This is a genomic window from Methylobacterium aerolatum (assembly GCF_022179085.1).
GTDB lineage: Bacteria > Pseudomonadota > Alphaproteobacteria > Rhizobiales > Beijerinckiaceae > Methylobacterium > Methylobacterium aerolatum.
Genome location: NZ_BPQE01000002.1, coordinates 1 through 56,089, shown reverse-complemented (window position 1 = coordinate 56,089; position 56,089 = coordinate 1). Strand labels below are relative to the sequence as shown.

Here is a 56,089-nt window from a genome sequence, read left to right as displayed (position 1 = left end):
GGCGCTGGCCCAGCCGATCTTCCAGCACGCCAAGCGCTGAGACGGCCCGCACCTCCGAAACGGCGAAGGGCCACCCCCTTTCGAGGATGGCCCTTCCATTGCCGGTCCGACGCGTCCGGCGGAACTGTCCCGTGTTTCGGGTCTCTAGCGCGCCTTAGAGCGACACGCTGGAGGCGAAGGTCCAGGTCCGGGAAGCCGAGACGGTCGGCTGATGACAATGAGACACTGGATCACCTCCTTTCGTTAGTTGCGGGTGAGAAGAAGGTAGGCGGCTGCGGCCGGCTTGTGAAGGGTGCAGGGCTGCGTCGCTTCGCCCATCGCCGCCACGCGCCGGCGGCCATGCCCGCAGATGGCTTTGTCGCCAGGCGCCGCCGAGGGTAAGACGGCGGGCGAACCCCGATCCCTCCACCGCGATCCCGCCCGTGAACGTTCAGGCCCCCCCGCCGCGCGCCGATGAGGCCGCCCTCGACCCCGAGGCGATGCGCCAGCCCCTGCCGAACGCGTGGTATTGCGTCGGCCGCGCGCGGAGTCTCGATGGCGGCAGGCTCCGGGCGGTCGCCCTCAACGGCGAGCAGATGGTCCTCGGCCGGGGCAAGGACGGGGCATTCTTCGCCCTGCGGGATCGCTGCCCGCACCGGGGCATGGCCCTGTCCAAGGGGCCCTTCGACGGCCACACCCTCATGTGCCCGTTCCACGGCTGGCGGTTCGGCACCGACGGCGGCTGCCGGGACGTGCCGACCCTCTCGGAGCACGATGCGTCCGACTTCTCGCGGATCCGCGTCCAGCCTTTCCCCGTCCGGGAAAGCGCGGGCTTCCTTTGGGTTAACCCCTTCCTCGGCCCGGCCGCCGGAGAGCCGCCGGCCCTGCCGACGCTCGACTTCGCGCCCGCCGGCTCCCTGGTCGTCGAACTGGAGGTCGAGGCGTCCTTCGACCTCACGGTGCTCAGCCTCGTCGATCCCGGCCACGTCGCCTTCGTCCACGATTCGTGGTGGTTCCGCCCCTCGAAGCAGTTGCGGGAGAAGGTGAAGATCTTCGAGCCGGTGACGCACGGTTTTACCATGGCGAGCCACGCCACCACCACGAGCAGCCCGGTGTACCGGCTGCTGGGCGGCGTGCCCGAGGTCGAGATCGAGTTCCGCCTGCCCGGCGTGCGGCTGGAGCGGATCCGTGCGGGCACGAAGACCGTCGCGAACTACACCTTCGCGACACCCCTCGGTCCCAACCGGACGATGCTGACCAACGCGCTCTACTGGAGCATGCCGGCCCTGAACCTCCTGAAGCCGCTGGCCCGGCCGCTGATGCGCCAGTTCCTCGATCAGGACCGGCAGGTCCTGCAGGAGGCACAGAAGGGCCTCGACCGGAAGCCGACCATGGTGCTGCTCGGGCAGGGCGACCTGCCCTCGCAATGGTATTTCCGGCTGAAGCGCGAGGCCCTGGAATCGGCGCTGGCCGGACGTCCGTTCCACCATCCCCTAGAGCGGCGGGAGCTACGCTGGCGGTCGTAAGGGGTCGGACGGAAAGGTCTCGTTAACCTTCGCCTCCCTAGGCTCACGGCCGACCGATCCCGTGAGACTCACCGCTCGATGCCACGCTATTTCATTGATCTCCACGACGGCACGCAGCCCATCAAGGACGAGGTCGGCTTCGACCTGCCGGACCTGCCGGCCGCCCGGGCGAAGGTGGCGCGGATCATGTCGGCCATCGCCCGCGACATGCTGCCGGATGTCGAGCGCCAGGATTACGTGGCCGGCGTGCGCGACGACGGGGGCAACGTCGTCTACCGCGTGCGCCTCTCCCTCGCGACGGAACTGCTCGAAGCGGGGGCCTGAGCCCGCCGCCGACGCGGCCGCCCGGCATGCCCTCCGGCGAGATGTCTCGCTTGACCCCGGCGGCGGGGTCGCCATCTCCCATGTCATGAAACGGCGCAGCCTGCTCACGGTCGCCAGCGCGGCCACGGTGATGACCCTCGGCGGCGTCGGCTATGCCGCGCACCGGCGCAACGCCAACCCCTACTATTCCGGGCCGGCCACCGACCATTTCGACGGTGTGCGGTTCTTCCTGCCCGGCGTCGATACCGATCGGGGCCTGGGCGACGTTCTGAAATGGCAGGCCAAGCGGCGGCGCACGGCCTGGCCCGCGGCCTACCCGAGCCCGTTCCCCGCCGACAGGCCGCCGGAGCGGGTGGCGGGCCTGCGCGTCGTGCTGATCGGCCATGCGAGCTATCTTGTGCAGGTCGCCGGGCGCAACATCCTGATCGACCCGGTCTTCGCCAAGCGGGCGAGCCCCGTGCGGTTCGCCGGGCCCAAGCGCGTCAACCCGCCCGGCATCGCCTTCGGGGACCTGCCGCCGATCGATGCGGTGCTGATCACCCACAACCACTACGACCATCTCGACGGGCCGAACCTCGCGCGGTTGTGGCAGGCACACCAGCCCCTCGTGATCGCGCCGCTCGGCAACGACACGATCCTGCGGAACTACGACGGCACGATGCATGTCGAGACCCGCGACTGGGGCGGGTCGGTCGATCTCGGCGACGGGCTGTCCGTCCACCTCACCCCCGCCAACCACTGGTCCGCCCGCGGCGTGAACGACCGGCGGATGGCCCTGTGGTGCGCCTTCGCGATCCTGTCGCCCCAGGGCTTCCACTACCACGTCGGCGATACGGGGCTCGGCGACGGGGCGATCTTCCGCGAGGTCCGCGGGCGCTTCGGGGCGCCCCGCCTCGCGACCCTGCCGATCGGCGCCTACGAGCCGCGCTGGTTCATGCGGCCGCAGCACGTCGATCCCGTCGAGGCGGTGGAGATCGCGCGGATCCTGGAGGCGCACCAAGCGCTCGGCCACCATTGGGGCACGTTCCAGCTCACCGACGAAGGCGTCGAGCGTCCCGCCGAGGATCTCGCCGCCGCGCTCTCCGCCGTCGGGATGGCGCAGGAGCGCTTCGTGGCATTGCGGCCGGGGCAGGTCTGGGAGGGCTGACCCTCGTCCGTGCGCGCGCGGCGAAGCCGGTGAGGGATGCGCCGGGGGCGACGACGTTTCCCCTCCGGCACGTCACGACGCCCGCACCGACGGGGCGCGCCGAGCCCTAGGCACGAAGTATGCAAGATACCGGAGGCAGCCCTTGCGTGCATTCCGGGAGTCCCGATGACTGTGATCGTGCCGACGCGTCGTTCCCTCATGGCAGGTGGGGCGGCGCTCGCGTCCCTCGGCACCCTCGGCCGGGCCCAGGCGGCCGAACCCCGGTCCCTGACCTACGGCATCTCGATGACCGACCTGCCGCTCACCACCGGCCAGCCGGACCGGGGCGCGGGCGGCTACCAGTTCACCGGCCTCACCCTCTACGATCCCCTCGTCGCCTGGGACCTCGCCGTCGCCGACCGCCCGGGCAGGATGGTGCCCGGCCTCGCCACCTCCTGGGAGAGCGACCCGGCCGACCGCAAGACCTGGATCTTCCACCTGCGCGAGGGCGTGACCTTCCACGACGGCTCGCCCTTCGATGCCGACGCAGTGATCTGGAACTTCGACAAGGTGCTCAACAAGGAGGCGCCGCATTTCGACCAGCGGCAGGCCGCCCAGGTCCGCCCGCGCCTCCCCGGCGTCGCGACCTACAGGAAGCTCGACGCGAAGACGGTGCAGGTCACGACGAAGTCCGTCGACAGCCTCTTTCCCTACCAGATGCTCTGGTTCCTGATCTCCTCGCCCGCCCAGTACGAGAAGGTCGGCCGGGATTGGGCGAAGTTCGCCTTCGAGCCGTCCGGCACCGGCCCGTTCAAGCTCGCCAAGCTGACGCCCCGGGTGAGCCTGGAACTTGTGCCGAACGCCGGCTACTGGAATCCGAAGCGCATCCCGAAGCTGTCCAAGCTCACGCTGGCCTGCGTCCCCGAGGAACTGGCGCGGGTGAACGCGCTCCTCTCCGGCAACGTGGACCTGATCGAGACGCCGGCGCCCGACGCGGTGCCGCGCCTCAAGGGGGCGGGGATGCGCGTCGTCGGCAACGACACGCCGCATGTCTGGAACTACCACCTCTCCATGGTGGAGGGCTCGCCCTGGCGCGACCTGCGGCTGCGCAAGGCCGCCAACCTCGCCATCGACCGGGAGGGCGTGGTGCAGCTGATGGGCGGCCTCGCCACCCCGGCCGTGGGGCAGGTCCAGCCGTCGAGCCCGTGGTTCGGCAAGCCGGAGTTCGCGATCAAGACCGATGTGGACCAAGCCCGCAAGCTCGTGGAGGCGGCGGGTTACTCGGTGAAGAACCCCCTCAAGACCACGATCCTGATCCCGAGCGGCGGCACCGGCCAGATGCTCTCGCTGCCGATCAACGAATTCGTGCAGCAGAGCTGGGCCGAGGTCGGCATCCAGGCCGAGTTCAAGGTGGTGGAGCTGGAGGTGGCCTACACGGGCTGGCGGCAGGGCGCGGCGGACCCGAGCCAGAAGGGCGTGAGCGCCGGCAACATCGCCTACGTCACCTCCGATCCGTTCTACGCCATCCTGCGCTTCTACGATTCACGGCAGGTGGCTCCCAACGGGGTGAACTGGAGCCATTACCGCAATCCCGAGGTCGATGGCCTCTGCGATCAGGTGAAGGCCAGTCTGGACACCGCCGAACAGGATCGGTTGCTGGCGCGCATCCACGAGATCGTGGTGAACGACGCCGTGCAAGTCTGGGTCGTCCACGACACCAATCCCCACGCTTTATCGAATCGCGTCTCACAGTATGTTCAGGCTCAACACTGGTTCCAGGACCTGACTACGCTGGCTTGAATTGCGGGACAGGCTGGAACAATGCGCACCAATTCGTGTTGCCTCCCGGAACACGAGTTGGAGAACGCTATGAAGACACTGCTCGCCAGTGCCATCGTCGCCGCTTCGCTTGCGAGCGTGGTTCCCGCCGCCGCCCAGTCGATCGAGATCGGTCCCGGCGGGCCGAGCATCGACCTGCGCTCCCGCGCCCAGCGTGAGCGCGACTACCGGCGCGAGGAATACCGCAGGGATCGCGAGGCCGAGGACCGCTACTACCGGCGTCAGCGCTACGACGACGAGCGGCGCGGCGCCTATCGTCGCGGCTACGACTACTGATCCCACCGGATCGTTGAGGGAGGGCCAGCCACCGCTGGCTCTCCTTTCCTGTGCCGCTGTGGAGCATGACCGGATACTTCATTTCGCACTTGCGTCATGGCGTCCCACGGACTACGAGATTGCCACACTCATTTCGGGAGAAAGTGGCAATGACCCTTCGTTCTATCAGCGGCTTCGCGGCAGTGGCCCTCACGATCGTGGGCGTTTCGGCTCCGGCCGCCATGGCGAAGCCGGCCGGCGGCGCGTCGGCGGTGCGGATGATCGACACCGACAACGACGGCACCGTCGACATGAAGGAAGTGCAGGCCGTTGCCTCCGCCACCTTCGACCGCCTCGAGAAGGATGCCGACAGCACCCTCGATGCCAAGGAGCTGAAGGGCCGCCTGAGCAAGTCCGGCGTGAAGTCCGCCGATCCGGACAGCGACGGGACCCTCGACAAGAACGAGTACCTCGCCGCCGTCGCCGAGCGCTTCAAGATGGCCGACCCGGACAACGACGGCACCCTCGACGCCAAGGAGCTGAACTCCAAGGCAGGCAAGGCCCTCGTCGCCCTCATCAAGTAAGCCGCGGGCCGCGAGGCCCCTCCGCTCCCATCGAAGGCCCCTGGCGACACCCTCGCCGGGGGCTTTGTCGTTGGAGGTGACCGTTCGACCGGAGGGGCGTTGAGGGGAATGACCAGCCTCCCCACGCAGAGAGACTCCGCCATGGCGTCCCGCCCCGACGACCCGTTCGACCTCTGCCGATTCGTGGAGGCCCAGGCCGATTCCCTCGCGACGGCGCTGGCCGAATTACGGGCGGGCCGGAAACGCTCCCACTGGATCTGGTACGTCTTCCCCCAGATCGCGGGGCTCGGATCGAGTCCCATGGCGCGACGCTACGCCATCGCCTCCCTCGACGAGGCGCGGGCCTATCTCGCCCATCCCGTGCTCGGGCCGCGCTTGAGGGAGTGTACGCAGGCCGCGTTGGCAGGCGCGACGGGCTCGGCCCACGACCTGTTCGGCAGCCCCGACGACCTGAAGTTCCGCTCGTCGATGACGCTGTTCGCGGCGGCCGCGCCGGGGGATCCGCTGTTCGAACGGGCCCTGGACCGGTTCTACGACGGCGGGCGGGACGAGCGGACCCTCGCGACACTCCGCGCCCCGTCGTAGCGGCGCATCACCGCGCCGTCCCGTCTTCGCGGGCGCCACGGAGCGATCCAGGGACGCGCACCGTCCGGAGGCGTTCCACGGCCCTGGGTTGCTTCGGCCCGCGCTGGCGAAGACGGCATGGGCGACGAATGGCGCGGGTTCTCCCGCTCACCGCCCCCACAAACCCACCCGCTCGGCGCGGGCCTGATCCTCCGCTTCGAGGAGGTCGGCGGGCGCATCCTCCCGGGCGCGGGCGCCGCCCGCCGCCACGATGAGGCCCGCGAGATCGGCGCCGTCGAGGGTGCAGCGGGTGCCGTCCTCCGGCCCCGGCGCGCACACCACCTCCCGGCGGCGCAGATAGGCGGCGAGCTGCCGGGCGAGGTGGCCGCCCTGGCCCTCGACGCCGAGCAGCCGCACCGTGCGACCCCGGATGCCGAGGGTGCCCGTGTCGATCACGGTGGGGACGCCCCGCGTCTCGTCGCTGCCCACGGGCGCGGGCGGCACGGGCGGCGGTGGCACCTCGGCGGCGGGCACGGTCTCGGCCCGCGCGGCGGAGGCGGTGGGCCGGGTGCGGCCCTTGGCGATGAGGGACGAGGCCCTCTGCACGAAGTCGTGGAAGATCCCCGCCGGCATCTCGCCGCCGAACATCCGGTTCATCGGGCTGTCGTCGTCGTTCCCGACCCAGACGCCGACCACGAGATCGGGCGTCATGCCGACGAACCACGCATCGCGGAAATCCTGGCTGGTGCCGGTCTTGCCGCCGACGATCTGGCCCGGCACCCGCGCCGCCCGCCCGGTGCCCGAATCGACCACCGCCTGGAGCGAGTCGAGCATCATCGTGCGCGGCTCCATGGGCAGGTTGGCCGCTCCCTTCGGATCCGCGCGGACGAAGACCGGCTTGGGGTCCGCTCCCCTGATGGCGTTGATGGCGTAGGTCTCCAGCGGCTCCCGGCCGGCCAGCACGGAGCCGAAGGCGCGGGTCATCTCCAGGAGGCTCACCGCGCCGGAGCCGAGGACGAGGCTCGGCACCGCCGGCAGGTCCGATTGGATGCCGAGCCGCCGCGCCGTCTCGATGATGGCCGGGATGCCGACCTCCTGGCCGATCTGCGCCGCCACCGTGTTGATCGAGAGCGCGAAGGCGGTGCGCAGGGTCACCGGCCCCCGGAAGCGCCCATCGTCGTTGTCCGGCGCCCAATCGCCGATCCTCACCGGACGATCGACCATGACGGTCTCGGTCGTCATGCCCTTCTCGTAGGCCGTGAGGTAGGTCAGCATCTTGAACAGCGAGCCGGGCTGGCGCTTGGCCTGCACCGCCCGGTTGAACTGGCTGTCCTCGTAATCCTTGCCCCCGACCATGGCCAGGATCGCCCCCTCCTTCGAGAGCACGATCATCGCCGCCTGCCCGACCTTGCGGCGGGCGCCGTCCTTGTCGAGGCGCCGCGCCACGGCCGCCTCGGCGAGGCTCTGGAGGTCGAGGTTGAGGGTCGAGCGGACCGTGACGTCGCCCTCCGAGCCCGCGAGCCGTTTCAGGTCGGGAGCGATCATGTCGAGGAAGTAGTTCGTGCCCGGCGGCGCCTCGGGTGGGGTCTTCAGGGTCACGCTCTTGCGGCGGGCGGCATCCGCGTCCTTCTGGGTGATGGCGCCGGTCTCGACCATGGCCTGGAGCACCACGTCGGCGCGCTCCTTGGCGCCGCCGAGGTTGTGGGTCGGCGCGAGTTGGGACGGGGCGCGCACGAGGCCCGCCAGCATCGCCGCCTCGGGCAGGGTCAGGGCCTTGGCGGGTTTGCCGAAATAGCGCCGGGCGGCGGCATCCGCCCCGTAGGCGCCGGCGCCGAAATAGGCCGCGTCGAGGTAGCCGAGCAGGATCTCGTCCTTGCTCATCGTGGCCTCGGCCCGGAGGGCGAGGAGCGCCTCCTGGGTCTTGCGCCAGAGGGTCTTCTCCTGGCTCAGGGTGACGAGCCGGACGTATTGCTGCGTGATGGTCGAGCCGCCCTCGCGCACGCCGCCGCCGCGAACGTTGCGCCACGCCGCGCGGGCGAGCCCACGCAGGTCGATGCCGAAATGGTGGTAGAACCGCCGATCCTCGATGGCGACGATGGCGTGGGCGAGGTTCGGCGGCAGGTCTGCCTGCGTCAGGCGGTTGCCGCGGAAGCTGCCGCGCGTGGCGAAGACGCGCCCGTCGTCGGCCTCCACGGTCACGGCGCGCTGGCCCGTCACCGCCGCTCCGCTGCCGAGGGGCGGCAGGGTCACGAGCGCCGCGGCGACGTAGAGGGAGAGGAGCAGGACCGGAAGGAGGATCAGCGCCGCGAAACCCGCGAGGACGGGGCGGCGGGCGGCGAGGGCGCGCAGTCCTGCGCCGCGCCCGGATCCCCGCGACACGGGCTCTTCGAGGTGCGCCCGGGCGGGCCTGTCGGTGGATGCCGGAGCGGCACTCTCAGAAGCCCGCGCCGCGCGTCGGCGGTGCCGGTCGGCAGCGGCGGCCGCGATCCGCGCCCGGGCGGAGCGGACCGCGTCACCCCCCGCCCGGCCGGCAAAGACGCCAAGGCTGCGCACGAGCGCCGAGGCGGCTCCGAGGACCTCGCGCCCGGCGGCGCGGGTATCGGGTTGCCCGCCGGGGGGCGAGCCGGTCTCGCGGGGCCGAAGGCCCGGCTCCGGTGGTTCGGACGCGTCGGGCCTCATCCTGTCCGGTCGTCCTGCCATCGGCCACTCTGGAACGCGAGTGTACCTTGACCGGTGGCGCCGCCGCTACGGGTATTCACAACCGGCCATTGAGTGCGCCCGGTCCGGCCGCGTGGCGGCTGCGGAGGCGGAGGCCGAGGATGACCAGGAGCACGCCGAAGGCGACGGCGTATCCGCCGATCCACCATGTCAGGACCAGGGCGGACATGCCCGGCTCGATCACCAGCGCGAGCCCGAACAGCAGGGACACGGCGCCCCCGAGGAGAAGCCACCAGCGGCCGTAATGCAGGTGCAGGCGGAAGGCGGCGGCGATCATCAGCGCGCCGGTGACGAAGGCCCAGGCCGCGAGCAGCAGCACGAAGGCCCAGACCGCCGCCGCCGGCACGAGGAAGGCCGCCGCGCCGACCACGATGTCGATGAGCCCTTCGAAGAGCAGGAACCCCCACCGTTCGTGGCGCTGCGCCGCCCGGATCGCGCCGACGATGGTGAAGACGCCATCGGCCAGCATGTAGGCGGCGAAGAACAGGACGAGCGAGAGCACGAAGGCGGCCGGCGCCAGCAGGGCGATGGCGCCGAACGCGATGCTCACGACGCCCCGCAGGGCCACGAGCCACCAGTTGCGGGCGAGCGAGGCGCTCATCGCGTCGAGGCGCGCGACGCCGACGAGGGGCACGCCCGAGGGCGAAGTGGACCGCGAATCGGGGAATGGGCCGCTGGTCATGGCTGCGAAGCTCCGTCTGATGCCCGCGAAACGCGGCCATACACGGGGTGTTCCGCCGCGACCAACGGCTCAGCGATGCGCGCACGACATGGTCGCCGTCGCGCCACGGGGCAGGGCGCCTCAGAGGCCCTCGGACGGCAGGGCCTCCGTCACCTCGATCCGCTGCGGGGCGGCGTCCCGCAGGTCGGTCTCGGCGGTGGCCGTGGCCATCGTCGCGGAGGCGGCGGCCACCGCCGTCACGCCGCGGTACCGGGCGAGGCGCGCGTCGATCATGTCCTCGATGCGGGTGTGGAACTCCGCGATCGTGAGATGGCGCCGCTTTCCGCCGGCCCGCTGGGTGAACAGGCTGCGGTTCGCCTTCGCCGCCGAGCGGAAGGCGCGGGCGGCGGTCTCGTCCGGCCGCTCGCTCGACAGGGACAGGAACCGTCCCGCGCTGGCGGTGCCGAGGAAGTGGGCGAGGTAGAGTTCGGTGGTGGAGAGCGGACGCCCAACCCGGGCCTCGATCCGCTCCCGGTCTCGCTTGATCAGTTCGGCGGCCATCTGGGCCGCGACCCGCGGGTCGTTGCGCAGCGAGAGCACGCGCTGCTGCATCCCCCCGGCGACCGTGATGCCGGGGCCGGTGCCCTTTACCGCCGCCGCCTCCTGGGTGAGGCCGTGGCGGGCGCCGAAGTCGCGGATCAGCTCCAGCCAAGTCGCCTTGACGAACTGGAACAACCCTTGAGCCGAGGAGGCCGAGGACTTCGCATCGGTGTCGAAGCTCGACTCCTTGTCCGCGAGCGCCATCATGTAGACGGGATCGACGCCCGCCTCCTCGGAGGCCTTCACGATGGTGTCGACCACCTTCAGCGGCACGCTGCGCGGCCCGAAGCGGACGGCGTCCTCCCCGTCCTCCTGGGTCAGGCGGGGGAGGGAGGCGAGGTTGTCCTCCACCAGCGCGGTGGTGGGCGGGTCTTGCTCGGGTGGCGTCAGGCTGTCCCAGACCGCGGGGCCCGCGGCGCCGGCGAGCGGCAGGGTCGCCTTCGGCCCGAGATCGATGCGGTCGTGGGCCTGCGCGGGCGGTACCAGCCCGGAGGGGGCGAACATCCCCTGCGGCAGGCCGAGCCCGGCGATCAGGCCGAGGGCGACGCTCAGCGCCCGGATCCGGCGACCGCGACGGGCGGCGGCCGGGATGAAAACTCCTCTGTCATCACGCGGCCAGGGGCTGCGGGGCAGCCACACGATGCCGTCGACCTCATTCCTGGACGCGCCGTGGCCTGCACTTACTGTCGCAGGCATGCGTCCGCCCACGTCGTCGGCGCAACGCGCCGGCTCCGGGTAAAGCCCCATCCACTGGTCCTCTTGTTGTCCCCTTGAGGGTCCGGCTCTGGCGGCCGGATCGTGCGTTTGGCGGCGCCTCTATCGACGCCGGGCGTGACCAGAATGGGACAAGGCCATGATCTCAGCGTGGCAGCGCCGGCCGGGCGTTAACCATTGGGAAAGGAGTGCGGCGAGGCGCGAAAGGCCCCCCCGCCCGTAACGGCCGAGGTTGCAAGATGTCGCACGAGGGGTTGGAACGAAGCAGGCGCGTTCCAGTTGGGTAGGGCCCGCAACCCGGGCAATCGGGGGTTCCGCCTTCCCATCCCGGACGCGTTCTGCGTCCTTACTAGGACACCAGTTTCCCATGAGCATGCAGACCGGTCGCCGTGTCGGCGTCGCTTTCGTTGGCATGGGCGGCGCCGTCGCCACCACCGCCATCGCTGGCATCGAGATGATCAAGTCCGGATCGAACAGGCTCGACGGTCTGCCGCTCGCCGGCGTCCCCGTGGCGGGGATGGCGGACTACAAGGACCTCGTCTTCGGTGGCTGGGACCTCAACGGCGACGACCTCGCCTCCGCCGCCGCCGGGCACGGCGTCCTGACCAAGCAGGACATCGAGAACGGCGCCCAGGTCCTCAAGGGCATCATTCCCTGGCCCGCCGTCGGCAGTGCCAAGTTCTGCAAGAACATCGATGGGCAGAACCGCATCGTCGCCAAGGACCACCGCGAGGCGGTCTCGGTCATCGCCAACGACCTGAGCCGCTTCAAGAAGGAGAGCAACCTCGACGACGTCGTGGTGGTGAACCTCGCCTCCACCGAGCGCTGGCCCGACCTCTCCGATCCGACGCTGAACTCCACCGCCGCCTTCGAGAAGGGGCTGGATTCGAGCGACGAGGCGATCTCGCCCGCGATGCTCTACGCCTACGCCGCGATCAAGAGCGGCATCCCCTACGCGAACTTCACCCCGTCGGTCGCGGCCGACGTTCCGGCCCTGCTGGAGTTGGCGAAGGAGCTGAACGTTCCGGTGGCCGGCAAGGACGGCAAGACCGGCCAGACCATGATGAAGACGGTGCTCGCGCCCGCCTTCAAGGCCCGCGCGCTCCACGTCGACGGCTGGTTCTCAACGAACATCCTCGGCAACCGCGACGGCTTGGCCCTCAACGATCCGAACTCGCTCCAGTCGAAGCTCAACACCAAGGGCACGGTGCTCGATTCGATCCTCGGCTATCCGGTCGAGGATCACCTCGTGCACATCCACTACTACCGGCCCCGCGGCGACGACAAGGAAGCCTGGGACAACATCGACATCACCGGCTTCATGGGCCAGCGGATGCAGGTGAAGGTGAACTTCCTCTGCAAGGACTCGATCCTGGCCGCCCCGCTGGTGATCGAGATCGCCCGCGTCCTCGACCTCGCCAAGAAGCGTGGCGACGGCGGCGTGCAGGAGCAGCTCTCGACCTTCTTCAAGGCGCCGATGGTCAAGAACGGCCACGGCCCGGAGCACGCCTTCGGCAAGCAGGAGACCATGCTCCTCGAGTGGCTGGGCCGCCACTGATGCGGGACGGGACAGGGGCGGGCGCCGCGGCGCCCCCCGCGTTGCGTGAGCTCCTCGTCGAGCTCAACGATCTCAAGCGCGTCCGGTCCGCCGGGCGCCAGGGCACCATCGCCGAGCGCCTGTTCGCGCAGGGCTGGGCGATGCTCACCGGCGGCGCCCGGGCGAAGGATGTCGCCCTCGACATCACCGCCACCGCGCTCGCCGCGACGAGGCTCACCGACCTCGACGCCGCCTTCCTCACCGCCGCCGGGCTCTCGGTGGCGGAGGCGGCGAACGTGTTGCGGGCCGGGTTCGACGAGGTGACCCCCGACCTCGATCCCGATCTCCGGGCGCGGCTGCGCGCCCGGCTCACCGCGCAGGACCTGCCGGACATGGGCGCCGTCCCCGGCTTCGTCGGGGCGCTGGCCGATCAGCCGCGGGCGGGCGTCACCTGCCCCGGCAAGCCGCGCATCCTGCTGGAGCCGCCGGAGAACCACGCCGAGCATTGCCTGATGGTGGCGGTCTACGGCGTCTGCCTCGCCCCGTTCTACCGGGCCGATCCCGGCACGGTCTTCCTGGCGGCGATGGCGCACCATTTCCACAACGCCGCGATGCCGGATGCGGGCTTCACGGGCGAGATGCTGCTCGGCGACCACCTCCTGCCTATCATGGAGGTCGCGACCGGCTGGGCGCTGGCCGAACTCGACGACGCGGGCGATCTTCGGGTCGAGGTGGAGCGCGCGCGGGCGATCCTGCCCGACGATTCCACCGCCGAGGGCCGGGCCTTCCACGCGGCGGACTGCATCGACCGCGTGCTCCAGATCGCCCAGCACCTGCGGGCGGCCTCCCTCACCATGGGCACGGTGCTCGACGAGATGGAACTGGTCCATGCCGGGCCGGTGAAGGCGTTCCATGACAGGGTCCTGCGGGATATGCGCATCCCTTGAGGCCACGGCTTGATCGACGGGCGCCCGCGCCCATCTGCCGATCCAGTCCGTGAGTGCCATGATCCCCTTCGCCCTCGTCTCCCCCTCGACCGGCCACCCGCTGAAGCCCGACGGGCCCCACGCCCTGCGCGACGCCGAGACCGGCGAGCGCTGGCCGGTGATCGACGCGATCCCCTATCTCCGCGTCGGTCGCGAGGCCCTGCGAGAGCGGGTGCTGGCCCATCTCGACGCGGGCGAGATGGATGAGGCGCTGTGCGCCATCCTGGCCGACCAGGACGATTGGTGGAACGGTCCGCCCGCAGACCCGGCCGACCTGATCACGCTGATCCGCGAGCGCCGGACGGCGACGCTGCGCGATGCCGTGCGCCTCCTCGGCTGGGGCCGGGTGGGCGACTACTTCCTCCACCGCTGGAGCGACCCGACCTACCTGGCGGGCCTCGCGCTGCTGGAAGCCCACTGGAACGAGCCGGTCTGCGTCTTCGAGTTCGCCTGCGGCATCGGCCACTACCTGCGCGAACTCGCCCGGCGGGGCTGCAAGGTCTCGGGGGCGGATGTCGTCTTCGCCAAGCTCTGGGTCGCCCGGCACTGGGTGGTGGGCGAGAATGCGCAGCTCGTCTGCTTCGATGCCGGCTCGCCCCACTGGCCGATTCCCGGCGCGCCGGTGGATCTCGTGCTCTGCAACGACGCCTTCTACTTCCTCGACGATAAGCCGCGCGTCCTCGACTCCCTCCGCCAGATGGCGGGGGACGAGGGATGGCTCTCGATCAGCCACATCCACAACCGGGATTGCCCCGGCTTCTCGGCGGGCAAGGCGGTGGCCGTCGAGGACATCGCCGAACTCTTCCCCGACGCCCTGGTCTATGACGACCAGGAGTTGACGCGCTCCCTGGAGGAGGCCCGCGCGCCGATCCCGCACGAGCCGGGCGACCTGCGCACCTGCGAGGCCTTCTCGGTGGTGGCCGGACCGGGGATGCGCCCGGCGCCGCGCTCGGTGATCGACGGCCTCACCCTGCCGAAGGCCGGGACGCATCTCAGCCTCAACCCCCTCTACGTGCCGGAGGGCGAGACCTACGCGATCCGCTTCCCCTCCGAGCGCTACGCCGCCGAGTACGGCCCCCGTGTCACCTACCCGGAGCGCTCGCCCGGACCCGAGCGCCTGACCTACGCGGGCGAGATGTCCGCCCCCGAGACCGCCCGGGTGCGCACGCGGGAATTCGTCGATCTGCCGGAGCGGTGGTGATGGCACCGGTCGGCTGGGGCATCGTCGGCTACGGCTGGGTCGCCCGCGATTACATGGCGCCGGGCATCCGGCAGGCGGGGCACCGGCTCGTGGCCGTCTGCGACCCCAACCCAGCCTGCCGCGAGGCCGCCGCCGCGGAGGGCGCTCGGACTCATGCGGACCTCGCGGCCTTCCTGGCCGACCCCGAGGTCGAGGCAGTCTATGTGGCGACGCCGAACCACCTCCACCGGGAGGCGGTGGAAGCCTTGGCGCGCGCCGGCAAGGCGGTGCTCTGCGAGAAGCCCATGGCGGCCGGGCTCGCCGATGCCGAGGCGATGGTGCGCGCCGTCGAGGCCGGCCGGATCTTTTACGGCACCGCCTTCGACCAGCGCCATCATCCGGCCCACCGGGCGATCCGCGAGCGCATCGCTCGCGGCGACCTCGGCACCGTCACGGCGGTGCGAATCGTCTATGCCTGCTGGCTCGGGCGGGATTGGTCGGCGGCGGGCCAGCCGAACTGGCGGATCGACGCGGCCCAGGCGGGCGGCGGCGCGCTGATCGATCTCGCGCCCCACGGCATCGACCTCGTGGATTTCCTCCTCGGCGAACCCCTCGCCGCGATCACCGCCCTTACCCAGGCGCGCGTTCAGGACTACGCGGTCGATGACGGCGCCCTGCTGATCGGGCGGACGGAGGGCGGCGTGCTCGCGAGCCTGCACGTTGCCTACAACTGTCCCGACGCGCTGCCCCGGCGGCGCCTGGAGATCGTCGGCACGAACGGCCTGCTCGTTGCCGAGAACACGATGGGCCAGACGCCGGGCGGCAGCCTGACCTTCCACGACGGTGCCACCGGCCGCACGGAGGCCGTGGCCTTCGACGGGGAAGCCTCGCCCTTCACGGAGCAGGTCCGCGCCTTCGGCTCGGCGCTGCGCAACCCGGCCGAACGCACCGCCTACAGCGCCGCCCGCGACCTGCACACGATGCGGCTCGTGGTGGAGGCGTATGGCCATCCATGACGTCATTGCGAGCACAGCGAAGCAATCCAGGGCAGCGGGCCGTCTCCGTGAGTGGCGCCGGCCCTGGGTCGCTTCGCTGCGCTCGCGATGACGACGGACAGGGAAACGGACCGATCACGTGAGCCAGACCCAGGACGAACGCGCCCGCCACGAGCGGTTGAAGGCGCCCCGCCCCTATGCCTTCCGCGCGCCGCGCCGCATCGAGGGCCTGCCCGAGCGCCTGCCCGATCCCGTGCGCGCCTACCTCGACATCCTGCCCGAGGGCCGGATCGTCGGCTTCCCCCTGGCGCCGCTGGACCGGACGGGCGTGCCGGTCTGGTTCGTCTCGCTGTTCCTTGACGATCCGTTCTTCGTGGGCGCGATGCCTTCAGGGATCGGCTACGGCGCCACGGACGACGAGGCGCTGATCGGCGCGGTGGCCGAGATCGCCGAGAACCTGATGCCGTCGCTGGCGGTGCTGCCGCGCGCCAAGGAGCGGGCGAGCTATGCCGACCTCGTCCGGGTCTACGGCGCGACATCCGTGGCCGACCCCCTGACCCTGTGCCTGCCCGCCGGCTCGCCCGTGGGCCGGGACACGGTGCTCGAATGGACCCCGGCCGTGCGCCACGCCACGGGCGAGATCGTCATGATGCCCCTCGACATCGCGGCGACGGACTATTTCGAGCTGTCGGAGGGCTATCAGCCCTTCACGAACCTCATCACCAACGGCCTCGGCGCCGGGCCGGACGTGCCCTTCGCGCTCGGCCACGGCGTGCTCGAACTGCTCCAGCGCGACGGCAACGGCCTGCTGTTCCGCGCCCTCGACCAGGGCGTGATGCTCGATCTCGACGGGATTGGGCCGGAAAATGCGGCGATGCTGGCGCGCCTGAAGGATCTCGGTATCCGGGCGCTCCCGAAATTCGCCACCGACCAGTTCGGCCTGACGAACCTCTACGTCGTCGGCTACGACGAGGACCCGGACCGGGCGCCCGCGCCCATCGCCCTGTCGGCCTGCGGTGAGGCCTGCGACCCGGACCGCGACCGGGCCCTGCGCAAGGCGCTCCTCGAATTCCAGGCCGCCCGCGTGCGGAAAACCTTCGGCCACGGCCCCCTCGACCTCGCCGGGACCGTCACGCCGCCGGGCTACGTCGATGCGTTCATCCAGAAGGCGCTTCCGAGCCTCGACCTCGAGGAGGGCAGGGCGCTCCAGGCCATGCTCGACTGGATCGAGATGCCGAATGCCGGCCTGCGGGAGGTGCTGGCCGACACCGTCTATTCCGAGCGCTCCACCAAGCGATTTTCGGAGTTGCCCTCCACCCCGGCCGAGGATGGGCACGCCCGCGGGAAGATTGCCTGCGACCGGCTCCTGGAGGCCGGGTTCGACGTGCTCTACGTCGACTGCTCGCCCCACGGCGGGGGCGTCGGCGTGGTGAAGGCGATCGTGCCCGGTCTCGAAGTCGAGACCATGAGCTACTACCGGATCGGCGAGCGCAACACGCAGAAGCTCATCGACCGCGACCACCCGCTGATCAAGTTCGGCACGGAAAGCGAGACGCTCCGCCCCGTCCGCCTGACGCCGGAGGCCATCGAGCGGTTCGGCGGCCAGCCCCTGTTCGACGTGGCCCTGGCCGAGCGGATCGTCGGGCGGCATTATCCCCTCTACCGCGAGCCGGAATCGCACCACGCGCCCTTCCGGTTGCAGCAACGGAAGGGGAGGGCGGCGTGACGCTTCGCTTCGCCTACAACACCAACGGCGCCGCCAACCACCGGCTGGACGACGCCCTGCACCTCATCAAGGCGGCGGGCTACGACGGCGTCGCCCTGACGCTCGACATCCACCACCTCGATCCCTTCGCGGAGACCTGGTCGGCGGAGGCCGGGCGCGTCGCGAGCCTCCTGGAGAAGCTCGACCTCGCCTGCGTGATCGAGACCGGCGCCCGGTTCCTCCTCGACCCCGGCGCCAAGCACGAGCCGACTCTCGTCACGGCCGACGCCGCGGGGCGCGCCCGGCGCGTCGGCTTCCTGAAGCGGGCCTGCGAGATCGGCGCCATGCTCTCCGCCGAGGCGGTCTCCTTCTGGGCCGGCGTGCCCAAGGAGGGCGTCGACCGCGAGGAGGCCAGGGGCTGGCTGCGGGACGGCCTCGTCGAGGTCGCGGCCTTCGCCGACGAGGCGGGCGTCACGCCCTGCCTTGAGCCAGAGCCGGGGATGCTGGTCGAGACCCTCGACGACTTCGCCGCCCTCGACATCCCGGGCCTGAAGCTCGCCCTCGACACCGGCCATTGCCTCGTCACCGGCGAGCGCGAGCCCGCCGCGGCGGTGCGGGAATTCGCCGACCGCATCGGCACCGTGGCGATCGAGGACATGAAGCGTGGCAGCCACATCCACCTGCCCTTCGGCGAGGGCGACATGGACGTGCCGGGTGTCCTGACGGCGCTGGAGGAGGTCGGCTACGGCAAGCTCATCTGCGTTGAGCTGTCCCGCGAGAGCCACCGGGCGGACGTGATGATCCCGCAATCGCTGGAGTACCTCCGCACCTGCCGCCGTCCGGGGCCGGTGGTCGCCGCCGGGCAGGAAACGCGGCGGCAGGTGTGAGGAAAGGCCGCGCCGGCCGAAGACCCGCTCCGTCACCGCGAGCGCAGCGAAGCGACCCAGGGCAGCGGGACGTTTTCGATCGGAGCGGCTCCCTCGATTGCTTCGCTCCGCTCGCAAGAACGACTGCCCGTATGGACACGACGCCCGAATGAGAATCCTCTTCCTTAGCCGCCGCTACTTCCCCGCGATTTCCGGGATGAGCGTCTACGCCCAGAACCTGCTGCGCGAACTCGTCTCGGCCGGGCACGACGTGACCATGGTCTCGCAGTATCGGGGTGACGAATTCGGCACCCGCGTCTACGGCGGCGGGCCGCCGCCACCCGTGCCGGGCGTCACGGTGATCGGCCTGGAGCAGGTCGGCGAGCAGACGAGCGGCGATTTCGAGCGGGACATCGGCGTGATGGTGGACACCATCTGCGCCGAGCACGCCAGAAAGCCCTTCGACGTGCTCCATGCCCAATACGGCTACCCGACCGGCTGGGCGGTGCTGCTGGCCTCGAAGCGCCTCGGCGTGCCGAACGTGGTCTCGATCCAGGGCGGCGACGGCCACTGGGTCGGCTCCTGCTGCGAGACCCACCGGGTCGGGATGCGCGAGGTCCTCGACCACGCCAACGCCCTGCTGATCGGCGGCGCCTCCTTCGTAGAGGAGGTCTGCGACCGGCTCGGCTCCGATCCCGCCCGCTTCACCATCGTGCCCGGGGCGGTCGACACGTCCCGCTTCGCGCGAGACACCGCCGACGGCCTGCCTGCGCCCCATGACGGGCCCGTCCGCCTCCTCTACCACGGCCGCGTGGACCGCCGGAAAGGCGTGCTCGACTTCATCGAGGCCCTGGTGATCCTGCGGGCGCAGGGGACGCCCTTCGCGGCGACGATCTCCGGCATCGGCCCGGATGTCGATCCCGCCAAGGCGCTGGCCGAGACGCACGGGTTCGGCCCGGAGGCAATTCGCTTCACCGGCTACGCCGAGTACGCCACCGTGCCGGACCTGTACCGCGACGCCGACGTCTTCGCCTCCCCGACCTATGCCGAGGGCTTCTCCAACACGATCCTGGAGGCCATGGCGGCGGGGCTCGCGGTGGTCTCCTGCCACGCGGTCGGCGTCTCCGATTGCCTGCGGGACGGCGAGAACGGCCTCCTGACCGTGCCCGGCGACGTCCCCGCCCAGGCCGCCGCCCTGACGCGGATCATCACCGACGGGGGCCTGCGCCGCCACCTCGCCGCCGCCGGGCTGGAGGAGTGCCGCCGGGTCTATTCCTGGGAGGCGGTGGGCCGCCAGATCATGGGCGTCTACGCCAAGGTCGTGAACGAGCGGCCCGACTCGAATTTTGCCGACGAACTACCCTTCGACCCGTCCTGCCGCTTCCGCGCCGAACCGCACCTGCTGTGATGGGTCTCCGCCGCCATTGCCAGCGCAGCGAAGCAATCCAGGGATGCGCTGCCTTCGGAAGCGGCCCGCCGCCCCTGGATTGCTTCGCTGCGCTCGCGATGACGAGGGGGTGAGGGAAAGACCATGCCGACAGCCCTCGCCCTTTCGCCCCATCTCGACGACGCCGCATTCTCGGCGGGCGGGCTCCTCGCGACCCTGGCGGCCGGGGGCTGGCGGGTGGTGATGGCCACCACCTTCACGCAGAGCGTACCCGATCCGAAGGGCTTCGCCCTCGCTTGCCAGCTCGACAAGGGCCTCGGCCCGGACATCGACTACATGGCGCTCCGCCGGACCGAAGATCAGGCGGCGGCCGACGCGCTCGGCATCGCCGCGCCCCTGCATCTACCCTTCCGCGAGGCGCCGCACCGGGGTTACGGCTCGGCGCCGGAGTTGTTCGCGGAGGTTCGTGACGACGACACCATCGACCGCGACCTCGCCCCGGCGCTGGCCGACCTGATCGCCGCCGAGACGCCCGACCTGATCCTGGCGCCGCAGGCGGTCGGCGGACATGTCGATCACGTGCAGGTGGTGCGGGCGCTCCGGGCCGTCACACCCGCGACGCCGATCCTGTGGTGGCGCGACTTTCCTTACACGGTGCGTGAGGCGAGCCCGAAGGAGCCCCTCGCGCCGCTCCATGCGGCGTCGCCGGCACGCGCCTTCGCCTTCGACGGGGCGGCCCAGGCCAAAAAACTCGCGGCCTGCGCCGCCTATGCCAGCCAGATCGGCTTCCAGTTCGGCGGCGCGGCGGGGCTGGCCGATCAACTCGCCCGGGAAAACGGCATCGAGCGCTTCCGCCTCACCGGCCGCCTGCCGGAGCCGTTTCCCGCCCCCGATGGTCCTTGAACCGACGGCGCCGAAGAGCCTCGCCGACCCGGCCGCCCTGGCGGCGCGCCATGCCCTGCGGGACGCGTCCCACATCGCCCCGATCCGGGCTCTCGCCCGGCGCATCGCGGCGGAACGGGGCGCACCGGTTCCCGATCCCGATCCCCTGGATGGCGGAACCGCCGCGCGCCTGCTTCTCCTGCTGGAGACACCGGGGCCCACGGTGCTGCGCACCGGCTTCGTCACCCGCGACAGCGCCAACGGGACCGCCGCCAACCTCTTCCGCTTCCTCGCCGAGGCGGAGATCGCGCGGCGCGACACGCTGATCTGGAATGCCGTGCCCTGGGTGATCCACGTGGAAGGCGCCCTCAACCGCGCCCCCCGCCGGGCGGAGGCACGGGCCGCCGCGCCCTACCTCGCGCCCCTCCTCGCCCTTCTGCCGGACCTCGCCGTCGCGGTCCTCGCCGGGCGCTTCGCCCGCGAGTGCGCCCCCGCTCTCACGGCGCTGCACCCCGGCCTGCCGGTGATCGCGATCCCGCATCCGAGTCCGACCTACGTCTGCACCTCGCCGGAGGTGCCCGCTCGCATCGGGCAGGGATTAGCAGCGGCGGCGCGGGTGTTGCGTCAGGGATAAGCCTCGACTTCAGATGCGGAGTGCACAGAGATCCCACGGCCTCGCTGGTCATGAGGGCAGGTTCGGCTTACATGCGGGCGACGGGCCGCGGTCCGGGATGATCCGGCATGGGAGCCCGCTCCCGTCCGGCCCGCGCGAGCGAGGGGACGGACGCCGATCGGTATGAACTTTCAGGGGCAGCACCGGAACGAGGTCGCCTCGGCCCGGCCGGTCGAAGAGACCGCGCCCGCCGACGGGGCCGCGCATGGCGACGCTCCCGCGGCGCCCAAGAAGGGCATGGGCTTCTCTCGCAACAAGTATGCCTGGATCGGGACGGCCGCGAGCATCATCCTCGTCGCCGTGTCCCTCGGGGTGCTGTGGAAGCTCGTCCAGAGCGTCTCCTGGGCTGAGGTCACCGACGCCCTGCACAACGCCTCCGCCCGGCAGCTCGGACTCGCCTTCCTGTTCGTGGGCGTGAGCTACGTCTTCCTCACCGGCTACGATGCCCTGGCGCTGCGCCAGCTGCGCATCAAGGTGCCCTATCGCATCACGGCGCTGGCCTCGTTCACCTCCTACGCGGTGAGCTTCACCCTCGGCTTCCCGCTGCTGACGGCGGGGACGATCCGCTACTGGATCTACGCCCGCCAGGGCCTCTCGCCGGCCAAGATCGCCGCGCTGACGGTGATCGCCGGGTTCACCTTCTGGCTCGGCATGGGCGTGGTGCTGGGCCTTTCCCTCATCATCGAGGCGGGGCAACTCGCCGGGCTCGCCTTCACTTCCATCGAACTCAACCAGGGGGTCGGGTTCGCCGCCCTGCTCGCCGTGGTCGGGTACCTCGCCTGGGTCTCGGCCAAGCGGCGCAGCGTGACCGTGAAGCAGTGGCGGCTCGAACTGCCCGGCGCCTCGGTCTCCATCGGGCAGATGATCGTCGGTATCGGCGACGTCTGCGCGGCCGCCGCCGTGCTCTACGTCCTCCTCCCGCCGGAAACCGCCATCGGCTTCACGACCTTCCTGGCGATCTACGTGCTGGCGGCGATGCTCGGTATCGCGTCCAACGCGCCGGGCGGCATCGGCGTGTTCGAGGCGACGATCCTGCTCGCCCTGTCGAGCCTGCCGCGCAACGAGGTGCTGACCTCGCTGCTGCTGTTCCGGGGGTGCTACTACGTCGTGCCCTTCGTGACGGCGCTCGCCATGCTCGGCCTCTACGAGATCGTGAAGCGGGCGGGCGGCGCCTCCGATTCGTCCGACCGGGAGGGGCGGACGGTCCCACCGGAGGGGACGGCCGGACCCTCCGGCAAGTCCTGGCCCGGCGGATCCCCGCCGGACGGGTCGGGCGGCTGACGGAGACTTCCCGTCCGTGAACGCAGTCTCCCGCAGGGCGGCAGCCTGGACCGGCGCGGCGGTGGCGGGCAGCCTGATCGCCCTCGCGGGGCTGATCGACGGAAGCGCCGGTCCCGGCTTCCTCGCCCTCGCGGCGCTGGCGGTCGTCGTGGGCGCCCTCGTCGGCGGGCGCCGCCGGGAGGCGCCGCCGACGCAACCGAGGGCGGGCACCCCGCGCCACGCCATCGCGGAAGCCCTGCTCGCCCAGATACCCGATCCGGTGATCCTCGTGGACCGGCGCGCCCGCGTCCTGGAGGCGAACACCGCCGCCCGCGCACTCCTGCCCGCCCTGCACCTCTCCCGGCCGCTCTCCTTCGCCCTGCGCCATCCGGAGGTGACCGACGCGATGGAGACCGTGCTGGCAGGCGGGCCGCCACAACGGGTGATCTACGAGGTCCGCATCCCGGTGGAGCGGGCCTTCGAGGTGCAGATCGGCGCGCTCGAAGTGCCGGATGGGTCGGGCGCGGGGGCGGTGCTGTTCCTGCGCGATCTGACCTCCGCCCGGCGGCTGGAGGCGATGCGCGTGGACTTCGTGGCCAATGCCAGCCACGAACTGCGCACCCCGCTCTCCTCCCTCATCGGCTTTATCGAGACGCTCCAGGGACCGGCCAAGGGCGACGCCGCGGCCCGGGAGCGGTTCCTGGAGATCATGCAGGGGCAGGCGCAGCGGATGCGCCGGCTGATCGATGACCTCCTGTCCCTGTCGCGGATCGAGCTGCGCGAGCACGTCGCGCCGACGGGCGTCGTCGATCTCGGGGCCCTGGCCCGGCAGATGGTGGACGCCCAGGCGCCGCTGGCCGCCGCCCGCGGGGCCGATGTCTCCCTGAGCGACGGGAACGGCCCCTATCCGGTGCCGGGCGATGCCGACGAACTCACCCGCGTGATCGAGAACCTGATCGAGAACGCCGTGAAGTATGGCGGCAGCACCATCCGCGTCGGCCTCCGCCGGGAGGAGGATCCACGCCTCGGTCGCCGGATCGTCCTGTCGGTGACGGATGACGGCCCCGGCATCCCGCCCGAGCACATTCCCCGCCTGACCGAGCGGTTCTACCGGGTGGATGTGGGCTCCAGCCGCGCGCGGGGCGGCACGGGTCTCGGCCTCGCCATCGTGAAGCACAGCCTCAAGCGGCACCGCGGCAGCCTGACGATCGAGAGCGAGGTCGGCCGGGGGACCGTGGCCCGGGTGAGCCTGCCCGAATTCGGCGCGGCCGACCGGAACTCGGCGCGCTGGACCGAGGCGGCGGGGGACGAGTGACCCCGAGGGGCTGACCGGAAAGGTCTTGTGAGCTCCCACGCACGCCCTCGTCATTGCGAGCGACAGCGAAGCAATCCAGGACAGCGGGCCGTGTCCCATCGTGACGTATCCCTGGATTGCTTCGCTTCGCTCGCAATGACGGAAGAGCCAACGCAGGTCTTGAGAGACACGATGGCAACCGCCCTTGACCTTCCCACGGTGGGAAGCTCCATCTGAGGGGGCATGGACACCGTCGCCCCCTCCAAGCCGATCTCTCTGAGCCTCCCGGTCACCGGCCTGTCCTGTGCCGGATGCGTGGCGCGGGTCGAGCGAACCCTCAACCGGTTGCCCGGCGCGCGGGACGTCTCGGTGAACCTCGCCACCGGCCGGGCGGCCCTGGCCCTCACCGCCGAAACCGCTCCGGCGGAGGTCGCGGCCGCGCTGGCCGAGGCCGGCTATCCGGTGGCCGAGGTCGAGACGGTGCTGCCGGTTGAGGGGATGCATTGCGCCTCCTGTGTCGGCCGGGTCGAGGCGGCGCTGGCCGCCATCCCCGGCGTGACCGGGGCGAGCGTGAACCTCGCTGCCGGGCAGGCGCGGGTGACGCACGGGGATGGCATCGTCCCGGCCGCCGACCTCGCGGCGGCGGTGCGGGCGGCGGGCTTCTCGGTGCCGGGTGAGTCCGAAGCCGCTCCGGAGGCGCGGGAGGACCGGCGCGTCGCCGAGGCGCGGGCGCTGCGGCAGGAGTTCGGGATCGCCGCCCTGCTCTCCGCGCCCGTCGTCGTCCTCGACATGGGAGGGCATCTCGGCGGGCATTCCGTTCTGCCCGCCATGGGGGGCTCCGCCGCGGGGTGGGTGCAGGCGATTCTCACCACCCTCATCCTGGCGTGGCCGGGCCGGCGATTCTTCCGCGCCGGGATTCCCGGCCTGCTGCGCGGGCACCCGGACATGAACGCCCTCGTCGCCCTCGGGGCGGGGGCCGCCTACCTCTATTCGCTGGTCTCGGTCCTGGCGCCCCGGATCCTGCCGGAGGGCTCCGCGCACCTGTATTTCGAAGCGAGTGCCCTCGTCGTCACCCTGATCCTCCTCGGCCGCAGCCTCGAGGCGCGGGCGCGGGGGCGCACGGGGGAGGCGATCGCCCGGCTGATGGACCTGTCGCCCCGGACGGCGCGGGTCGTCCGGAACGGCGGCGAGACCGAGGTGCCGCTGACGGCGCTGGCGGTCGGCGACATCGTGCGGGTCCGGCCCGGCGAGCGCATCGCCGCCGACGGCACGGTCGTGGCGGGGGAAAGCCGCGTCGATGAGAGCATGGTGACGGGCGAGCCCACCCCCGTGCGCAAGACGGTGGGCGCCTCGGTCGTCGGCGGAACCCTCAACGGCGGCGGCAGCCTCGATCTGCGTGTCGGCGCCGTCGGGGCGGCGACGGTGCTCGCGCAGATCGCGGCCATGGTCGAGCGGGCGCAGGGCGGCAAACTGCCGATCCAGGCCCTGGTGGACCGCGTCACCGGCCGCTTCGTGCCGGTGGTGATCGGACTTTCGCTCGCGACCTTCCTCGGCTGGCTCGCCCTGGCGCCGGCTCCGGCGCTGGGGCAGGCCCTCGTCCATGCGGTGGCGGTGCTCATCATCGCCTGCCCCTGCGCCATGGGCCTCGCCACGCCCACCGCCATCATGGTCGGCACCGGGCGGGCCGCCGAGGCCGGCGTGCTGTTCCGCGACGGCGCCGCGTTGCAGGCGCTGCGGGGCGTGAGGCTCGTCGCCCTCGACAAGACGGGCACGCTTACCCAGGGCCGACCCAGCCTCACCGGCGCGGCGACCGTCGAGGGGCTCGCGGAGGACGAGGCGCTGCGTCTCGCCGCCGGCCTGGAGGGACGCTCGGAGCATCCGCTGGCCCGGGCCATCGTCGCGGCGGCCCAGGGCCGTGGCCTGACCCTCGCGGAGGCAAACGGGTTCGAGGCGGTGGAGGGGTTCGGCGTGGCCGGGCGGGTCGAGGGACGGGCGGTGGCGGTCGGTGCCTTGCGCTACCTCGACCGCCTCGGCGTCGCCCGCGATCCCGCCCTCGTGGCCCGGGCCGAGGCCGACGCCCGCGAGGGGGCGAGCCCGGTGCACCTCGTCCTCGACGGCCGCCATGTCGCGGCGCTGGCGGTGGCCGATCCGGTCCGGCCCGGCGCGCGCGAGGCCGTGGCGTCGCTCCGGGCGCGGGGCCTCGCCGTGGCGATGGTCACGGGCGACGATCCGGCGACGGCTCGACGGGTCGCCGCCGATCTCGGAATCGAAGAGGTGGCGGCGGGCGTGCTGCCCGGCGGCAAGGCCGAGGCGGTGCGGCGCTTCCGGGCGGCGCACGGCCCGGTGGCCTTCGTGGGCGACGGCGTGAACGACGCGCCCGCCCTGGCGGAAGCGGATGTCGGGCTCGCCATCGGCACCGGCACGGACATCGCGGTGGAGAGCGCCGACGTGGTGCTGATGGGCGCCGCGCCCGGCGCCCTGATTGAGGCGTTCGCCCTGTCGCGGGCGGTGATGGCGAACATCCGCCAGAACCTGTTCTGGGCCTTCGCCTACAACGCGGCGCTGATCCCGCTGGCGGCGGGTCTGCTCGTGCCCTTCGGCGGGCCGTCGCTGTCGCCGGTCCTGGCGGCGGGGGCCATGGCCCTGTCGAGCCTGTTCGTCCTCGGCAACGCCCTGCGCCTGCGCCGGGCCGGCGGCTACCGCCCGGCCGGGGGCGCGGCATGAGCGGGGGCACCGTCACCGTCGGCGAGGCGGCCCGGCTCACCGGCGTCTCTGCCAAGATGATCCGCTGGTATGAGGCGCGGGGCCTGCTCCCACCCGCCGCCCGCTCGGCCGCCGGCTACCGTCACTACGGCGAGGCGGACATCCGCACCCTCCAGTTCGTCCGCCGCGCCCGCGACCTCGGCTTCGACGTGGAGGCGATTGGCGAGTTGCTGGCGCTGTGGCACGACCGGGACCGGCCGAGCGCGGCGGTGAAGGCCATCGCGCAAAGCCGCATCGCCGAACTGCGCCGCCGGATCGCCGCCCTGGAGGGCATGGCCCGCAGCCTGGAGCGGCTGGCCGAGGATTGCTGCGGCGACGGCCGGCCGGAATGTCCCATCCTCGACGATCTGGCGGCCGGGGAGGGCAAACCCGTAAAGTCCGGTTGACGCCGCGCTTGGCCTCCGGCTTGCTCGGGGCCTCGGACCGTCCCGAGAGAGTCCCCGCCGGATGCCCGTTCCCGCACGGATCGAAGCCCTGGGCCCCACAATGACCGGGTGGCGGCAGGCACTGCACGCCCAGCCCGAGCTCCTCTACGACGTCGCGCGCACCGCCGCCTTCGTGGCCGAGCGCCTGCGCGAGTTCGGCTGCGACGAGGTCGTCACCGGAATCGGCCGCACCGGCGTGGTCGGGGTGATCCGGGGCGGAGGGGGAGACCACGGCCGCCGCTCCAACCGGGCGATCGGCCTGCGCGCCGACATGGACGCCCTGCCGATCCAGGAAGTCCGCGACCTGCCCTACCGCTCCACCGTCCCGGGCAAGATGCACGCCTGCGGCCATGACGGGCACATGGCGATGCTGCTCGGTGCCGCGCAGTACCTCGCCGAGACCCGCCGGTTCGACGGATCCGCCGTGATGATCTTCCAGCCCGCCGAGGAGGGCGGCGGCGGCGGCGAGGCGATGGTGGAGGACGGGCTGATGGAGCGCTTCGGCATCGAATCGGTCTACGGGATGCACAACATTCCCGGTATGCCGGTCGGCACCTTCGCCGTGCGCCACGGCCCCATCATGGCCTCCACCGACCGGTTCACCGTCACCGTCGAGGGCCGGGGCGGCCACGCCGCCCTGCCGCAGAACGCGATCGACAGCGTGCTCGTGGCGAGCCACGTCATCATCGCCCTCCAGAGCATCGTGGCGCGCCATCTCGATCCGCTCCAGTCGGCGGTGGTCTCGGTCTGCGCGCTGGACGCGGGTGAGGCGTTCAACGTTTTGCCGCAATGCGTGACCATGCGCGGCACCATGCGCACCCTGTCCCAGGAGGTCCGCGAGGCCATCAAGACACGCATCGCGACGCTCGTCCGCGAGATCGCCGCCGGCTTCGGCGCGACCGGCACCGTCGATTTCGGAGCGAGCTACCCCGTCACGGAGAACCATCCCGCCGAGACGGACTTCATGGCCGACGTCGCGGAGGGCGTGGTCGGACCCGAGCGGGTGAACCGCGCGGTGGCCCCGATGATGACGGCGGAGGACTTCTCCTACATGCTCGGCCGCCGTCCCGGCGCCTACATGTTCCTCGGCAACGGCGACTCGGCCTCGCTCCACCACCCGCTCTACGATTTCAACGACGCGGCGGCGCCCTACGGCGCGGCGCTCTGGGCGCGGCTGATCGAGACGGGGTTGCCGGTGGAGGGGTAGAGAAACGCGCCTGCTGGCGCGTCTCCCGTTCCACGATTGCTTCACCTGCCGTCATTGCTTCGATGTCGTTCAGAACGACGAAGCGGCGGCGCGAAAAACGGGCAACGTTCTGGAACCCTCAAGCTGGTTCACCGGCGTGAGGCGGCACCGAAAGCGCGACCCAGCCATCACCCCCCGTACAGGGACTTCAACAGGTCGTAGGCCAGCCGCGCGGTCTGCACCTCACCGCCCTCCGGACGGCCCGGCTTGGTGGAGGGGTTCCAGCCGTAGAGGTCGAAGTGGCCGTGGCGCTTGGTCTTCGGCGCGAAGCGCCGCAGGAACAGGGCGGCGGTGATCGCCCCGGCGAAGGGGCCGTTCGAGACGTTGTTGAGGTCCGCGATCTTCGAATCGAGCAGGCTGGCATAGGGCCGGTGCAGGGGCAGCCGCCAAACCGGATCGTGCGCCCTGGCCGCGGCTTGAGCGACGGAGGCGGCGAGGTCCTCGTCCTCCGTGAAGAAGGCCGGGAGGTCGGGGCCCAGCGCGGTGCGGGCGGCCCCCGTGAGCGTCGAGAAGTCGAGGATCAGCGCCGGGTCGTCGGCCTCGGCCAGGGCGAGGGCGTCGGCCAGGATCAGGCGGCCCTCGGCGTCGGTGTTGCCGATCTCTACGGAAAGCCCCGCCCGGCTGCGCAGCACGTCGCCGGGGCGGAAGGCGTTGCCGGCCACGGCATTCTCGACCGCCGGAATCAGCACCCGCAGGCGCACCCGGAGCCCGGCGCCCATCACCATGTCGGCGGCCGCGAGGGCCACGGCGGCACCGCCCATGTCCTTCTTCATCAGCAGCATGGCCGAGGAGGGCTTGATGTCGAGCCCGCCCGTATCGAAGGCAACGCCCTTGCCGACCAGGGTGACCCTCGGCGCGGCGTCGTCTCCCCAGGAGATGTCGATGAGCCGGGGCGCCCGCGCCGCCGCCGCGCCGACGGCGTGGACGAGGGGATACTCGCGGGCGAGATCGGCGCCGCTCACCACGGTGATCGCGGCCCCGTGCCGCTCCGCCACGGTCCGGGCCGCCGCCTCGATCTCGGCCGGGCCGAGGTCGTTGGCGGGGGTGTTGACGAGGTCGCGGCCCATCGCGACGGCGCGGGCGATCCGGGTGATCTCCGCCGCGTCGACGCCCTCGGGGGCGACGAGGCAGGCCATGGCCTTGTCGGCGGTGCGATACCGGTCGTACCGATAGCTGCCGAGGAGCCATGCCAGCGCCGCCGTCGCCGGGTCGGGCGCGCCCTCCAGCCTGTAGACGCCCGGTTGCATGAGGCCCGGCAGGCGGCCCGCCACGAAGGGGTCGGCTCCGGGGGCGCCGGGGTCGCCGAGGCCGAACAGCACCCGCGCCAGCCCCCCGTCCGGCGCCGGCAGGTAGGCGACGCTCCCGGCCTTGCCGGTGAAGCCCGTGGCCCAGGCGAAGGCCCGCTCCGCCGGAGCCAGGCCCGCCTCCCACCCCGAGGCCGGGACGCAGACCACCGGGGTCCCGTCGCTTCCCGCGGGTAGGAGTTCGGCGATGGTCGCGGATGGGTCCGCGTCGGCGGCGGCGTCGCTCATGTGTCCTCCACGCCCGGCGGGGGCCGCACGGCCGCCCCTTAACCCCGGATTAGGCTTAACGCCTTATCACCCTGACTTCGGGACGGAGAAGCGCCCGGGGCGCATCCCTCCCGTCCCCGCCGTTTGCTGAGTGTGGAGCGTACCATGAGAGCGGCCCCGGTCCGGACCGAGCGTCTCCCGGCGGCGAGCGGCCTGCGGGGGCTCGCCGCCGTCGCCGTCATCGCCCTCGGCCTTGGGGCCTGCAACACCGATTCCGTGGAGACCACCGGATCCATCGGCGAGACCGGCGCCTCCGCGGCGGCTTCGGCGGCCCGGCGCGACCTCGACGGCCTGTCCGAAGCCTACAAGGCCAATCCCGGCGATCCGCGCACCGCCTTCCGCTACGCCCGCGCCCTGCGGGCTACGGATCAGGTCAACCAAGCGAGCGCGGTGCTGCAACAGGCGGCGCTGCGCAACCCGAAGGACACGCAGATCCTCGCGGCCTACGGCAAGTCCCTGGTGGAGGCCGGACGCTACCGGGAGGCGCTGGAGGTGCTGGCCAACGCCCACTCCCCCGCCAACCCGGATTGGCGCGTCCTCTCGGCGGAAGGCTCGGCCTCGGCGCAGCTCGGCGATCAGGCCGCCGCCCAGGGCTTCTACGAGGCGGCCCTCAAGATCCGCCCGAACGAGCCGTCGCTCCTCTCGAATCTCGGCCTGTCCTACGCCCTCTCGCGCAACCTCGACCGGGCCGAGGAGACCATGCGGCTCGCCGTCTCGCTGCCGGGCGCCGATGCGAAGATGCGGGCGAACCTCGCCCTCGTCCTCGGCCTCAGGGGCCGGTACGAGGAGGCCGAGGCCGTGCTGCGGCAGGATATGGGCCCGCAGGAGGCGGCCTCCAACGTCGCAGCGCTCCGCCGCCTCGCGGCGTCCCCGAACCGGTTCAAGGACGGATTGGCCCGCGCACAGCGGGGCTGACCCCACATCCACCCCGCAGGGGGGCGGGTAACACAGTACCAGCCTCGTCCTCGTCCTAAATGTCTGGCCGGAAAGGTTGTTGCCCCTCCGTCTTCGCTCCGCTCGCAAAGACGCGTCGGGCTTCATGGGCCGCCCGGACCTTCCCGGCCAGTCTCCCAGGATGACGTGGAGCGCGGAATCGGAAGCGACGACCGCGTCTCGCAACGCTCCCCGCAGAGAGGAGCAGGCGGCGCGGCTGCTCACCCATCCCTGAGCACGACACCCTCCCGCGCCTGTCATCACAGGCCGGTAGCCGCCAGATTCGAAACGTTCTATACGAGCCACGGCTGCGCCGCGCGGCATTCAGGGCGTCCAAATCGCCCCCCGCGCACCGTTCGATCCGGGCACTCCCGGGGCGGCGCGCGCCCGTCGGGCGCTTCACAGGCCGAACACCTTCGTGGCGCGGGTTATGCCTGCGCGTGTTCGATCATTTCGCAGCGAGGATACGACCAGCCGTGGCATCTCTCGACAGCTTCAAGGCCCGCCAGACGCTGAGCGCCGGGGGCAAGACCTACACCTACTACTCGATTCCCGAGGCCGAGAAGAACGGCCTCCCGTCGGCCGCCTCGCTGCCCTTCTCCATGAAGGTGCTGCTCGAGAACCTGCTGCGCTTCGAGGACGACCGCTCGGTGAAGAAGGCCGACGTCTCCGCCGCCGTGGGCTGGCTGGAGAACCGCGGCAAGACCGAGGTCGAGATCGCCTTCCGCCCGAGCCGGGTGCTGATGCAGGACTTCACCGGCGTGCCGGCCGTGGTGGACCTCGCCGCCATGCGCGACGCGATGGTGGCGCTGGGCGGCGACCCGCAGAAGATCAACCCGCTGGTGCCTGTGGATCTCGTCATCGACCACTCGGTGATCGTGGACGAGTTCGGCACCCCGAAGGCGCTCGATGAAAACGTCGCCCTCGAATACGCCCGCAACGGCGAGCGCTACACCTTCCTGAAGTGGGGCCAGTCGGCCTTCGACAACTTCTCCGTCGTGCCGCCGGGCACCGGCATCTGCCACCAGGTGAACCTCGAATACCTGTCGCAGACGGTCTGGACGAAGAAGGAAGGCTCTGAGGAGATCGCCTATCCCGATTCGCTGGTGGGCACCGATTCGCACACCACCATGGTGAACGGCCTCGCCGTCCTCGGCTGGGGCGTCGGCGGCATCGAAGCCGAGGCGGCCATGCTCGGCCAGCCGCTCTCCATGCTGATCCCCGAGGTGGTCGGCTTCAAGCTGTCGGGCAAGCTGCCCGAGGGCACCACCGCCACCGATCTCGTGCTCACCGTCACACAGATGCTGCGCAAGAAGGGCGTGGTCGGCAAGTTCGTGGAGTTCTACGGCCCCGGCCTCGACGACATGCCGGTGGCCGACCGGGCGACCATCTCCAACATGGCCCCCGAATACGGCGCCACCTGCGGCTTCTTCCCCGTCGACCAGAAGACCATCGACTTCCTCAAGGTCACCGGCCGTGCGGACGACCGGATCGCCCTCGTGGAGGCCTATGCCAAGGCGCAGGGCATGTGGCGCGACGCGCAGACGCCCGACCCGGTCTTCACCGACACGCTCGAGCTCGACATGGGCACGGTGCAGCCCTCCCTCGCCGGCCCGAAGCGCCCGCAGGACCGGGTGCTACTCTCCGACGCCAAGGCGGGCTTCGCCTCGTCCATGCAGACCGAGTTCAAGAAGGGCGGCGACATCTCCGGCCGCTTCCCCGTCGAGGGCACCAACTTCGACATAGGCCACGGCGACGTGGTGATCGCGGCGATCACCTCCTGCACCAACACCTCGAACCCGAGCGTGATGATCGGCGCCGGCCTGCTCGCCCGCAACGCGGTCGCCAAGGGCCTGCGCTCCAAGCCGTGGGTGAAGACCTCGCTGGCGCCCGGCAGCCAAGTCGTGGCCGAGTACCTCGCCAAGGCCGGCCTCCAGGACAGTCTCGACGCGCTCGGCTTCAACCTCGTCGGCTTCGGCTGCACCACCTGCATCGGCAATTCCGGCCCGCTCCCGGCGGCCGTGTCGAAGGCGATCAACGACAACGACGTCGTGGCCGCCGCCGTGCTCTCGGGCAACCGCAACTTCGAGGGCCGCGTGAACCCCGACGTGCGGGCGAACTACCTCGCCTCGCCGCCGCTGGTCGTCGCCTACGCGCTGGCCGGCTCGATGCAGATCGACCTCGCCAAGGAGCCGCTTGGAACGGGCTCGGACGGGCAGCCGGTCTACCTCAAGGACATCTGGCCCTCGGCCGCCGAGATCCAGAGCTTCATCGAGAAGACCATCACCTCCGCGCTGTTCAAGAGCCGCTACGCCGACGTGTTCGGCGGTGACGACAACTGGAAGGGCGTCGAGGTGACGGAGGCCGAGACCTTCGCCTGGAACGGCGGCTCGACCTATGTGCAGAACCCGCCCTACTTCGTCGGCATGGAGAAGACCCCGGCGCCGGTCACGGACATCGAGGGCGCGCGCATCCTCGGCCTGTTCCAGGACTCGATCACGACGGACCACATCTCCCCGGCGGGCAACATCCGCGCGGCCTCGCCGGCCGGCGAGTACCTGCAATCGCATCAGGTGCGGGTGCAGGACTTCAACCAGTACGGCACGCGCCGCGGCAACCACGAGGTGATGATGCGGGGCACCTTCGCCAACATCCGCATCAAGAACCAGATGGTCCGCGACGGCTCCGGCAACGTGGTCGAGGGCGGCTACACGCTGTTCCAGCCGACCGGCGAGAAGATGTTCATCTACGACGCGGCGCAGAAGTATGCGGCGCAGGGCACGCCGCTCGTCGTCTTCGCGGGCAAGGAGTACGGCACCGGCTCCTCGCGCGATTGGGCGGCCAAGGGCACCAAGCTGCTCGGCATCCGCGCCGTGATCGCCGAGAGCTTCGAGCGCATCCACCGCTCGAACCTCGTCGGCATGGGCGTCGTGCCGCTGGTCTTCCAGGGCGACACGTCCTGGGATTCGCTGGGCCTGAAGGGCGACGAGACCGTCACCATCAAGGGCCTCGCGGGTGAGCTGAAGCCGCGCCAGACGCTGACCGCCGAGATCACCTCCGCCGACGGCTCGGTGAAGCAGGTCCCGCTGACCTGCCGCATCGATACGCTCGACGAGCTGGAGTACTTCCGCAACGGCGGCATCCTGCCCTACGTGCTGCGCTCGCTCGCGGCGTAAGCATCACGCGGACCGACGATCGGGGGGCGGCGCCGGAGGGCGCCGCCCCTTTTTCATGCCCGCCGTCGACGGCCGGGACCGCGGGCCGCGGCCGCGTTCTCTCAGATGACACTTATCAATCGCGCACAAACTTGTTTTGTGGGCAGCCCGCCCCATCTCCTGGCCCCGTAACCAGGACAAAGCCCATGTCTGTCTTCTCGAGGATGATGCTCGCGGGCGTCATCGCCTCAGGCGCGGCCAGCATCGTGTCACCGGTTCACGCCGCTGCGCCCGAGCGCCTGCGCGGAACCATCGAATCCATCGAGCCGACGGCCCTCACCCTGAAGACCCGCGATGGCCAGATCGAGAAGGTCGCGCTGAAGGACGACGCCAAGATCTCCTGGGTGGTCCCGGCCAGCCTGGATCAGATCAAGGAAGGCACCTTCATCGGCACCGCCACCAAGGGCGAGAACCCGATGACGGCCCTGGAAGTGGTGCTGTTCCCCGAGGCGATGCGCGGAACCGGCGAGGGCCAGTACGCCTGGGACGAGATCACCGACACGACCGCCGGCGGCGGCCCCAAGGTGAAGAGTGCCATGACCAACGGCACCGTGAAGGCCGAGACGACCGGCAGCACCGGCGGCCCGAGGGTCAAGAGCGCGATGACCAACGGCACGGTCAAGTCCGACGCCGCCAAGGACGGGACGCGCATCCTCACCGTGAACTACGGCGGCGGCCAGTCGAGCACGATCGTCGTGCCGCATACGGCGCCGGTCGTCACCTTCGAGCCGGCCGGCCGGACCGCCCTGAGCGCGGGCGCCAAGGTCTTCGTCGTCGGCACCCGCAACGAGGGCGGCTTCACCGCCTCCCGCGTGGCCGTCGGTAAGGACGGTCTGACCCCGCCGATGTGATCCCGGGCCGGTCCGGCTGCCCCCAATCCTCGAATGGAGACCCGCTGATGCGCAAGAACCTCACCCTCCGCCTCGCCGCCGCCGGCCTGATCGGCCTCGCGGGCGTGACCGCCGCCTCCGCGCTGGAGCGCGTGCGCGGCACGATCGACAAGGCCGATGCCAGCTCGCTCACCCTGAAGACCGAGACCGGCACCGAGACCATCGCGCTCACCGGCGCAAAGGTCGTGTCCGTGGTTCCGTCGAGCCTCGACCAGATCAAGGAAGGCACCTTCATCGGCACCGCCACCAAGGGCGAGAACCCGATGACGGCGCTGGAGGTGGTGCTGTTCCCCGAGGCGATGCGCGGCACCGGCGAGGGCCACTACGCCTGGGACGCCATCACCGACCACACGGCCGGCACCGGCTCCAAGGTGAAGAGCGCCATGACCAACGGCACCGTGAAGGCCGAGACCTCCGGCGGTCCGAAGGTGAAGAGCGCGATGACCAACGGCACGGTCAAGGCCGACAAGGCGACCGGCGGCGAGCGCACGCTCACGGTTGCCTACGACAAGGACGGCTCCAAGCAGATCGTCGTCCCGTCCTCCGCCCCCATCGTCGCCTTTGAGCCTGCGGACAACAGCGCCCTCAAGCCCGGCGCGAAGGTGTTCGCGGTGGTCGATAAGACCGGCGGCAAGCTCGACGGCAAGCTGGTCGCGGTCGGCAAGGACGGCCTGACCCCGCCGATGTGATGTCTCGCCGTCTCCTTTCCCCTCCTGCGGGGAAATGGAGGCGAAGCCGAAACGGAGGTGAGGGGGCTGGCAGGACGAGACTCCTCCGGTACGCCCCCTCACTTCAGTTGCCGCCTCGCCGCGCCGACGACGAGGTCGTCGCGGCCCTCTCCCCGCAAGCGGGGCGACGGGTTTCCGTCCTTACTTCAGCCCGACCTTGTACTCACCTTCGGTCTTGGCGCGGATGTCCTCCTCGCTTACGCCGTCGGCGAGTTCGATCAGGGTCATGCCGCCGTCGCCCTTCTTGTCGATGGTGAAGACGCCGAGATCGGTGATCACCAGATCCACCACCTGCGTGCCTGTGAGCGGCAGGTCGCAGGTCTTGAGGAGCTTGGCGCTCTCGCTGCCGTCCTTGTTCTTGGCGACGTGCTCCATCACGACGACGACGCGCTTGACGCCGGCCACGAGGTCCATGGCGCCGCCCATGCCCTTCACCATCTTGCCGGGGATCATCCAGTTGGCGAGGTCGCCGTTCTGGGCCACCTGCATGGCGCCGAGGATGGACAGGTTGATGTGCCCGCCGCGGATCATCCCGAAGGAATCGGCCGAGGAGAAGTAGCTCGTGGTCGGCAGGGCGGTGATGGTCTGCTTGCCGGCGTTGATCAGGTCCGGGTCCTCCTCGCCCTCGTAGGGGAAGGGGCCCATGCCGAGCATCCCGTTCTCGGATTGCAACTGCACCGACATGCCATCGGGGATGTAGTTCGACACCAGCGTCGGGATGCCGATGCCGAGGTTCACATAGAAGCCGTCTTCCAGCTCCTTGGCGGCGCGCGCCGCCATCTGCTCGCGGGTCCAGGCCATATCGAGACTCCTGACGGAATGGGTTTCCCCTCCCCCTTGCGGGGAGGGGTAAGGGGTGGGGGCGGCTCAGGAGGCACCGCCGAGCTTCGTCCGGCACCACCCCCACCCCCGGCCCCTCCCCGCAAGGGGGGAGGGGAGAATGTCTGTCAGTGCGTGCCGCCGCCGGCCGCGGCCGCCGGGGTCGCGTCGCCGCGCTTGCGGGTGGTGCGCTGCTCGATGCGCTTCTCGCCGGTGTTCACCGCGATGATGCGCTTCACGAAGATGCCGGGGGTGTGGATCGTGTCCGGGTCGATCTCGCCCGGCTGGACGAGGTGCTCGACCTGCGCGACGGTGACCTTGGCGGCGGTCGCCATCATCGGGTTGAAGTTGCGCGCGGTCATCCGGTAGCGCAGGTTCCCCTCGGTGTCCCCGGTATGGGCGTGGACGATGGCGAGGTCGGCGAACAGGCCGCGCTCCATCACGTAGTTCTCGCCGTCGAATTCGCGGGTCTCCTTGCCCTCGGCCACCTTGGTGCCGAAGCCGGTCTTGGTGAAGAAGGCCGGGATGCCCGCCCCGCCCGCGCGGATGCGCTCGGCCAGCGTGCCCTGCGGGTTGAACTCGATCTCGAGTTCGCCGCCGAGGTACTGCCGGGCGAATTCCTTGTTCTCGCCCACGTAGGACGAGATCATCTTGGCGACCTGCCGGGTCTCCAGGAGCTTGCCGAGGCCCACGCCGTCGATGCCGGCGTTGTTCGACACGATGGTGAGGCCCTTCACGCCGGAGGCCTGCACCGCGTCGATGAGTTCGTCCGGGATGCCGCAGAGGCCGAAGCCGCCGCACATGATCATCATGTCGTCGCGCAGGAGGCCGGCCAGCGCCTCCGTCGCACCCTTGTGAACCTTCCGCATCGAACCGTCCTTCCTCCCGCCTGCCATCCGGCATCGCGGTATGCATAAGCCGGACCCGTGTCTTCGATTCCGGCGCCGGGGTCCAGTGGCAGAGCTCTGTCCGAGCGGCAGCCACGCCGTTCCGTCACGCCCGCGCGGCATCGCCCCTGCGGCGGATCGCCCGCGATGCCGGCTAACCACAGCTCGAACCACAGCTTCCGCGGCCCGTCCGGCTCCTCGGGCAGACACGGGCTCCAGAAAGGGTTAAGGGGTTCGGTCATCGACGAGCCCTGCCGGGCTGCGCCGGCGCGGATCCGCCGGTGCGGCCGGCACCCGTGGCTTCCGTCCGGAGCCTGATGTCCCAACGCCGCCCGATCCTCGTCCTCGCGTTCTGCGCACTGGCCGTCGCCGGTCTGGGCCTTCGCGACTGGCCGCTGAAGGACGGGCGCGCGGTCGCCCTGGCCAACGGCACGCTCGCCCCCTACGGCCTCAGCTTGGCCGCCGAGGGGCCGGCGACCCTGCGCGTCCTCCCCCTGCCGAAACTCACCCTGGAGCGCGTGCGGGTCGCCGCGCCGGACGGGGCGGTGCTGGCCGAGGGGGAGCGCATGGCGGCCGAGTTCGATCCGGTCGGCTGGATCGCCGGACGGGGCATGGTCGGCGAGATCCGTCTCGATCGGGCGCGCCTCTCGCCCGACCTCGCCGCCTGGAGCGGCCCGCTCACCCATCTGCGGCGGGGCTTCGGGGCGGGCGCCGTCCCTCCGCGCCTCGTCCTGGCAGGATCGCGGATCGGCGACGGGGACGAGGCCCGCGCCATCGACCTCGACGTGGCGTGGCCGCTGTGGAGCGGGGCACTCACGGCGCGGGCGACCCTCGACTGGCGGGGCGTGCCGGCCCGCCTCTCCCTCACCCGCCTGCGCGGCGGCGATCTCCTGGAGGGGCGCCGCTCGCCCTTCGCCGCCGAGCTGGCCTGGGAGGACGGCGGCCTCGCCCTCGACGGGACCGCCGCCCTCGACGCGGACGGCGAGGCCCCCGTCACCCTCGCCGGCCGGGCGCGGTTCGAGACGCAATCCCTGTCGCGGACCCTGGCGTGGATCGGGCAGGATGCGCCCCTGGCGGCGCTCGCCGGACCGTTCAGCGTCCAGGGCAGCTTCGAGACCCACGGCCGGGCGGTCTCCTGGCCCGTGGTCCGGGTCGGCACCGGCAACGCCACCCTCGAAGGCGCGGGGGCCTTCAGCCTGGGGGCGGGCAAGGTGCCGCGGCTCTCGGTGCAGGCGACCCTCGCCGCCGACCGATTGGATGTCGGGCCGCTGACCGGCGCCCTCCTCACCCTGCTCGGCGACGGCGCGGCCCCCGTCGCCCTCGAACCGCTCACCCGCGGCGACCTCGACCTGCGCATGTCCGCCACCGAGGCCCGGGTCGGCCCCCTCACCATGGACGACCTCGCGGCGAGCGTCCTCGTCCGCGACGCGGCGCTGGAGATCGCCCTCAACCGGGCGCGCCTCAAGGGCGGCGTGATGAAGGCCCGCCTGACCCTCACCAAGGGCGCCGACCCCGCCGAGACCGACCTGCGGGTCCAAGGCGGCGTCGATCAGATCGATCTCGGCGGGCTGATGGCCGATCTCGGGGCGTCGCGGTGGGTCTCGGGCCCCCTGCAGGGCACCTTCGTCCTCGACAGCCATGCCCGCGACGTCGCCGGACTGATCGGGCGGGTCGGAGGACGGGTGAACGTCGCCATCGAGGACGGAGCCCTCTCCGGCCTCGACCTCGCCGACATCATCCACCGCAACGGCCATCTCGCGCCGGGGGCGCTCGCGCGCCGCAACGGCCGGACGGGTTTCGAAAAAGCCGCGATGGTCCTGCGGTTCTCGGACGGGATCGGGGAGATCGCCGAGGCCGACCTGCGCGGGGCGGGCGTGGCCGCGACGCTGAGCGGGCAGGTCTCCCTGCCGGAGCAGCGGCTCGATCTCGTCGCCCTGCTTTCGTCGCGGCAGTCGGCGGAGGCCCGGCGGGGCATCCGCATCGCGATCAGCGGCCCGTGGGACGACTTGACCGCCCAGGGTCGGCGGAGCGACGCCGACGAGCCCGCCATTCGCGTCCCCACCGAGGCCCGGATGCCCGGCGGGTTCCATGTCCCGGCGGTGCTCGACCTTCCGGCCCCCGCGCGGGCCTACGCGCCGTGACGGCCGCTTCCCGCGACCGCAGGGTTCATCAAGCTTTTCGGCCCTAGAAAGCGTCATGCGCCGCCTGCTCGCCGAGGATCCCGTCACCCGCGCCGGCCCCCTGGCCCGGTCACTCGCGGTGTTCGCCCTGCTGGCGACGGGCATCGCGCTCCTCGTGGTGCGCGATCCGCGGGCCGACGTGAACGCCGCCCTGGCCGCCCTGGGGGCCGGGCTCGCCGTGGCGCTGCTCGCGATCCTCGCGGCGGCCTTCGCCTTCGTGCGGATCTGGATCGACGGGGCGAGGGGCCTCGGGGCCGCCCTCGGAGGGCTTCTCCTGGCGATCCTCGTCCTGGCCTATCCGGCCTATGCGGGCCTGCGCGGGGTGCGGCTCCCGGCGGTCGCCGACATCTCCACCGATCCGGATTCGCCGCCGGCCTTCTCCCGGTCCCGCGTCGCCTTCGCCGCCCGCGAGGGGCGCTATCCGCCCGAGCCGGGCAAGGCCGCCCGCGAGGCCCAGCGCCGGGCCTACCCGCAGATCGCACCGCTGACCCTCGACATCGATGCCGACCAAGCCTTCGAGCTGGCCCGGCAGGCGGCGGTGAAGCGGCGCTGGCAGATCGTGGAAGCCATCCGCCCCGGCGGCCGCATGGGCCAGGGCCGGATCGATGCGGTCTCCCGCGGCCTCCTCCTCAACCTGCCCGCCGACGTCACCGTGCGGGTCCGCCCCCGCGCGGACGGGGCGCGGATCGACGTGCGCTCCGCCTCGCGCCTCGGCCCCCGCGATTTCGGCAGCAACGCGGACCGCATCCGGGCCTATCTCGACGACGTGGCCAACCTCGCCCTGGCGGCGAAGTAGGTCGACTTCGGCGGAGGCCCGGCGGGTCAGGCGGGGCTGTAGCGCCCGTCGATCCGGGGTGGGCCGTCGCAGGTCGCCAGCCCGCGCGAGACCATGTCCTCCAGATGGGCGTAGACCGACAGGGCCGCCGCGCCGCGCAGGCGCGGATCGAGCCCGCTGTAGACGGCGAGGACGATCTCCGGGATGCGGGTGTCGCCCGCCGCGAGGCGGTTGCGGATGCCGGCTTCCCTCTGGCGGCGGTGCCCGGCGAGGCCGCGCACGAACCGCGCCGGGTCCGTCACCGGGCCGCCATGACCCGGCCAGTAGGTCGCCTCGGTGCGGCCCCGCAGCTTGTCCAGGGACTCCATGTAGGCGCGCATCTGCCCGTCGGGCGGGGCGACCACCGTGGTGGACCACGCCATGACGTGGTCACCGGAAAACAGGGCATCGGCCTCCGGAAAGGCGAAGGCGAGGTGGTTCATCGTGTGGCCGGGGGTCTCCACCGCCGTGAGGGTCCAGCCCGGCCCGGAGACGCCCTCTCCCTCCGTCATCACGCGGTCGGGCCGGTAGTCCCGGTCGGCGCTGGCGTCGAGGGCCGGGGTCTCGCCGTCGATGAGCGCCCGCGCGGCCTTGTGTGGTGCGCAGCCGAGGACCGGCGCGCCGGTCAGCGCGGCGAGGCGCTTGGCGCCGGGGGAATGGTCCTTGTGCGTATGGGTGACGAGGATCGCCTCGATCGTCTCGCTGGCGAGCTCCGCCATGAGCCCGTCGAGATGGGTGGGATCGTCCGGTCCCGGATCGATCAGGGCGACGCGCCCGTGGCCGACCACGTAGGTGCAGGTGCCCGTCGCCGTGAAGGGACTGCGGTTTCCGGCGACCCTGCGCCGGATCAGCGGTGCGACGGCCTCGATCCTGCCGGGCTCTGGCATGGCCCTGGAGAAGGCCGGCTGCGTGTCGTCCGTGTCCGCCATGTCACTCCCATCCGTGCCCGGTCAGTAGGGCAGGGGGAGCGTCCGGCGCAATGCCCGAAGCCGGTCAGTGGCGGGATCAGGACCGGCGGCGCGGACGGACGCGCACAGGGATCGGTTGCAGCGCCGGCGCGGGCATCAGGCCCCGCAGGATCCCGGCTACCGCGTCGGCGACCGCCGAGCCGATACCAGCGAGGCGCGAGCCGAGGGCCGCCATCCCGGTGCGGGGGGTGGAGCGAAGTTCCTTGCGCGCAGTCTTGAATGCGAATGCCGGCATCGATGATCCCGAAGCCTCCAGTGACCACACCACGAACGTCCCGTGACCCCGACTGTTCCGTTTCGGGTCTATCCCCGGGAATCGGTCGGATTGCCGCGCCGCCCCGGGGGTGCACCGGGAACCGGAAACGAAACTTGGCGTTTTGAAGGCAATCACCGCAAGGGATTTCGTCCCAGTCGGTTTACGGAGAAGGATCAAAGCGATGCTCGGTTGGGCCGTAACATTCCTCGTCGTGGCGCTCGTGGCCGCCCTGCTCGGGTTCGGCGGCATCGCCGGCACCGCCATGGAGGCTGCCAAGCTGGTGTTCTTCGTCGCCATCGTGCTCTTCGCCATCTCGGCCGTCGTCGGCCTGATGCGCGGCCGTTCGCCGACACTCTGACGTAAGCGCCCCGGACACCGGGGATGACACAAGGGGCCGCTCCGCAAGGGCGGCCCGCTTCGTTTGCGGGTCCGGGTTCAGGCGCTGCGGTCGGCCGCGTCGAGCTTGGCGATCAGCTCCGCGAAGCGATCCGGGACCGGCTGATTCGCGACGGTGTCGTACATGGCACGCAGCTGGTTCGCGATCCGGTCGCGGGACTGCACGGAAAGGCCCTGCCGGACGGAGCGCGAAGTCTCCGCCGACGGATCGGGCAGATCGCGCAGGGGCGATTCGGCGGCGGCCGGGGTACCGTTGGACGGAACGGGACTCGCACTCGACGCCACACGCTGATCCCTGAGATCCGATGCAGATCTCTCGTCCGTCATCCAATGGCCCCTTGTTGTGCGAACGCACACGGCCACATTGTGCTGCGGCTCGAGTTACGTCATGGCTTCGGCGGCAACGCCTCCGCCGCTTTTCGGTTCCGCCCCGGTGGAACGGAGCCGCAGCCCCTGCGTTGGGCGGGAGGCCGAAGAAACATCAGCGCCGGCCGCGGCACAGCCCGATCTGACGACGGGTTGAGATGTGGCCGGGGTGAAAGGCGAGGCACAGGTAGAAAGAATGTCGACATCGCAACTCGTGGTGCAGCATCTGCCGTACCTCCGTCGTTACGCGCGTGCTCTCACAGGAAGCCAGGTCGCCGGTGACGCCTATGTCGCCGCGACCCTCGAAACCCTGGTGAACGAGCCCGACACCCTCGGGCGCAGCACGAACATCAAGGCGGACCTCTTCCGCGTCTTCACCCGGATCTGGAATTCGCTCTCGGTCAACGGCCGTGGCGAGCAGGTTCAGCACGATCTCCCCGCCGAAGTGCGGCTCGGCCAGATCACGCCCCTTCCCCGGCAGGCCTTCCTGCTCTCCTGCCTGGAGGGCTTCTCCGAGGAGGACGCCGCCACGATCCTGGGGGTCGATGTCGCCGAGGTCCGCGATCTCGTGGACGAGGCCGGGCGCGAGCTCGCGGCCGACATGGCCACCGGTATCCTGATCATCGAGGACGAGCCGCTCATCGCCATGGACCTTGAGGCGCTGGTCGAGGGTCTGGGCCACAACGTCATCGGCGTCGCGCGCACCCGCACCGAGGCCGTGAAGATCGCGGGCGGCGACCGCCGTCCGGGCCTGATCCTCGCCGACATCCAACTCGCCGACGGCTCCTCGGGCCTCGACGCGGTGAACGACCTCCTGAAGACCTTCGAGGTGCCGGTGATCTTCATCACCGCCTACCCCGAGCGCTTCCTCACCGGCGAGCGGCCCGAGCCGGCGTTCCTCATCGCCAAGCCCTTCCAGCCGGCGAACGTCTCGGCCGTCATCAGCCAGGCGCTGTTCTTCCAGCAGACCGCCCGGCGGCGGGAAGCCAAGTCCGCCTGATAAGAGCCGGCCTGATCAAGGTCGGCCCTCCAGCGGGCGATCCGGCCGCCTTTCGAGCCGTTTCAGCACCACCGAAAGCCCCGGCCCCGGCCGGGGCTTTTTTGTGCGTGGGGTGCCCCACTGCACCGGGCGTCGGCCGTGTTCACCACGTCTCACGATGCGCCGCGACAGAGCGCGTCGCCCGTGCATTGGCTCGCCGGATCGTCGCGAGCCGTCAGCGAGACGCGCACGAAAAAACGGGCCGGAGCACGCTCCAGCCCGTCAACAGGTTCCGGCCGATGCACAAGGGGAATGCGGGGAGGACCAAGTGGCCGGGTTGATTGAGAACGGGCTGGACGCCGTACGGTTCCTTCGATTTATTGGGAAGCGTGATTTCTCTGCCACAGGGCGGCCTGTGGACAACGGGGGTGCGCACCCGCACGCCGACGCGGGATCGGATCGAATACTCAGATACTAACAAAGCGTGACAGTCGAGGAACTGAAGTTCCGATGCGGCGTTGAGTGTTCAACCTGTCAAGCTCTTTGTGAGGGTTCGGCGATGCGGCGGTCTGGTTTCTACCTCGGAATCGGTGTCTCGGCTGCGGTGCTGACCTTCTGGGCACAGCCGGTCGTGCAGGCTTCTGCCGATGGCTGGGCGCCCGCCGCTCCGATCGCCGCAATCGCGCCGCAGACCCTACCGGGGATGCGCCCGGCCTCCATCGCCCTCAGCCCGACCCGCCTCGCGGGTGTGGAGCGGGCGGTCTCGGGCCAGACCAAGCCCGCGACCGAAGAGGCGCAGGAGATCGGTCCCAAGCCGATGAAGCCGTTGCGGCGTCTTGTGCGCGAGGGCTGTGAGCTTCCCGTGAGCGCCCTGGCTGGTCCCGAGGCGCGCCGCCTGACCCCCGGACGCTGCATCTCGTAAGGGGGTGTGGGGCAGTGAGCCTCGCATCGACATTGCGAACGCAAAAAAGCCCCGCAAAACGCGGGGCTTTTTCGTCGCGCCGGTGAAGCGAGCGCTGACGGACTCGAAGTCGTTGGTCGTTGGTTGGCCGAAGAGCGGCGCCGACCCCGAAGGGCCGGCCGCCGTACGCATACTCAGACGGTCGCGTTACTCGCCGCGGCCGGTTCCCGTCGATTGGCCGCCCTTGCGACCGGCCGACGAGGCCAGTTCGCGGTCTTGCGAGAAGGAGCGCTTCTCCGCCGGCACGCTGCGCCCGCCCTTGCTCGCGATCTCACGCTGCCGCTCGATATCCATCGAGGCAAACCCTCGCTTCGAGGTCGAATTTCCGGATGCCATCAGTTCCTCCTCAGGCTTCGCTTCACCCGGCAACAACCTTCAGCAATAACCAAGGTTCCGACAGCGCCGAACAGCCACGTTGGGTTGCGGCTAAGCTTGGGAGCAACCGGCGGCTGCGCAAGACGTTGTTTTAAGATCGAAAGCACCGGGCGACGGCTCCGGCGCGCGCAACGCGGGACAACCTTTGCATGACCAATCGCAACATGGTGACCAAGGCGAAGCCGGAGGTGGAGCCCAACACGGCGCCCCTACCGCCGATGCCGGCCCCGGAGGACGCCGCCACCCCCACGACCCGCACCGATCCGATCGACTCGCCCCAGCCGAACGCGAGTTCGGACCGCGAACCTCCGAGCGAGCGCAAGCAGGGCCTCGCCACGCGCCGCTGAAGCTCGCCCGACGACCGTTCTCGCGCCTTCAGTCGGCGCGCACGGCGGCGCGCTCCTGTCGGCGGCGGATGCGCGTGAGGGCCAGGAGGAGCAGGGCGATGGCGGCCACGGTCGTCGCCCCGGCCACGGTCAGGATCCGCCCCACCAATGGCGTGTAGAGGCCCTTGGCCGCATCGTAGCCGTAGCAGAGCAGGGCCAAGCGGTCCGTGAGGGCGCCGACCTTGCCCTCTCCCGCCTCGGTCAAAGCGAGGCGCAGGTCCCGCCCCGAGAGGGCGAGGGGCGAGAGCACCCGCGTGAGGCGCCCGTCGCCGGCAAGCACCAGCGCTTCGGCGGGGTGAGCGTAGCTGTCGGTGCCGGCATCGTAGACGTATCGGTAGCCCAGCGCCGCCGTGAGGCGTGCGATGCCGGCCGGTCCCGCCACCAGCACGACCGGGGCGCCGGGCCGGTCGCCCCAGAGGTCTGCCACCCGACGACGGGCGATGGCCGCGTCGTCCTTGGGGTCGAGCCCGAACAGGATCAGGCGGCACTCGGCCGGGTCGAGGCCCGTGGTGCCGAGGGCGTCCCCCGACTGGCCGATCATCGGATCGCAGACGTTGCCGCAGGTGTAGTCGACAGGCAGGAGGAGGGCGGGGCGTCCGGCCAGAACCGCGCCGAGGGTTCCGGTCTCGCCCGTGGCGGCGTCGGTGACGGGAAGATCGAGGGGCGCGCGGGCGTCGGGCGGCGGCGTTACGGCGACCCGGTCGAGATCGGCCTTCACGAGCCGCGCTTGCGCGGAATCCGGTGCGGCAAGGGTGGTCAGGAGGGCCAATCCGCCCGCGGCACTGGACAAAGTGCGGTTGAATCGCATGGATGCGCGCACTGCCTCGCGGGTTCGGACCCGAAGGTTCCCTTGGTCGCAGAGTTGTCCATGACCCTCGACAACGAGGTCTCGTCCCTCCGCCAGGTCCCGCTGTTCCGGGAGGTCGAGCCGGCCCGCCTCAAGCTCCTCGCCTTCACCAGCGAGCGGGTGCATTTCGAGCCCGGCCAGCGCTTCTTCAGCCGGGGGGACGTGGCGGATGCCGCCTACGTCATCCTCGAGGGCAGTGCCGAGGTCACGATCGACGGCCCGGCCGGGCCGATCCGCCTCGCCCTGCTGGGCGCGGACGCGCTGGTCGGGGAAATGGGCATCCTGGCGGAGCAACCCCGCTCGGCCACCGTCATGGCGGAGACCGCCGTCACCGCCCTGCGAATCGACCGGGGCGTCTTCCTCGAACTCCTCGCCCAGTTCCCGCAGATCAGCATCGCCTTGATGCGCGTGCTGGCCACCCGCCTCGAACAGACGAACCAGGCGCTGGCCGAAAGCCGGGGCTGAGCGGCCCGCCGTCATTCGGTCGGGTAGGTGATGAATTCGAGCAGCGATCCGTCGGGGTCGCGGAAGTAGACGCTCACGCCCGCGCCGGCGGCGCCGTGCCGTTCCACGGGGCCGAGCTCCACGCTCACGCCGTGGGCTTCCAGATGGCCGATGGCCTCCTCCAGGCTCCCGGACCAGCGGAAGCAGAGGTCGCTGTTGCCGGGCATGACCGGCTCGGCGGCGACGGGCTCCGCCAGCACCCCCGGACCGTGGCAGTTCAACTGGACGCCGCCGAAACGGTAGGCGAAGCCCGGCCCGCGCGTGATGACTTCGGCTCCCACCACGTCCCGGTAGAACGCGTTGGAGCGTTCCCAGTCGCTGACATGGATCACGCAATGGTCGAGATGGATCGCCGGACGGAGGGCGGCCTCCGGAATCGTCGCCTCCTCCACGGGCAGAACCTGCGTGTCGGGCATCGTGGGTCTCCCGGATGGACGAGGGCGCGCGACGGGCTCGCTGCGCACAATGAATTAGGGCGCTTCGGTGGCGAGGCGACGCGCCGATAACAGTGGTCATGCGGCGCAAAAGCTACATCGGCGCGTGCCCGGCCGGGTTAGGCAAGCGGCACAGACGCGCAGAAGGACGTTCATGCCCGCCGTTCATCGCAACAGCCGCCCCGTCCTCCGGCCGGTCCTGCTCGCGCTGATCGCCGCGATCTCCCTGGGCGCCTGCCAGACACGGCAGTCCCAGCTCGCGCAGGACGACGAATCCGCGTGGTACATCGGCGCGAAGGCCGACAAGCCCTTCGACATCCCCCTGGTCGACACGAACCGGCTCGACCCGAAGTACCGCCGCCAGACCGTGGCCTATACGGGCCTGGAGCCGGCGGGGACGATCGTCGTGGACATCGACCAGCGCCAGCTCTTCCTCGTGCAGGAGGGCGGCACCGCCCTGCGCTACGGCGTCGGCGTCGGCAAGCAGGGCTTCTCCTGGAAGGGCGAGGCGCGGGTGGGCCGCAAGGGCGTCTGGCCGGACTGGAGCCCGACACCGACCATGGTCTCCCTCAACCCGGACCTGCCCAGGACCCGCAAGGGCGGCCTCGACAACCCCCTCGGCGCCCGCGCCCTCTACCTCTACCAGGGCAACCGCGACATCTTGTTTCGGATCCACGGCACCAACGAGCCGTGGAGCATCGGCGAGCAGATGTCCTCCGGCTGCGTGCGGATGCTGAACGAGGACATCGCCGACCTCTACGAGCGCGTCCCGGTGAATGCCCGCGTGGTGGTGAAGCGCGGCGGCAAGCCGCGCACGATCTGAAATTGTATCAGGACGACGGCGGGGGCGGATTCCGCCGCGGGGCCGGGGGCGTGTCGTCCGAACCCAGGATCGTCGCGGCGGTGAGGCCCGTGGGCCGGTCGGCTCCCGGCACGGGCGGGCCGATCAGGGCGCCCGCCAGGGTGAGGAGCACGAGGCAGGCGGCAAATCCGCTGGCGATGGTGACGAGGGCACGCATCCCATCGTAACCGCCGCGCGCCGACCCCGTTCCATGGGCCGCGCCGATCCGCTCCGCTCCCTCAGGGCCATCCACCCAGCGCCAGGGCCGCGCTCAAGAGCAGCAGGCCGCTGCCCATGAGGATGAGGGCGAGTCGGCGCGATTCGTCCCGGTTCCGGTGCAGGCGGTCGGTCACCTCAGCAGGCCCGCCATCATCGCGGTGAGGCCGAAGCAGAGCGAGACGAAGGCCGCGCACAGCAGCGCGTTGTCGATCATCCGCGTACGGGGCCCGTCGAGATCGTCGTGAAGCATCGCCGATACCTCCCGAGGCCGAAGCTGACGGCCGGATGTTTCCGTGCGATGTCGCGGCGGAGCCGGGCGCGGGCGCATCGCGAGCCGCAAAGCGGTTTCGGCCGGGCGTTCGAACACGTCTGCGTGACCCGCCGCCGGCCGGCCGCTCCGGCTCCTTCCGCCGCCCGACGCACGTCGTTACCGGCGATCAACCTTTTTCGCGTGAATGTCGGATCACGGGAACGCGCGGCGCTTCGCCGAGGGAGGCGCCATGGCTCCCAACGCAGGTCCGGCCCCCAACGCAGGTCCGGCCCCCTTACGCGGCCGGATACCATCCCGGTCCCGGTCCGCGGGGACGACAACCGGGCCGGGCGGAAGCCCGGACACGGAGGCGCGATCCATGACGCAGCCTGACGCGACGACCCAGGGCGACGGATCGCCCGCCATCGGCTCGTCCGCGCCGCCGCGCGACGAGAACCTGCGCCTCGCCGCCCTCGACGCCCTCGGGCTGCTCGATACCGGGCCCGAGCCGCATTTCGAGGCGGTGTGCCGCATTGCCCGGCGCGTCCTGCGCGTCGGCGACGCCTTCGTGGCGCTGATGGGTGCCGATCGGGTCTGGCTGAAGACGCCCTGCACCCTCATCCCCACCACCGCCCCCCGGCGCGAGGTGTTCTGCCACGCGGTCATCGAAGCGGGCGAGCCGATCATCGCCCCCGACACGCGGGAGGACCCGCGCTTCCAACACCTCGCGGCGGTGAGGGGCGACAAGGCGATCCGCTTCTATGCCGGGATCCCTCTGGCCCTCACGCCGGGCCTGCCGATCGGCACCTTCTGCCTCGTCGATACCGTGCCGCGCGAGCTCTCGGAGGCGGACATCGCCACCTTCCACGACCTCGCCGAGACGGTCCTCGCCCATCTCCGCCTCGCCTTCGCGGACACGGAGCGCCACCGGGAGGCGGCCTCGGCGGTGGAGCGGGAGGCCGTCATCGTCCAGCAGACCGGCGAGATCGAATCCCGAGCGAGGGCCCAGGAGAACGCCGACGCGCAGCTGATGATGGCGGAGTGGCTCGCCTCGATCGGGACGTGGCAGGTCACCCTCGCCGACGGCATCGTAACGTGGTCCCCCGGCCTGTTCCGCATCACCGGCATCGATCCCACCGCCCCGGCGCCGACCCTGTCCGAACTGCCGGCGCTCTACCATCCCGACGACCGGGAGCGGGTGCAGGCGGTCGTGGCCCGCGCCATCGCCGACGGCGACGCCTTCTCCTACGAGGCGCGGGTGCTGCGGGCCGACGCTACCATCCGGGACGTCGTCGTCCGGGGCGTGTCCCGGAAGGAGCCGGGGGGGCAGGTCGCGGGACTCGTGGGCGTTCTCATCGACGTCACCGACACCCGCCGGGTCGAGGACGCGGCGCGGCGCGGCGACGTCCGCTACCGGGGCCTCGCGGAGAACCTGCCGCTCCTCGTCTGGACGATGCGCGTCCGCGACGGCGAATCGACCTACGTCAACACGCAGTTCCGCGACTATTTCGGTCCCATCGGGCCGGCTCGGGCGGAGCGGCTCGCCCGCAACCACCCGGACGACGCATCGGCCATGGAAGCCGCGTGGCGCACCGCCCTGGAGACCGGGCGGGGCTATTCCGGCCAGTGGCGGATCCGGCGGCACGACGGCGTCTACCGCTGGCACCAGATCTCGGTCTCGCCGGTGCTGCTCGACACCAACGGGGACATCCTCGAATGGATCGGCACCGCGCTGGATGTCGATGACATCATCACCGCCCGCCTCGCCGTCGAGGATGCCCGCCAGATGCTCGGCCTCGCCCTCGATGCGGCAGGCGCCGGGACCTGGGATTGGGACATGCAATCGGGCATCGTGACCCTCGGGCCCGAGAGCGCCCGGATGCACGGCCTCACGCGGCATAAGGACCAGTCCTGCCGGCTCAACGCCGCCGAGTGGACCGCCCTGCTCGATCCCGACGATGCCGGCGAGACCTGGAACGAGGTCCTGCGCGCCATCGACGCCCGGTCCATCTTCACTGCACAGTTCCGCGTCGGCGATTGCTGGATCCATTCGCGGGGCCGCACCGTCTACGGCCGGGACGACCGGCCGGTCCGCATGGTCGGCCTGCACCTCGACGTCACCGATTCGAAGGCCATCGAGGCGGCCCTGCGCGCGGCGACCCGCGACGCGGAGACGGCCCGCGCCGAGGCCGAGCGGGCGAGCGCCGCCAAGAGCAACTTCCTCGCGGCGATGAGCCACGAGATCCGCACGCCCCTGAACAGCATCCTCGGTTATGCGGAGCTGCTCCTCGACGGCGACACCATCCAGGGCGAGGACCGTCGGCGTCTGGACCTGATCCAGCATTCCGGTGCCGCGCTGCTCACCGTCGTCAACGACGTCCTCGACTTCTCGAAGATCGAAGCCGGCAAGCTGACCCTCGAAAGCCGGGGCTTCGCCCTTCCGGCGCTGATCGACGCGGCGATCTCCATCGTGCGCGGCGGCGCCCTGAAGAGCGGCCTCGCCATCGAGACGGAGACCAGCCCCGACCTGCCGCAGCGGGTGATCGGCGATTCGAGCCGCCTGCAGCAGGTGCTGCTCAACCTCCTCAACAATGCGGTGAAGTTCACGGCGGTGGGCTCCGTCACCCTGCGCGTGAGCCGCGAGGGCAGGGGCTTCGCCCCCGATGGATCGCCCGGCGACGCCCTGCGGTTCTCCGTCTCCGACACCGGCATCGGCATCGCCGAGGCCGACCGGGAACGGCTCTTCCGCCGCTTCAGCCAAGTGGATGATTCGATCAACCGCCGGTTCGGGGGCACAGGGCTGGGCCTCGCCATCTCGCACCAGCTCGTCGGCCTGATGGGCGGCGAGATCGGCGTCGAGAGCCGGGAGGGCCACGGCTCGACCTTCTGGTTCACCCTGGTCCTCCCGCGGGAGGACGGGCCGGCGGCCTCGCACACGGCCGAGTCGGGTGCCATCCCGGCGGCATCCGCGGAGGCGCCGAAGCCGCCGGGCGAGGCCGCCCCGGCCTGGACCAAGCCGCTGCGGCTGCTCCTGGCCGAGGACGTGGCGGTGAACCGGGAACTCGCCTGCGCCGTGCTGGAGGCGGAAGGGTACGAGGTCTCCACCGCCGCCGACGGCGCCGAAGCCTTCGCGGCGGTAGAGGCGGCCTTCGCCCTGGGCCACGGCTACGACCTCGTCCTGATGGACGTGCAGATGCCGGGCGTGGACGGTCTCTCGGCGACACGCCGCATCCGCGCCCTGCCGCCGCCCGCCGGCGACGTGCCGATCGTCGCCATGACGGCCAACATCCTGCCCGAGCAGGTGGAGGACCTGCGCGAGGCCGGGATGGACGACCATGTCGGCAAGCCCTTCCGCCGGGTCGAGCTCGTCGCCGCCATCGATCGGTGGACCGCGCCCGAGGCCCGCCACCGGAATCCGCCGCGCCCCCGCGCCGCGACGCTGTTGCCGGACCCGCAGACTCACGACACAGCCGTGCTGGATGCGATGCGGGAGCGCTACGGGACGGTCCGCGTGAACGGCCTCCTCGACCTTCTCGAGGGGGAACTCTCGCAGCGGTTCCGACTGGCGGTCCAGGACCGGTGGGAGATCGCCCACGACGCCCACGCCATGGTCTCGGCGGCGGGGATGCTCGGTTTCGGCAAGCTCTCGGACATCTGTCGGGAGTTGGAGGCGGCCGCCCAGGCGGGCGACGACCTCTCTCACCTGATGAGGCGGCTGGAGACCCAGCGCGCCAAGGCCCTGCGCCTCATCCGCACCATCCGGGCGGCGTGAGCCGGCGCCCTCCTGCGGGGACCGCCCGGGGGCGGGCCCCCGGCATCGGGCCGGGGAGGGGAGTGCCCCGGCGCTACTCCTCGATCGGATCGCCGGTCCAGGTGCTGGCGAAGGCAGCGAGCTGGCGCCCGTCCGCGAAGGCGGCCACGCTGAGGGTCCGCGGCTGTGGCTCGGCCCCCGGATAGGGGCTGAGGCTCACGGAGACCCGGACGAGCCGGGCCTCGGGGGCGTGGGCGTTGAGCCACGCCTTCGCCTCGGGGGTGAAGCTGTCCGGCCCGGCCAGGGCCCGCGCATCCCCGCGCAAGACCAGGACGTAGGAGCCGAGCGTGGGCTCGGCCTCCTTCACGGCTTCGATGACGTCGATCACGCGAATTCGTTAATCTGCACCTGGGCCTGGGCCTCGGTGAAGTTGGGGATGTCGGCGAAGATCTCGGCGCCATGGGCGGCGGCCGCCTGGGCGAAGGCGTCGGCGGACTCGAACTTGAGCAGGGCCATCACTTGGAACGGCGCCGCGCCGCCATCCGGCGTGCTCTGGCCGAACACCACGGTCGCGTCATGCAGGCCCATGCCGGACCAGCGCTCCCGCACCAGGGGCATATGCGTCTTCAGGTAGTAGTCCCGGTCGAATTTCGGCCCGGTGGGATACATCACGGTCACGAGGATCATCGGCTTCCTCCCTGGCTGGCCCGACGGCGTCGGGCGCCCCTTCACTGGGCTTTGGCCCGAGCCGCCTGTCGCCGCAACCGGAAACGGCAGGAACCGCCGGCTCGTTGCATCGGGCCGGCGGCGACGGGGCTGTGCCGACGGTGTGGCGGAGCGGTGCGGCTCAGTGCAGCTTCACCCGCGACACCGTCCGCCGGGTGAGGGCGCGGGCCAGGGCATCGAGGGTGGTCTTGATCGTGCCGTGCAGGGCGCGCTCGTGCATCTTGTAGAGCGAGCGGTACATCATCCGCGCGAACAGGCCGGCGATGAGCATGTTCTTGCCGCGGATGAAGCCCATCAGGCTGCCCACCGTCGAGTACTCCCCGAGGGAGACGAGGGAGCCGAAATCCCGATACTTGAACGGCGTCAGCGGACGTCCGGCGATCTTGGCTTCGATCTGCCCGATGAGATGGGTCGCCTGCTGGTGGGCGGCCTGGGCGCGGGGCGGCACCGGCCGGTCGGAGCCGGCCTCGACGAAGTAGGCGCAGTCGCCGAGGGCGAAGATGTCCGGGTCGCGGGTGGTCTGGAGCGTCGGCGTCACCACGAGCTGGTTCGTGCGGGTGGTCTCCAGCCCGCCGATGCCCTGGAGGAAGGGCGGGGCCTTCACGCCCGCCGCCCAGACGACGAGTTCGGAGGGCAGGAACGTCCCGTCCGCGAGCTGCACGCCGTCCGCCCGCACCTCGGTGACCCGCGCCTTGAGCCGGACATCGACGCCGATCGAGGAGAGCAGCTGCATCACCTCCGCCGAGAGTCGCTCCGGCACGGCGGGCAGGACGCGGTCCGCCGCCTCCACAAGCGTGATGCGGATGTCCTTGTCGGGGTCGATGCGGTCGAGCCCGGTGGCCACCACGTGGCGCAGGGTCCGGTGCAGTTCGGCGGCAAGCTCCGTCCCCGTCGCGCCGGCGCCGATGACCGTCACGTGCAGCTGGCCCGGCCGCACGGGACCGGACTGCGTGTGGGCGCGCAGGCTGGCGTTGACGAGGCGCTGGTGGAAGCGCACCGCCTGCTCCTGCGTGTCCAGGGCGATCGCGTGCTCGGCGACGCCGGGGGTGCCGAAATCGTTGGTGGTGGAGCCCACCGCGACAACCAGCGTGTCGTAGTTCACGAGCCGCTCGGGCGTCACCTCGCGGCCTTCCCCGTCGTAGCTCGCGGCCAGCCGGATCTGCTTGGCGTGCCGGTCGAGGCCGACCATCTGGCCGATCCTGTAGCGGAACCCGTGCTGGTGGGCGTGGTGCAGGTAGTCCACCGCATGGTGGCCGACGTCGAGGCTGCCGGCGGCGACCTCGTGGAGCAGGGGCTTCCAGATATGGGTCCGCGCCCGGTCGACCAACGCGACCTCGGCCTTGCCGCGCTTGCCCAGGCGTTCGCCGAGCTTGGTCACGAGCTGCAGCCCCGCAGCGCCGCCACCCACCACCACGATCCGATGCCGGCCGGTCTCACTGTTGGTCTGGACCATGGACGCCCTCATCACGGTTGGCCGCATTTTCGTCTGCCGCGGCCTTTGAAAGGATTAAACCGGCGCCGACACGGGAAGAGTTCTCTCGACGCGTCGACGTGCCGCCGGGTGCGCGGGGCTCAGCCCTGCGGCGCTCCGGGCTGGCGCAGGGGATGCGCCTCGGCCACCGCCGGCAGGGCAAGACACGCCTGCGCGATCCGCGCCACGGTGGGGTAGGGGTCGGTCGGTACGCCGAAGATGCCCGTCCCGACCCAGAGGCTCACGAGGCACAGGTCGGCGTGGGTCGGCGCGTCGCCCTGGCAGAACCGCCCCGTCCCGTCCTCGGAGGACAGCCGCGTCTCCAACGTCCGCAGGCCGCCCTCGAAGGCGTGCCGCACGAAGCCCATCATGCGCTCCTTCGGCAGGCCGTACTCCTCCATGAGGAAGGAGCGGACGCGCGGCACGTAGAGGGGGTGCGTGTCACAGGCGACGAGCTGTGCCAGAGAACGGACCCTGGCCCGCGCCCTCGCATCCTCCGGCAGAAGGCGCGGCCCGCCCCTGGTCTCCTCCAGATAGTCGAGAATCGCGAGGGACTGGGTGAGGGGAGGCCCCTCGCCGTCGAACAGCGCCGGGACCGCGCCCTGGGGGTTGATCGCCCGGAAGTCCGGCTTGTGCTGGTCGCCCGCGTCGAGGTCGATGAAGGTCTCCTCGTAGGGGATGGCCTTCAGCTTGAGGGCGATCCGGACCCGGAAAGCTGCCGCCGAGCGCCAATTGCCGTAAAGATGCACCGATCGAGCTCCGCAAACCGTCGCCGTGACAGGTTCTAGCGCGTTTGCCGTGATCCCTAAATCGGGAAAAAACGCAAAGCGTCGTTCAGTTCTTTTTGGCGACGCACGCCTCCGCCGCACCGCTCGGGCGGGCACGAAAAGGGGCGGGTACCGCATCCGGCACCCGCCCCAAGGTCTCGTTCGGGGCGCGCGACCCCGGCGGAGCGATTCGGTCCTAGAAGCCGCCGAACTTGTAGTTGAAGCCGGCGCGGACGATGTTGCCCTCGGTCTTGAAGCGCGAGAGGTAGGACGGGGCGCCGGTGGCGACGGAGTTCACCACGACGTTCTGGGTGCCCAGGTCGTAGTGGATGTACTCGGCCTTGATGGTGATGGCGTCGTACTTGATGCCGAGGTAGCGGCCGACGGCGAAGGTGTTCAGGAAGCTGTCGGTCGGCAGGGCGAACTCGATGCCGCCGCCGTAGGCGTAGCCGGTCTTGAAGTCGTCGTAGCGGCCGGCGAACTGCAGGGCGCCGCCTGGGGTGTAGAAGTTCACGTCGTGGAAGACGTTGCCGTAGGCGAGGCCGCCGGTGCCGTACACGAGGACGCGGTCGAAGGCATAGCCGACGCGGCCGGTGAGGGTGCCGAGCCAGTCGAGGCTCTGGCGGTAGGCGCTCGGGTTCGGCAGGACGCCGCCGGCCAGCGGCGCGCCCAGGATGAAGCGGTTCTTGGTGATGTCCGTCCAGTCGATGCTGTTCGCGATACCGACGACGATCCCGGAGCCCGGCGTGAACTGGTAGTTGTAGCCGGCGGTGCCGCCGATGTTGGCGAAGCCATCCTGCGACGCGGTGATGGAAGCGGGGCGGCGGCCGGCGGCGACGTTGCCGGCGGTGACCGGGTTCAGGCCGACGGTGGTGATCCGCTGGTTGTCGGTGAAGGTGTAGGCCGACTCGAGACCGGCGTAGAAGCCCGTCCAGGTGAAGACCGGCACCGGCGTGAACACCGGCGGCGGGGCGGCGCGGCGCGGCAGGTCGGCGGCCTGGGCGGAGGTGGCCAGCGCCGCTGCGGCGGTGGCCAGGAGGACTTTCTTCATCATGTCGGCGGGGCCTGATGTTTGAGCGCTGAGACTATGCAGCCAAGTTAAAGCCCGGCCATCGGTGTGCCTATGCCCTAGAAGCCACAGTGACGCTTGAAAGGAACAGTGTTGTCGTTCGGTTGCGGCGGTCGGGCCGCCGGAGGCTGGCGCGGGGATGCGCGTCGGGCGGCGCGCGGAAGGGCGCGTGAGATGCGCGTGGGGGGCGCATGACGCGCGCGTTCCAGCGCCCGCGCGGTCTCAACCGGGGGTAGCCCTTGATCCGGACGGGCCGACCCTCTAAGCGTCCGGCGCTTTTCGTCCCCGTCATGCGTCGGGGCGTCCGAGCAGGATCCGGGGCAGTCTCGCTGCCCCCGCCGCAGGAACGGGAATCATGGGCAAGGAAAAGTTCTCTCGCACCAAGCCGCACTGCAAC

53 protein-coding genes (1 of these 53 cut by a window edge) are annotated in these 56,089 nt (G+C 71.0%); 35 read left to right on the top strand and 18 right to left on the bottom strand.

Annotated features, from left to right (window positions below; genetic code table 11):
* The 8 genes from MFF06_RS00750 to MFF06_RS00715 form a co-directional block, all read left to right on the top strand.
* Nucleotides 1-40, top strand: partial view of an ATPase gene (locus MFF06_RS00750; RefSeq protein WP_238201061.1) — the 3' portion only. Its footprint begins 578 nt before the window's first position; only the last 40 of its 618 coding nucleotides appear in the window; the start codon falls outside the window, past its left edge; the stop codon is at nt 38-40.
* A gap of 439 nt (nt 41-479) precedes the next feature.
* Entirely contained in the window at nt 480-1,505 is a 1,026-nt protein-coding gene (locus tag MFF06_RS00745; RefSeq protein WP_238201276.1) for a Rieske 2Fe-2S domain-containing protein, read from the top strand.
* A gap of 78 nt (nt 1,506-1,583) precedes the next feature.
* Entirely contained in the window at nt 1,584-1,829 is a 246-nt protein-coding gene (locus MFF06_RS00740; RefSeq protein WP_238201060.1) for a DUF6894 family protein, read from the top strand.
* An 85-nt stretch (nt 1,830-1,914) separates the two neighbouring features.
* Nucleotides 1,915-2,976 (top strand): MBL fold metallo-hydrolase, encoded by a 1,062-nt coding sequence (locus MFF06_RS00735; RefSeq protein ID WP_238201059.1) that lies wholly within the window; start codon nt 1,915-1,917, stop codon nt 2,974-2,976.
* A 165-nt stretch (nt 2,977-3,141) separates the two neighbouring features.
* Nucleotides 3,142-4,755 carry an ABC transporter substrate-binding protein gene (locus MFF06_RS00730; RefSeq protein WP_238201058.1) on the top strand — a complete coding sequence of 538 codons (1,614 nt, stop codon included), beginning with the start codon at nt 3,142-3,144 and terminating at the stop codon, nt 4,753-4,755.
* A gap of 69 nt (nt 4,756-4,824) precedes the next feature.
* Nucleotides 4,825-5,070 carry a hypothetical protein gene (locus tag MFF06_RS00725; RefSeq protein ID WP_238201057.1) on the top strand — a complete coding sequence of 82 codons (246 nt, stop codon included), beginning with the start codon at nt 4,825-4,827 and terminating at the stop codon, nt 5,068-5,070.
* 149 nt (nt 5,071-5,219) lie between these two features.
* Nucleotides 5,220-5,633 (top strand): lanmodulin LanM, encoded by a 414-nt coding sequence (lanM, locus tag MFF06_RS00720; protein ID WP_238201056.1) that lies wholly within the window; start codon nt 5,220-5,222, stop codon nt 5,631-5,633.
* Nucleotides 5,634-5,774: 141 nt separating this feature from the next.
* Nucleotides 5,775-6,218, top strand: a complete 444-nt coding sequence (locus MFF06_RS00715) for a DUF1810 domain-containing protein (protein WP_238201055.1) — start codon at nt 5,775-5,777, stop codon at nt 6,216-6,218.
* Between the two features lie 147 nt (nt 6,219-6,365).
* On the opposite strand, the gene MFF06_RS00710 is transcribed toward MFF06_RS00715, so the two are convergent.
* The 3 genes from MFF06_RS00710 to MFF06_RS00700 form a co-directional block, all read right to left on the bottom strand.
* A complete protein-coding gene (locus MFF06_RS00710; protein ID WP_238201054.1) occupies nt 6,366-8,876 on the bottom strand; it encodes a PBP1A family penicillin-binding protein in 2,511 nt (836 codons plus the stop codon).
* A gap of 76 nt (nt 8,877-8,952) precedes the next feature.
* Complete coding sequence (locus MFF06_RS00705) at nt 8,953-9,597, bottom strand: HdeD family acid-resistance protein (RefSeq protein WP_238201053.1); 645 nt, start codon at nt 9,595-9,597, stop codon at nt 8,953-8,955.
* A 120-nt stretch (nt 9,598-9,717) separates the two neighbouring features.
* Nucleotides 9,718-10,923: a transglycosylase SLT domain-containing protein gene (locus MFF06_RS00700; protein ID WP_238201052.1), complete on the bottom strand. Its 1,206-nt coding sequence runs from the start codon at nt 10,921-10,923 to the stop codon at nt 9,718-9,720.
* 334 nt (nt 10,924-11,257) lie between these two features.
* Between MFF06_RS00700 and MFF06_RS00695 the strand changes: the two genes are divergently transcribed.
* The 14 genes from MFF06_RS00695 to MFF06_RS00630 all read left to right on the top strand — a co-directional run bounded on the left by MFF06_RS00695 (nt 11,258) and on the right by MFF06_RS00630 (nt 28,050).
* Nucleotides 11,258-12,448 carry an inositol-3-phosphate synthase gene (locus MFF06_RS00695; protein WP_238201051.1) on the top strand — a complete coding sequence of 397 codons (1,191 nt, stop codon included), beginning with the start codon at nt 11,258-11,260 and terminating at the stop codon, nt 12,446-12,448.
* On the top strand, nt 12,448-13,374 hold the full coding sequence (locus MFF06_RS00690; protein WP_238201275.1) for a hypothetical protein: 927 nt from the start codon (nt 12,448-12,450) through the stop codon (nt 13,372-13,374). The genes MFF06_RS00695 and MFF06_RS00690 overlap by 1 nt, the downstream gene beginning before the upstream one ends.
* Nucleotides 13,375-13,432: 58 nt before the next feature.
* Complete coding sequence (locus MFF06_RS00685) at nt 13,433-14,614, top strand: class I SAM-dependent methyltransferase (RefSeq protein ID WP_238201274.1); 1,182 nt, start codon at nt 13,433-13,435, stop codon at nt 14,612-14,614.
* Nucleotides 14,614-15,609: a Gfo/Idh/MocA family protein gene (locus tag MFF06_RS00680; RefSeq protein ID WP_238201050.1), complete on the top strand. Its 996-nt coding sequence runs from the start codon at nt 14,614-14,616 to the stop codon at nt 15,607-15,609. Before MFF06_RS00685 ends, MFF06_RS00680 begins: the two co-directional genes overlap by 1 nt.
* Nucleotides 15,610-15,727: 118 nt before the next feature.
* Entirely contained in the window at nt 15,728-17,314 is a 1,587-nt protein-coding gene (locus MFF06_RS00675) for a YcaO-like family protein (RefSeq protein WP_238201049.1), read from the top strand.
* Nucleotides 17,311-18,180: a sugar phosphate isomerase/epimerase family protein gene (locus MFF06_RS00670; protein WP_238201048.1), complete on the top strand. Its 870-nt coding sequence runs from the start codon at nt 17,311-17,313 to the stop codon at nt 18,178-18,180. Before MFF06_RS00675 ends, MFF06_RS00670 begins: the two co-directional genes overlap by 4 nt.
* 148 nt (nt 18,181-18,328) lie before the next feature.
* Nucleotides 18,329-19,567, top strand: coding sequence for a glycosyltransferase family 4 protein (locus MFF06_RS00665; protein ID WP_238201047.1), 1,239 nt, complete (start codon nt 18,329-18,331; stop codon nt 19,565-19,567).
* Nucleotides 19,568-19,690: 123 nt separating this feature from the next.
* Nucleotides 19,691-20,449, top strand: coding sequence for a PIG-L deacetylase family protein (locus tag MFF06_RS00660; RefSeq protein ID WP_238201046.1), 759 nt, complete (start codon nt 19,691-19,693; stop codon nt 20,447-20,449).
* Nucleotides 20,439-21,062 carry a uracil-DNA glycosylase family protein gene (locus tag MFF06_RS00655; RefSeq protein ID WP_238201045.1) on the top strand — a complete coding sequence of 208 codons (624 nt, stop codon included), beginning with the start codon at nt 20,439-20,441 and terminating at the stop codon, nt 21,060-21,062. The genes MFF06_RS00660 and MFF06_RS00655 overlap by 11 nt, the downstream gene beginning before the upstream one ends.
* 162 nt (nt 21,063-21,224) lie before the next feature.
* Nucleotides 21,225-22,382, top strand: a complete 1,158-nt coding sequence (locus tag MFF06_RS00650) for a lysylphosphatidylglycerol synthase domain-containing protein (RefSeq protein ID WP_370876547.1) — start codon at nt 21,225-21,227, stop codon at nt 22,380-22,382.
* A 16-nt stretch (nt 22,383-22,398) separates the two neighbouring features.
* Nucleotides 22,399-23,676, top strand: a complete 1,278-nt coding sequence (locus tag MFF06_RS00645) for an ATP-binding protein (protein WP_370876548.1) — start codon at nt 22,399-22,401, stop codon at nt 23,674-23,676.
* A gap of 222 nt (nt 23,677-23,898) precedes the next feature.
* On the top strand, nt 23,899-26,379 hold the full coding sequence (locus MFF06_RS00640) for a heavy metal translocating P-type ATPase (protein ID WP_238201044.1): 2,481 nt from the start codon (nt 23,899-23,901) through the stop codon (nt 26,377-26,379).
* Nucleotides 26,376-26,804, top strand: coding sequence for a Cu(I)-responsive transcriptional regulator (cueR, locus tag MFF06_RS00635; RefSeq protein WP_238201043.1), 429 nt, complete (start codon nt 26,376-26,378; stop codon nt 26,802-26,804). Before MFF06_RS00640 ends, cueR begins: the two co-directional genes overlap by 4 nt.
* A 61-nt stretch (nt 26,805-26,865) precedes the next feature.
* Nucleotides 26,866-28,050 carry a M20 aminoacylase family protein gene (locus tag MFF06_RS00630; RefSeq protein ID WP_238201042.1) on the top strand — a complete coding sequence of 395 codons (1,185 nt, stop codon included), beginning with the start codon at nt 26,866-26,868 and terminating at the stop codon, nt 28,048-28,050.
* Between the two features lie 167 nt (nt 28,051-28,217).
* On the opposite strand, the gene MFF06_RS00625 is transcribed toward MFF06_RS00630, so the two are convergent.
* Nucleotides 28,218-29,621, bottom strand: coding sequence for a leucyl aminopeptidase family protein (locus MFF06_RS00625; protein ID WP_238201041.1), 1,404 nt, complete (start codon nt 29,619-29,621; stop codon nt 28,218-28,220).
* A gap of 144 nt (nt 29,622-29,765) precedes the next feature.
* On the opposite strand from MFF06_RS00625, the gene MFF06_RS00620 reads away from it, so the two are divergent.
* The 4 genes from MFF06_RS00620 (at nt 29,766) to MFF06_RS00605 (ending at nt 35,387) form a co-directional block, all read left to right on the top strand.
* Complete coding sequence (locus tag MFF06_RS00620; protein WP_238201040.1) at nt 29,766-30,575, top strand: tetratricopeptide repeat protein; 810 nt, start codon at nt 29,766-29,768, stop codon at nt 30,573-30,575.
* A gap of 494 nt (nt 30,576-31,069) precedes the next feature.
* Nucleotides 31,070-33,769: an aconitate hydratase AcnA gene (acnA, locus tag MFF06_RS00615; protein ID WP_238201039.1), complete on the top strand. Its 2,700-nt coding sequence runs from the start codon at nt 31,070-31,072 to the stop codon at nt 33,767-33,769.
* A gap of 185 nt (nt 33,770-33,954) precedes the next feature.
* Complete coding sequence (locus MFF06_RS00610; protein ID WP_370876550.1) at nt 33,955-34,659, top strand: metal ABC transporter permease; 705 nt, start codon at nt 33,955-33,957, stop codon at nt 34,657-34,659.
* 47 nt (nt 34,660-34,706) lie between these two features.
* The gene (locus tag MFF06_RS00605; RefSeq protein WP_238201038.1) at nt 34,707-35,387 is read left to right on the top strand and encodes a metal ABC transporter permease; all 681 of its coding nucleotides are present in this window, start codon (nt 34,707-34,709) and stop codon (nt 35,385-35,387) included.
* A gap of 180 nt (nt 35,388-35,567) precedes the next feature.
* On the opposite strand, the gene MFF06_RS00600 is transcribed toward MFF06_RS00605, so the two are convergent.
* Both MFF06_RS00600 and MFF06_RS00595 read right to left on the bottom strand, forming a co-directional pair.
* Entirely contained in the window at nt 35,568-36,227 is a 660-nt protein-coding gene (locus tag MFF06_RS00600; protein WP_238201037.1) for a 3-oxoacid CoA-transferase subunit B, read from the bottom strand.
* 146 nt (nt 36,228-36,373) lie between these two features.
* Nucleotides 36,374-37,114 (bottom strand): CoA transferase subunit A, encoded by a 741-nt coding sequence (locus MFF06_RS00595; RefSeq protein WP_238201036.1) that lies wholly within the window; start codon nt 37,112-37,114, stop codon nt 36,374-36,376.
* A gap of 335 nt (nt 37,115-37,449) precedes the next feature.
* Here MFF06_RS00595 and MFF06_RS00590 point away from each other — a divergent pair, with 335 nt between their 5' ends.
* Both MFF06_RS00590 and MFF06_RS00585 read left to right on the top strand, forming a co-directional pair.
* Nucleotides 37,450-39,273 (top strand): AsmA family protein, encoded by a 1,824-nt coding sequence (locus MFF06_RS00590; protein WP_238201035.1) that lies wholly within the window; start codon nt 37,450-37,452, stop codon nt 39,271-39,273.
* 55 nt (nt 39,274-39,328) lie between these two features.
* Nucleotides 39,329-40,108, top strand: coding sequence for a DUF1499 domain-containing protein (locus MFF06_RS00585; protein ID WP_238201034.1), 780 nt, complete (start codon nt 39,329-39,331; stop codon nt 40,106-40,108).
* A 26-nt stretch (nt 40,109-40,134) separates the two neighbouring features.
* Here the strand turns inward: MFF06_RS00585 and MFF06_RS00580 are convergent, their stop codons facing one another.
* Nucleotides 40,135-41,055: an MBL fold metallo-hydrolase gene (locus MFF06_RS00580; protein ID WP_238201033.1), complete on the bottom strand. Its 921-nt coding sequence runs from the start codon at nt 41,053-41,055 to the stop codon at nt 40,135-40,137.
* A gap of 76 nt (nt 41,056-41,131) precedes the next feature.
* On the bottom strand, nt 41,132-41,329 hold the full coding sequence (locus MFF06_RS00575) for a hypothetical protein (protein WP_238201032.1): 198 nt from the start codon (nt 41,327-41,329) through the stop codon (nt 41,132-41,134).
* Nucleotides 41,330-41,531: 202 nt separating this feature from the next.
* Here MFF06_RS00575 and MFF06_RS00570 point away from each other — a divergent pair, with 202 nt between their 5' ends.
* Nucleotides 41,532-41,708 (top strand): DUF1328 domain-containing protein, encoded by a 177-nt coding sequence (locus tag MFF06_RS00570; protein ID WP_007568853.1) that lies wholly within the window; start codon nt 41,532-41,534, stop codon nt 41,706-41,708.
* A gap of 77 nt (nt 41,709-41,785) precedes the next feature.
* On the opposite strand, the gene MFF06_RS00565 is transcribed toward MFF06_RS00570, so the two are convergent.
* Entirely contained in the window at nt 41,786-42,031 is a 246-nt protein-coding gene (locus MFF06_RS00565; RefSeq protein WP_238201031.1) for a NepR family anti-sigma factor, read from the bottom strand.
* A 277-nt stretch (nt 42,032-42,308) separates the two neighbouring features.
* Between MFF06_RS00565 and MFF06_RS00560 the strand changes: the two genes are divergently transcribed.
* Complete coding sequence (locus MFF06_RS00560) at nt 42,309-43,112, top strand: response regulator (protein WP_238201030.1); 804 nt, start codon at nt 42,309-42,311, stop codon at nt 43,110-43,112.
* Nucleotides 43,113-43,650: 538 nt separating this feature from the next.
* Nucleotides 43,651-44,013, top strand: coding sequence for a hypothetical protein (locus tag MFF06_RS00555; RefSeq protein WP_238201029.1), 363 nt, complete (start codon nt 43,651-43,653; stop codon nt 44,011-44,013).
* 186 nt (nt 44,014-44,199) lie between these two features.
* On the opposite strand, the gene MFF06_RS00550 is transcribed toward MFF06_RS00555, so the two are convergent.
* Entirely contained in the window at nt 44,200-44,388 is a 189-nt protein-coding gene (locus MFF06_RS00550) for a con-10 family general stress protein (protein ID WP_283207231.1), read from the bottom strand.
* A 188-nt stretch (nt 44,389-44,576) separates the two neighbouring features.
* On the opposite strand from MFF06_RS00550, the gene MFF06_RS00545 reads away from it, so the two are divergent.
* Nucleotides 44,577-44,774, top strand: a complete 198-nt coding sequence (locus tag MFF06_RS00545; RefSeq protein ID WP_238201027.1) for a hypothetical protein — start codon at nt 44,577-44,579, stop codon at nt 44,772-44,774.
* 28 nt (nt 44,775-44,802) lie between these two features.
* On the opposite strand, the gene MFF06_RS00540 is transcribed toward MFF06_RS00545, so the two are convergent.
* Nucleotides 44,803-45,582 carry a thioredoxin domain-containing protein gene (locus MFF06_RS00540; RefSeq protein ID WP_238201026.1) on the bottom strand — a complete coding sequence of 260 codons (780 nt, stop codon included), beginning with the start codon at nt 45,580-45,582 and terminating at the stop codon, nt 44,803-44,805.
* A 99-nt stretch (nt 45,583-45,681) separates the two neighbouring features.
* Between MFF06_RS00540 and MFF06_RS00535 the strand changes: the two genes are divergently transcribed.
* A complete protein-coding gene (locus tag MFF06_RS00535) occupies nt 45,682-46,125 on the top strand; it encodes a cyclic nucleotide-binding domain-containing protein (protein WP_238201025.1) in 444 nt (147 codons plus the stop codon).
* Nucleotides 46,126-46,136: 11 nt separating this feature from the next.
* On the opposite strand, the gene MFF06_RS00530 is transcribed toward MFF06_RS00535, so the two are convergent.
* Nucleotides 46,137-46,580, bottom strand: a complete 444-nt coding sequence (locus MFF06_RS00530; RefSeq protein ID WP_238201024.1) for a VOC family protein — start codon at nt 46,578-46,580, stop codon at nt 46,137-46,139.
* Nucleotides 46,581-46,752: 172 nt separating this feature from the next.
* Between MFF06_RS00530 and MFF06_RS00525 the strand changes: the two genes are divergently transcribed.
* Nucleotides 46,753-47,421 (top strand): L,D-transpeptidase, encoded by a 669-nt coding sequence (locus tag MFF06_RS00525; RefSeq protein WP_238201023.1) that lies wholly within the window; start codon nt 46,753-46,755, stop codon nt 47,419-47,421.
* Nucleotides 47,422-47,428: 7 nt separating this feature from the next.
* Here MFF06_RS00525 and MFF06_RS00520 read toward each other — a convergent pair whose 3' ends face one another.
* Nucleotides 47,429-47,617, bottom strand: coding sequence for a hypothetical protein (locus MFF06_RS00520; protein WP_238201022.1), 189 nt, complete (start codon nt 47,615-47,617; stop codon nt 47,429-47,431).
* Nucleotides 47,618-48,287: 670 nt separating this feature from the next.
* Between MFF06_RS00520 and MFF06_RS00515 the strand changes: the two genes are divergently transcribed.
* A complete protein-coding gene (locus MFF06_RS00515; RefSeq protein WP_238201021.1) occupies nt 48,288-51,680 on the top strand; it encodes a PAS domain-containing protein in 3,393 nt (1,130 codons plus the stop codon).
* A gap of 73 nt (nt 51,681-51,753) precedes the next feature.
* Here MFF06_RS00515 and MFF06_RS00510 read toward each other — a convergent pair whose 3' ends face one another.
* The 5 genes from MFF06_RS00510 to MFF06_RS00490 all read right to left on the bottom strand — a co-directional run bounded on the left by MFF06_RS00510 (nt 51,754) and on the right by MFF06_RS00490 (nt 55,677).
* Nucleotides 51,754-52,047, bottom strand: a complete 294-nt coding sequence (locus tag MFF06_RS00510) for a hypothetical protein (protein ID WP_238201020.1) — start codon at nt 52,045-52,047, stop codon at nt 51,754-51,756.
* Nucleotides 52,044-52,346, bottom strand: coding sequence for an EthD family reductase (locus MFF06_RS00505; RefSeq protein WP_238201019.1), 303 nt, complete (start codon nt 52,344-52,346; stop codon nt 52,044-52,046). Before MFF06_RS00505 ends, MFF06_RS00510 begins: the two co-directional genes overlap by 4 nt.
* A gap of 160 nt (nt 52,347-52,506) precedes the next feature.
* Nucleotides 52,507-53,838 carry an NAD(P)/FAD-dependent oxidoreductase gene (locus tag MFF06_RS00500; RefSeq protein WP_238201018.1) on the bottom strand — a complete coding sequence of 444 codons (1,332 nt, stop codon included), beginning with the start codon at nt 53,836-53,838 and terminating at the stop codon, nt 52,507-52,509.
* A 119-nt stretch (nt 53,839-53,957) separates the two neighbouring features.
* Nucleotides 53,958-54,605 carry a maleylacetoacetate isomerase gene (gene maiA, locus MFF06_RS00495; protein WP_238201017.1) on the bottom strand — a complete coding sequence of 216 codons (648 nt, stop codon included), beginning with the start codon at nt 54,603-54,605 and terminating at the stop codon, nt 53,958-53,960.
* A 214-nt stretch (nt 54,606-54,819) separates the two neighbouring features.
* A complete protein-coding gene (locus MFF06_RS00490; protein ID WP_238201016.1) occupies nt 54,820-55,677 on the bottom strand; it encodes an outer membrane protein in 858 nt (285 codons plus the stop codon).
* Between the last annotated feature and the right edge of the window lie 412 nt (nt 55,678-56,089).

Bases quoted from the DNA above. Each gene is read 5' to 3' on its own strand.
- MFF06_RS00745 (WP_238201276.1), top strand. From the start codon at position 480: ATGCGCCAGCCCCTGCCGAACGCGTGGTATTGCGTCGGCCGCGCGCGG.
- MFF06_RS00740 (WP_238201060.1), top strand. From the start codon at position 1,584: ATGCCACGCTATTTCATTGATCTCCACGACGGCACGCAGCCCATCAAG.
- MFF06_RS00735 (WP_238201059.1), top strand. From the start codon at position 1,915: ATGAAACGGCGCAGCCTGCTCACGGTCGCCAGCGCGGCCACGGTGATG.
- MFF06_RS00730 (WP_238201058.1), top strand. From the start codon at position 3,142: ATGACTGTGATCGTGCCGACGCGTCGTTCCCTCATGGCAGGTGGGGCG.
- MFF06_RS00725 (WP_238201057.1), top strand. From the start codon at position 4,825: ATGAAGACACTGCTCGCCAGTGCCATCGTCGCCGCTTCGCTTGCGAGC.
- lanM (WP_238201056.1), top strand. From the start codon at position 5,220: ATGACCCTTCGTTCTATCAGCGGCTTCGCGGCAGTGGCCCTCACGATC.
- MFF06_RS00715 (WP_238201055.1), top strand. From the start codon at position 5,775: ATGGCGTCCCGCCCCGACGACCCGTTCGACCTCTGCCGATTCGTGGAG.
- MFF06_RS00710 (WP_238201054.1), bottom strand. From the start codon at position 8,876: ATGAGGCCCGACGCGTCCGAACCACCGGAGCCGGGCCTTCGGCCCCGC.
- MFF06_RS00705 (WP_238201053.1), bottom strand. From the start codon at position 9,597: ATGACCAGCGGCCCATTCCCCGATTCGCGGTCCACTTCGCCCTCGGGC.
- MFF06_RS00700 (WP_238201052.1), bottom strand. From the start codon at position 10,923: ATGGGGCTTTACCCGGAGCCGGCGCGTTGCGCCGACGACGTGGGCGGA.
- MFF06_RS00695 (WP_238201051.1), top strand. From the start codon at position 11,258: ATGAGCATGCAGACCGGTCGCCGTGTCGGCGTCGCTTTCGTTGGCATG.
- MFF06_RS00690 (WP_238201275.1), top strand. From the start codon at position 12,448: ATGCGGGACGGGACAGGGGCGGGCGCCGCGGCGCCCCCCGCGTTGCGT.
- MFF06_RS00685 (WP_238201274.1), top strand. From the start codon at position 13,433: ATGATCCCCTTCGCCCTCGTCTCCCCCTCGACCGGCCACCCGCTGAAG.
- MFF06_RS00680 (WP_238201050.1), top strand. From the start codon at position 14,614: ATGGCACCGGTCGGCTGGGGCATCGTCGGCTACGGCTGGGTCGCCCGC.
- MFF06_RS00665 (WP_238201047.1), top strand. From the start codon at position 18,329: ATGAGAATCCTCTTCCTTAGCCGCCGCTACTTCCCCGCGATTTCCGGG.
- MFF06_RS00660 (WP_238201046.1), top strand. From the start codon at position 19,691: ATGCCGACAGCCCTCGCCCTTTCGCCCCATCTCGACGACGCCGCATTC.
- MFF06_RS00655 (WP_238201045.1), top strand. From the start codon at position 20,439: ATGGTCCTTGAACCGACGGCGCCGAAGAGCCTCGCCGACCCGGCCGCC.
- MFF06_RS00650 (WP_370876547.1), top strand. From the start codon at position 21,225: ATGAACTTTCAGGGGCAGCACCGGAACGAGGTCGCCTCGGCCCGGCCG.
- MFF06_RS00640 (WP_238201044.1), top strand. From the start codon at position 23,899: ATGGACACCGTCGCCCCCTCCAAGCCGATCTCTCTGAGCCTCCCGGTC.
- cueR (WP_238201043.1), top strand. From the start codon at position 26,376: ATGAGCGGGGGCACCGTCACCGTCGGCGAGGCGGCCCGGCTCACCGGC.
- MFF06_RS00630 (WP_238201042.1), top strand. From the start codon at position 26,866: ATGCCCGTTCCCGCACGGATCGAAGCCCTGGGCCCCACAATGACCGGG.
- MFF06_RS00625 (WP_238201041.1), bottom strand. From the start codon at position 29,621: ATGAGCGACGCCGCCGCCGACGCGGACCCATCCGCGACCATCGCCGAA.
- MFF06_RS00620 (WP_238201040.1), top strand. From the start codon at position 29,766: ATGAGAGCGGCCCCGGTCCGGACCGAGCGTCTCCCGGCGGCGAGCGGC.
- MFF06_RS00610 (WP_370876550.1), top strand. From the start codon at position 33,955: ATGTCTGTCTTCTCGAGGATGATGCTCGCGGGCGTCATCGCCTCAGGC.
- MFF06_RS00605 (WP_238201038.1), top strand. From the start codon at position 34,707: ATGCGCAAGAACCTCACCCTCCGCCTCGCCGCCGCCGGCCTGATCGGC.
- MFF06_RS00600 (WP_238201037.1), bottom strand. From the start codon at position 36,227: ATGGCCTGGACCCGCGAGCAGATGGCGGCGCGCGCCGCCAAGGAGCTG.
- MFF06_RS00595 (WP_238201036.1), bottom strand. From the start codon at position 37,114: ATGCGGAAGGTTCACAAGGGTGCGACGGAGGCGCTGGCCGGCCTCCTG.
- MFF06_RS00590 (WP_238201035.1), top strand. From the start codon at position 37,450: ATGTCCCAACGCCGCCCGATCCTCGTCCTCGCGTTCTGCGCACTGGCC.
- MFF06_RS00585 (WP_238201034.1), top strand. From the start codon at position 39,329: ATGCGCCGCCTGCTCGCCGAGGATCCCGTCACCCGCGCCGGCCCCCTG.
- MFF06_RS00580 (WP_238201033.1), bottom strand. From the start codon at position 41,055: ATGGCGGACACGGACGACACGCAGCCGGCCTTCTCCAGGGCCATGCCA.
- MFF06_RS00575 (WP_238201032.1), bottom strand. From the start codon at position 41,329: ATGCCGGCATTCGCATTCAAGACTGCGCGCAAGGAACTTCGCTCCACC.
- MFF06_RS00570 (WP_007568853.1), top strand. From the start codon at position 41,532: ATGCTCGGTTGGGCCGTAACATTCCTCGTCGTGGCGCTCGTGGCCGCC.
- MFF06_RS00560 (WP_238201030.1), top strand. From the start codon at position 42,309: ATGTCGACATCGCAACTCGTGGTGCAGCATCTGCCGTACCTCCGTCGT.
- MFF06_RS00555 (WP_238201029.1), top strand. From the start codon at position 43,651: ATGCGGCGGTCTGGTTTCTACCTCGGAATCGGTGTCTCGGCTGCGGTG.
- MFF06_RS00550 (WP_283207231.1), bottom strand. From the start codon at position 44,388: ATGGCATCCGGAAATTCGACCTCGAAGCGAGGGTTTGCCTCGATGGAT.
- MFF06_RS00545 (WP_238201027.1), top strand. From the start codon at position 44,577: ATGACCAATCGCAACATGGTGACCAAGGCGAAGCCGGAGGTGGAGCCC.
- MFF06_RS00535 (WP_238201025.1), top strand. From the start codon at position 45,682: ATGACCCTCGACAACGAGGTCTCGTCCCTCCGCCAGGTCCCGCTGTTC.
- MFF06_RS00530 (WP_238201024.1), bottom strand. From the start codon at position 46,580: ATGCCCGACACGCAGGTTCTGCCCGTGGAGGAGGCGACGATTCCGGAG.
- MFF06_RS00525 (WP_238201023.1), top strand. From the start codon at position 46,753: ATGCCCGCCGTTCATCGCAACAGCCGCCCCGTCCTCCGGCCGGTCCTG.
- MFF06_RS00520 (WP_238201022.1), bottom strand. From the start codon at position 47,617: ATGCGTGCCCTCGTCACCATCGCCAGCGGATTTGCCGCCTGCCTCGTG.
- MFF06_RS00515 (WP_238201021.1), top strand. From the start codon at position 48,288: ATGACGCAGCCTGACGCGACGACCCAGGGCGACGGATCGCCCGCCATC.
- MFF06_RS00505 (WP_238201019.1), bottom strand. From the start codon at position 52,346: ATGATCCTCGTGACCGTGATGTATCCCACCGGGCCGAAATTCGACCGG.
- MFF06_RS00500 (WP_238201018.1), bottom strand. From the start codon at position 53,838: ATGGTCCAGACCAACAGTGAGACCGGCCGGCATCGGATCGTGGTGGTG.
- MFF06_RS00490 (WP_238201016.1), bottom strand. From the start codon at position 55,677: ATGATGAAGAAAGTCCTCCTGGCCACCGCCGCAGCGGCGCTGGCCACC.